The organism is Paenibacillus sp. NPDC058898 (genome assembly GCF_049316025.1).
GTDB lineage: Bacteria > Bacillota > Bacilli > Paenibacillales > Paenibacillaceae > Paenibacillus_AQ.
On record NZ_JBMOSM010000005.1, the window covers coordinates 57,672 to 115,342 of the forward strand.

Consider the following 57,671-nt stretch of genomic DNA (forward strand, 5'->3'; position numbering starts at 1 on the left):
AAGCCGCAGATCCCGTAGAATCTGCATCCGTTCCAGCGTCTTGATATCGGAGTGCATGTAACGAACCTTGATACCGATTTCCTTCAGATAATCGGTCAGATCCTCTGACATTTTCTTCGTCAGGGTCGTCACGAGCACACGCTCGTCACGTTCCACCCGGTCATGAATCTCGCTAATCAGGTCATCGATCTGCCCTTCTGTCGGGCGCACATCAATGATCGGATCTAATAGCCCCGTCGGCCGGATGATCTGTTCGACCATTGTATCACAGTGCTCCATCTCATACGGACCCGGCGTGGCCGATACGTAGATGATCTGGTTGACTTTCTCCTCGAATTCCTCGAACTTCAGCGGCCGGTTATCCAGCGCGGACGGCAGGCGGAAGCCGTGATCAACCAGCACCGTTTTCCGTGCCCGGTCACCGTTGTACATCGCGCGGATTTGCGGGAGCGTAACGTGCGATTCATCAATGACAAACAGCATATCGTCCGGGAAATAGTCAAGGAGCGTATATGGCGTAGCACCAGGCTCTCTGAAGGTCAGAGGGCCTGAGTAGTTCTCGATGCCGGAGCAGAATCCGACTTCTTTCATCATCTCGATGTCGTAACGGGTACGCTGCTCGAGGCGCTGCGCTTCCAGCAGCTTGCCTTCCGAGCGCAGCAGTTCAAGGCGTTCTTCCAATTCGCGTTCGATGTTTACGATTGCTACCCGCATCGTCTCTTCACGGGTAACGAAGTGAGACGCCGGAAAGATGGCGATATGCTCGCGTTCCCCCACCAGTTCGCCCGTTAAGACGTCGATCTCCGTGATCCGCTCGATCTCGTCGCCGAACAGCTCGACGCGAACGGCATGCTCCCCCTTCGAGGCAGGGAATATCTCGATCACATCCCCACGGACGCGGAACGTACCGCGAACGAAGTTGATATCGTTCCGCTGGTACTGGATATCAACCAGCCTCGACAAAATCTCATTGCGCGGCTTCTCCATGCCCACCCTGAGCGAAAGCAGCAATTCTCCGTACTCATGCGGCGAACCCAAGCCATATATGCAAGATACGCTCGCCACAATGATGACATCGCGCCGTTCGAACAGCGAACTCGTTGCAGAGTGGCGGAGCTTATCAATCTCTTCATTAATGCTGGAGTCCTTCTCGATATACGTATCGGAGGAAGGGATATAAGCTTCCGGCTGATAGTAATCGTAATAACTCACGAAATAATCAACCGAGTTATTCGGAAAGAATTCCTTAAACTCGCTGGCCAGCTGTGCAGCCAGCGTCTTGTTATGCGCAATGACGAGTGTGGGACGGTTTACCTTGGCGATTGTCTGCGCGATCGTAAACGTCTTACCCGTTCCTGTTGCACCTAGCAGCGTCTGATGTTTTTTCCCTTGGCGGAGTCCTTCGACCAACGCATCAATAGCCGTGGGCTGATCGCCCTGCGGCTGGAATTCAGACTGGATCTCAAAGGATTTGGTACTGACAACTAAATCGCTCATTGCCCTTCATCACCCTCATACTCTAAAATGAAATTCATGCTAAAAGATATGTCGAAACTTCCCGATGATATACTATGGGAAATTAGTGGTGTCTACGTAAAGAATAAGAATATTTGTTCCCGTCTCATTATACCCTTTACGTTTTTTTGATGCAAATAGTTTAATGAAAATTTCAATAAGTTCCAGCGCAAATGTTCCGTGCTTCAACTTGTATCAACTTGTATGACCCCACAGCCTTCATATTCCATGTCGGACTAGCTTCAAGCGAACCCATGATCTTCAATTAACTTCCTTAAGGAGATGATACAGCGTTATGGATATTACAATTATTCTCGGCATTCTCGCCGGTCTGGCCGCGTTGATCGGAGGGTTTTTATGGGAAGGCGGGCATCTGAGCGGCCTGCTGCAAGGAGCGGCTGCGCTTATCGTATTCGGCGGCACCATCGCCGCCGTCATCGTCAGCTTCCCGGCCACCCGGCTCCGCACCATCCCCGCTGCGCTCAAGCTGGCCTTCGGCCGCAGCAACCGTTCAACGGACGAACTGATTGACGCCATTGTTGATATGTCGGTTACGGCCAGAAGAGACGGAGTGCTGGCGCTCGAGCGTATCTCCGCCGATCACGAGGATCCGTTCTTGCGGGAAGGCATGCAGATGGTCGTCGACGGCAACGATCCGGAGATGGTGCGCCAAATCCTGGAGCTCGATATCAATGCCGCCGAGCAGAAGCACGAAGGGTATGCCAAGATTTTCGAGTCCGCCGGGGGATATGCTCCTACCATGGGGATCATCGGTACCGTCATGGGATTGATCCACGTGCTGGGCAGTCTGCAAGACCCAACCGATCTCGGACCTTCGATCGCGGTCGCGTTCACCGCCACTTTATACGGCGTCGCAAGTGCCAATATTATCTTTTTGCCCATTGCGTCCAAGATTAAAGCACGTTCCGAAGAAGAAATTGCAAATATGGAGCTGCTGCTCGAAGGAATTATGGCTGTTCAGAACGGAGAGCACCCGCTGTTAGTTCGTAAAAAGCTAGCCTCCTTCGCTTCCGCTGGCACCACGGACATTCCGTCCTCAAGGGGGATTGTGCATGAGACAGCCGAATAGACGGCGCCGTCATCGCAAGCAGGCCGAAGGCGAACAGCGCGACCGCTGGATGATCACCTATGCCGACCTGATTACGCTGCTCCTGATCTTTTTTGTTGTAATGTATGCCATGAGCCGGCTCGATACGGAAAAATACAAACTTGTCACCCAATCTCTGCAAGCCACCTTCCAGAGCGGAGACAGCATCCTGGAGATGGGTTCGGGCCTTACCGGCACAGCCGATACGGAGAACCATAAGAATCCTCCACCGCAGCCTGCCGCCATTGAGGAAGAAGAGGATAAAGATGCAGGTTCAGAACCGCTAACTGAACGGGAGCTGGCTTTCCGTGCCCAGGAGGAAGAGCTGGCGAACTTTATGGGGCTTATTCAGCAATACGTGAAAGACAACCAGCTCGAAGAGGATATCTTTATCGCGGACGAGCCGCAAGGGATTGCCATTACGTTAAGCGACCGCTTTCTGTTCGATGTCGGCAAGGCCGAGCTTAAACCCGGGGCCGCTCCCGTTCTGGGCAAATTGGCAAGCCTGTTCGGTGATTTAAACACCACCGTGAGCATCGAGGGGCATACGGACAATGTGCCAATCGGACGCTATTCCAGCTACAAGGACAACTGGGAGCTTTCCGGTGCCCGGGCGATGTCGGTACTGCGGTTCTTCCTTGAGAGCAGCAAGCTGGATCCGGAAGGCTTCCAGTATGCAGGTTATGCCGATACGAGGCCAGCCGCGGATAATGCGACTGCTGAAGGCAGGCAGAAGAACCGGCGGGTTGAAATTACGGTGTTACGACAGCTTAAGGAGTAGGAAGATAGCCTCCATGCGGCTCAACCCACTCCACGCCTTGACTTAGAAGAAAATGCCACCCCATCGTCGCCAATATGAAATAAGCGCCCGGTAGACTGAATCCATGCATTCAGATCTGACCGGGCGCTTTCGTTTTAAAAAAATGATTCGATTACTAACAACGTTCCTGAGAGATATTAGGTTTCCAACATACTTGTTAAGCTAAGCGCCTTGCCCTGCCCCGCGCTCGCTTGGCCGCAGGACAGCGGAACCGACGGCCAGCAGAATGACCGCCATCAGACTGAGGATGGCTAGCGGCAGTGCGATATCGGATAACGTGCCGCCTGTAGCCACGATCTCCACCGCCTCAATGGCCCATTTTTGTGGTATGAAGTTGGCGATCTTCTGCATGAATTCCGGCATGATAGCGAGCGGCCAGAAACACCCGCCCAGCATGCAGGTCGGCGTGACGATCATGGAATTGATCATAGCCGCATTTTGCCCGTTCCGGATCAACCCAGCAACCGTACTTGCCAGCCCTAACGATACCATCATAAAGGCCATCAGAATAAGGAAATGCAGCAGTAACGGAATTCCGTAATCGTAACGGAGCACATACCGGCTGAGCGCGAGCACGATGATCACCTGCAACGAGCCGACCACCAAGCTGCCCAGAAAATTACCTAAAGCGATCTGATAGGCACGCACCGGTGCAGTGTACATGCGAGACAGCGTTCGCTGTCTGCGGTCATCGATCATCATCGACACAACGCTGGAGATGAGGGTCATCATGAACATCAGGGTAAAGCCTGTTACGTTCGAGAGTCCCGGCTTGGCGTACAGATTCAAATCCGTGACCTCAGTATTCACCCGATTCAGCGCGGATTGCTTGAGCACTTCTTGCAGCATCAACATGCGGTCAACAGCCGGCTCCGAGGTTTCCCGAATCAAAGCAGCCGTGCCGCTCAGACGCGTAACCGCAGAGTCCGCCGTCATTCGTATCATCACCGAAGCTTCCGAAGTTGAAGCCTCATATACCTGAACCGTCGGCCACTGTCCTTCAATCAATCCGTCGCTGAAGCCCTCCGGTATATAAACGCCTACCATGCTTTTATTCTCCACCAGGTCTTCTCTCAACATGTTCTCGGATTCGAACTCCTTGAGTACGTATTGGCCGCTGCGCTCCAGCTCGTTCATCAGATACTGGCCTGCCGGGCCCTCATCCTCATTCACATAAGAGACTAGAATGCTCGCAGCCGAGGTCTGCCCCAAGAAAAACACCGTCAAGGTAACAACCACGCAAGGAACCAGCAGGAAGACGATCCAGCCTCTTTTGCGCCCCAGTGTGCGTCTTACCATATGCCAGGCTATGGTTAAGCTATGCATGGTATCCCACCTTTCTGTACGTAATCATAGCTGCAGCCGACAGGGCCGCGGTAATAGCCGCTAGCATACCCAGACAAGTGAGAATCAATTGCACGTCGCTGTTCAGCATCATCCGCAGCATGCTCTGCATGGCCCAATGATTGACGGTGAAGGAAGCGATCTTTTGGAAAAATTCCACGGGAAGCGGCATGAATCCCCCGCTGACAAATGTCATGGCGATAATGATCGCCTGCATCAGCCCCCTGGCTCCTGCCGCCGTTGAGGAGACTAGGGTTATAAACGTGGCAATGGTCATGGACGATAGCGTGATTAAAACGCAGACCATGATGAGCAGCAAAGGGTGAGGCCCCCATTTCACGCCGTACAGCCACATGGAACCCAGCACAATGGCTGCTGCCTGTACAAGCGTAATCAGACTGCAGCCGATAATCTTACCGGCAAATACAGTTCCGGGTGTGACCGGTGCGCTTTGCAGGCGATACAGGGTCCGGCTTTCCCGCTCTCCCAGCAGACTGCTGCTTGCCATCTGACCGGAATACAAAAGAAACATGATCAGCATGGAGGCTGCGTAATATTGGGCTGCTGAATACGTGGCTCCTTTCTCGCTTAGTTTCCCGATCGTTACGTTCGGTCCGGACGAGGTTTCAACAGGTGCTGCCGTTTGAGCCGCAAGAACTTTATCTCCGCCCATAACGATAACCTCCGCCTGTTTGTGATTGACATCCGCGATAAAGGTCTTGAAGATGGTGTCTGCTACCAGGTTGAGATTACGGTCTCTTCCGGGCAACAATTCAAGCTTCACGTCCGCTCCCTGGCCCATTCGTTCATCAAAGGAAGCGGGAATTATCACCGCATAATCCACCTCGCCCCTGCGCAGCTTTCCTTCAACCTCTTCACGGCTGGATGCCATCTCTTGAACCAGAATGTCCTGTATCTCCGGTGAGCCGGTTAGAGCCTGAACACTCCCCGGCAGCTGGCCTCCGTCCACAGCATTCACTACAAATCCCACTCTGACCGATGGCTGTTTAAACTCCTGATCGTTGCCAAACCAACCCGAGAGTGCATTTCCCAATATAAAAATAAGGAGGAGCGGCAGCAAAAACTGGTTAATCAGCACCGATCGGCTGGTAGCCATCCGCTTTAGCTCAAACCAGGCAATAATCATCGTATTCATCTTCGGGTATTCCTCCTTCATGAATTCCTCTGCACATGTCCCTTATGATCAATCACGCAGCGTCCGCCCGGTCAGACTGAGAAACAGCGTTTCAAGCCCCGGTTCCTCGCACTCCAGGGAGCGAAGCGTCGTATGCTGTTTACTGCAGATGAACAGAATATCCTGCAGCTCATCCTGAGCCGACGGTACATAGACCTCAATCTGGTTATCATTCTGCGTGACGCGTCGAACGCGCGGGTGAATGGTCAACTCCTCCACCAATTCCGGTGTGATCCCATCAGCCGTAAGTATGATTTTTTCCTCATGCGCCAGGCGTGCCCGAAGCTCCTGCTGCGTCCCGCAGGCGATAACATGACCTTGATCCATAATCGCCACCCGATCACTGATCGCAGCAACTTCCTCCATATAATGACTCGTATAAATTACGGTAGATCCCATGCGGTTCAACGTCTTCACGGATTCCAGGATATGATTTCGGGACTGCGGATCAATCCCTACCGTAGGCTCATCCATAATGATCAGCTTCGGACGGTGCGTGATCGAGCATGCAATATTCAGCCTTCGTTTCATCCCTCCGGAGAAGGTGGACGGCTTTTCCTTCGCCCGATCCTGCAAGCCGACAAACTCCAGCGCCTCTTGCACCCGTTCCTTCAACTGGTGGCCTCGCAGCCCGTACAATTTTGCAAAAAAAACGACATTATCCCAAGCCGACATCTCTTCGTACAGAGCCAGATCCTGCGGCACCAACCCGATTCTCCGCTTCACTTCCAGCGGTTGCTCATCAATCGAGATACCGTCCACCTTAATGCTGCCCTGATCCTTGGAAAGAAGGCCACAGATCATACTGATAGACGTGCTTTTGCCGGCCCCGTTCGGTCCTAGAAGTCCAAAGATTTCCCCTTCGTTCACTTCCAGGTTCATATGATCCACCGACAGCTTGTTTCCATATCTTTTCACGACATCCTTCATCTGCAGAAAGACCGCCATATTCACCATCTCCATTTCTCATATCTCTCGTAACCATTTGTTGATTTCATTCTACCTGGAATATCCGAATTATTAAGGTAGAAGAAGTCACCTTATAGGGTGACGAAAGTCATCTCCTTACCAAAAACATCCTTGTGATATAATGAAGCCAATCGTTTGAACGTTTTGATTTCACTATGGAAAAGGGTCTGATCGCACGTGACATCCCCACTCACCTATCTAAGGTATGGATTAATTCTTCTTCCGGCCGCCGCAGACATCTTTTTGCAGCAGCTCGATGATTACGGGGAATATATGGTGTACATATTGCTGTTTCTGGCGATTACGGTGCTAAGCCGCTTTTTGCCATCGCCTGCTTATCTGAAGGCAGCCGCTCTGCTGGAAATTCCACTATCTCTGTGGCTATGCCATCAATACGGCTTCATGATGGTGTTCCTGTCCATCTCCACCCTATGCGTCTATTTGCCCTTATTGCAGCGGCCAGGCAGGCTATGTCTGGCGCTCGGTCACCTTCTGTTGCTCAACATGGCCATAACCGATTACGATGCCCTGCTGCTGACGACAGCCAATCTTCTGTTTCTGTTCATGGCAGTAACGTTCAACCACATCCATGAAATGCATCAGAAGCAAGTGGATCATATTCAGTTATACGACGAGCTGAAAAGGCTGCATTTCCAACAGGATGAAGCAGGCAGACAATTGCTGCAATTTGCCCATCAGGTAGAGAGCGCAGCGCAGGCCGAGGAGCGTAACCGCATCTCCCGCCAGCTGCATGACGATATCGGCCACCGCCTGATTCGCATAAAAATGATGATGGAAGCAGCTCTCCATATCGTGCCTCAAGATTCCGGCCGCGGCATGGATATGCTCCATCAAATCCGTGACCAGCTGGGAGAGAGCATGGAGCAGATGCGATCGGCCGTAAAACAAATGAACCCGGTCCGGCGGATTACGGACGACTATTCCCTGGATCGGCTCCTGGAAGAGACCGGCCGGGAGACCGGGATCGAGACCGACCTTATATTGCAGGGCATCCCCTATCCGCTCTATCCCAGTCAACAGGTGGTGCTGTACAAAAATGCCCGTGAAGCTATCACGAACGCCATCCGCCATGGCGAGGCTAAACGAATCCAAATCATCCTGCATTACGGAGATCAGGACGTCCGGATGGAGGTTTCCAACGATGGCACCGTCCAGGAGCCGGCTGGCCACGAAGCTGCACCAGACCGTCAGGGTATCGGAATGAGCAGCATGCTCGAACGAACCCAAGTGGTGGGTGGGACGCTTGAGGTACGGAGAACCGTACCTTTTACTGTCATCACCCGGCTGCCTGTCTACCAGAAGCGTGAGATTATGTAATTTAACAAGACAAGACGCAGTATCTTATTTTATAGAAAAGGTCGTGGCCATCCATGATATCCGTTTTAATTGTAGATGATGACCCGTTCATTCGGGAAAGCTTGAAATTACTGGTAGGGATGGACCCGGATATCGAAGTATCGGCTGTCGCGGAGCACGGCGAGGAAGCGCTGGCTTTGTTGGAGGAGGGACTTCCTGTCGATGTTGTGCTGATGGACATTCGGATGCCGGTATGTGACGGCGTGGAAGGAACGCGGCGGATTCGTGAACGACATTCGGATGTGCGAGTGCTTATGCTGACTACCTTCGATGATGATGATTATATCGTGGAGGCTCTGGGGAACGGGGCTAGCGGTTATCTGCTGAAGAACATTCCGCCGGACCGCATCATCCAGGGAATCAAAACGGTGCATGACGGTAACATGCTGATTCATCCCGATATCGCCCGCAAGCTGACTGGCATGCTTCGTCCAACGGCGCAGCCCGTCCCTAAAGCTGCTGAGCTGGAACAATTCGGCCTGACCCCGGCCGAGAAGAAAGTCGTCGTCCTTATTGCGGACGGCTTGTCCAATAAGGAAATTGCCGGACAGCTTTACTTAAGCGAAGGCACCGTCAAAAACTATGTCACCGAAATCCTGGGGAAGCTGAATCTTCGGGACCGGACGCAAATCGCCATTTTTTATCTTAAAAAGATGCAGGGTTAACTCCATTCAAAAAATTTCATAGCTTATACAAAAAAAGCGGGCCCTTGTCCATATAGGACAAAAGCCCGCTTTCAGTATCATGATGAATGGAATCCGGCTTCTTCGGAGCCGCCGGTCGTCTTACTACCGGAAGAACCCCGCTTGCTGCGAATATGAAGTTTATTCGCCAGCAGGGTGATCAAGCTTACCGGCTTCAACCCGACCGCTATGCCATCCCTCGGGTCGGGGGCAACGATAGCTCCCAATTGATGATGATCCCCCGCGTAGATTGCACGCTGCAGGAATTTACTCTCCCCTTGATGGTTCTGTACCTCCAGCTTACAGAAGGCCGAATTCTGACGAAGCGCGCTATGCAGCTGTTCCTTACTGTGAATCAGTTTACCGTTCACCTTCAGGATCGTCTCTCCTGCCAGAATGCCAATTTCGCTTGCCGGACTATTCGGAAGCACTGCGAGAACGCGTAGTCCACGAATCGGATGCACAAAGATCGGACTGCGCTGCTGTTCTTCATAACGGCTGTACCACACCAAGCCCTCATGCAGCAGTAATGCCGCTAATGCAGCCACGATCGTGAGTGGTGTCCACCACTCGGCCAACAGGCTCAATGCCAGCACAATGGCTCCGTAAAATATGAGCCGCTTCGATGTGATGCTTGCCTTCTCCTGCGGGAGCATGCTCTGCGTCATTTCCCCGAAGCCAATCACGACCGGGAGTGCCATCATGGTAAAGCCTGTACTCCAGGCATCACCACCGAAGAACGGCGTCCATGGCAGCACGCTGCCTCCGCTTACCGCCGGAACAAGCAAGAACAAGGGCAAGGGCCAGAAGCTCTGCATGTGATAACCGCCAACGAGCTTGCCACGCTTACCCTCAAGAAACAGCGGTGTAGCAAAACCCGAACCCTGTATCCTGACAAGCAAGGCTTCTGCAAAATGCAGAACGGCGGATAAAGCCAGCAGCGCAGGAATGTCCAATCCATGGATCGTTGTCGTTATGTGACTGACCCAGCCATCCGGCTGCCAATTCGGAAACCAGCCTAATCCAAACTGAATGATCCCGAGAAGACCGATGGAATAGGCAAAGCATAAGTACCGGATATGAAACAGCATCAGGATCAGGGAAGTCACCCATATGCATATGATGGCTTCCAGGCTTAAGGATATTCCCAGGAAGGCTACTACGATGGACACGCCGATTCCTGCCAGCAGCCCGCCCAGAAACGTTCGCCAAGTCTGCAATCCCCAGGAATGCAGCTTCACATGGAACAACTTACGCTCCACCAACACCTGCCTTCGGTAGAACAGCATGACAAACAAAATCGAAATATAATAAAAGGGCTGCGTCAGCAGTTGTATGCCTGCATCTATCCCATACATCAGCAGTTGTTTCAATGTCTCCAACAGCTTGCCACGCTCCTTTCAGCTTCAAGATGCTTCGAAATTTATACTTCCAGATATCTTAAAAGAAAAAAAGAAGGCTAACGTTCAGCCTTCTTACTTGTTCGACGCCTTGGCGGCGATTTCCTTCCGGACCTCGGCAATTCCGCGATTCATTTGATTATCCTCTTTCGGATCCTGAATCTTCTCAATCAATGCGGCTTCCAATGCTTCGGCTGTAGCGCCGTTAAGGATACCGTCCGCTTTCAGCTTGTGCTTGCTCTGGAAACTCTTGATCGCCTTCTCTGTATTCCGGTCGAAATAGCCATCCGTACGCCCGATCTTATAACCAACCGCTTCAAGCATGATCTGTGCATTCTTCACATCCGTGCTATTCGTGTCGTACGTATAAGTTTTCTTCTTATCGATCGGTGCAACGGTAAAGTATTCTGGCTGTGACACCTGAATATCCGGCTCAATTCCCTTCTCATGGATCCAGGTACCGTTTGGCGTCAACCACTTGGCAATCGTTACTTTCAGCAGGCTTCCATCGCCAAACTGCTTATCAAAGCTCGTTTGCACGGTACCTTTTCCGAAGGAATGCTCACCCATCAAGGTAGCTCCTGCCGATTGTTGCAGTGCGCCCGCCAAAATTTCGGAAGCGCTGGCGCTACCCTTGTTCATCAGCACCGTTATCGGATAGGATTTCGCCTCACCGCCCGAAGGATGCTTCTCTCGCTTCTTATCCTTATCCTCTACCTGAACGATCAATTCGCCTTTAGGTACGAACTGCTCTGCAATGTCAATGACAACGGACAGCACACCGCCTGGATTGTTCCGGACGTCGATCAGCAGTCCCTTCATGCCTTGGCTTTCCAGTTTCTTGAGTTCTTCCTTAAAGCGTTCGCCTGTATTCAGCGAGAATTGGGAGATCTCAATAACACCGATTCCGCCCTTCTCCATCCGTGCCGACACGGTTTCCAGATCGACGTCATCACGAACGATAACATACTCGACAGGCTGCTCAGAGCCTGCACGCTTAATCTGAAGGACGGCCTTGGAACCTTTCGGACCGCGAATCTTGTTGACTGCCGCGTTCAACTCCAGACCCTGCAAAGATTCCCCATTAACTGAGAGGATGGTATCCTTTGCCCGAATCCCGGCTTTATCCGCAGGAGATCCCTTGATCGGGGATACAACAACGACACTGCCATCTACAGAGGATACCTCCGCACCAATCCCTGAGAAGGAGCCCTCAATGCTCTCTTCAAACTGGGCTGCCGTTTCTTTTCCCATATAGTTGGAATATGGATCTTCCAGCGCTTCCATCATCCCGTTGATGGCGCCGTCGATCAGTTTCGACCGATCGATATCCTTGTAATAATTGCTTTCGATGAGGTCAATCGCTGTCCCCAGTTTTTTCGCTTCAGACTGCTCCAGTCCATTCCTGTTTGCTATACTGGCCAGCAGCCCCTCACCGTCTCCGGTCTGACTAGGAGCGGGCAGCTGGGTCAAAGCCATCGTTAACAGCACGCCGCACAGCATGGCAGCTATGACCAGAAAGACAGCCGTTCGTTTTTTCAGCAAGTACTTCACCGCCTTTGTACGTTTCAACTGCTACACATGGGGAATCCCGTCCACCTAGTATATGATTGGCTTGCCGGGAATATTTATACAGCGGTCTGAAGGTTATATGGTATAAGTCCTAAAAGTTTGTTACAGATAAGGCGAAGGATTGACCGGCGATCCATTGATCCGAACCTCAAAATGAAGATGCGGTCCTGTGCTCTGACCCGTGGAACCCACTTCGGCAATCTTCTGCCCTCTGGACACCTTGTCGCCTTCGCTGACTTTAATGCCGCCATTGCGGATATGTCCATACAAGGTCCATACGCCGCCCCCATGATCAACAATAACACAGTTTCCGTAACCGCTCCACCACTCGGCCAATATGACCGTGCCGCTCTCAGCTGCCCGGATCTCAGTCCCCTGTGGTACCGCGAAATCCTGGCCTGTATGCATCTTGCCAGCCTGGCCCGTTACCGGATGAACTCGAGGCCCATAACCCGATGAAAGTCTGGCACCGGAAACTGGGATCGCGAATGGTCCGCCGTTACCTGTGTATCCGCCGCCACCTTTACTTCCACCGAGGGTGGTCGCCTTGGCTCTTTTCGCCGCAGCCGCTTTGGCAGCCGCTGCTTTACGGGCAGCTTCCTCAGCCGCAAGCTTATTCTTTTCCTTCTGCAGATCCGAACGTTTGCTTGCCAGGGCAACCAACATTTTATCCTGCTCTTCGGTCAAGATTTCCGCATCCTCGATATCCTGATCATACTGGGCCAGTAGTACGCGCTTCTCCTGTTCCTTCTCGTTCAGGATACTCTTGCGGTCCTCCATTTGGCCATACAGGTCCTTGGCGGTTGCATACTGTCCTTCAAGCTCCTTCTTCTTGTCGATGACCAGCAGCTTGTCCTGCTTATGCTCCACCAGCAAATCCTGGTCCTGGTTAACGATCGTCTTCAAGGAATCCGCACGCTCAATAAAATCGCTGAAGCTGGTCGAGGAGAGCAGCACATCCAGATAAGATACTTGCCCATCCATATAGATGAGGCGAATCCGGGATTCCAACAGCTTCTCACGGGAGGCGATACGCTCCTCCGCCGCTTCAAGTTCTTTGGTCGTTTTTCTCAGCAGATCCTCTGTCTCCTCGATCTTCATGGAGATTTTGGTCAATTCATTGCTGACGATGCTGATCTGCTCCATCACATATTTCAAATTCTTCGTTGTTTTTTTCTTGTAATGCTGAGCTTCTTGTTTATTTTCCGCTGCTTTGTTCTTCTGTGCCCGTGCTTTCTTGACCTGCTCCTGAAGCACGCTCAGCTCTCGATCTACATCGGCTGAAGTCTTCTTCTCGGCTTGTCCGACGGTCGGTTGGATCATAACAGTGGCCAGTAATAAGGCTGCTACTCCTGCGGCGATTTTCTTCAAGTTTCGCTCCCCATCCTTTACCTTGTTTTATACTTTCAAAAATTTACGTATCGACATGGTGCTGCCCCAGATGCCAATGACCATGCCCAGCCCAACGATAATGATGCCGAGCTGCAGCCACAAATCTCCCAGCGGGATTAAGCTCTTTGCCAGCGTCAGATCGGTTTGCGACGCAGCGTACAGACGATTGTAGCCTACAAACAACAGCGTGACCGTCACAATGGAGCCCATCAGGCCGATCATGGCACCTTCCACGAAAAACGGCCAGCGAATGAAGTTGTTGGTCGCGCCGACAAGCTTCATAATGCCGATCTCGCGGCGACGGGCCAAAATAGTAACCCGAATGGTGTTCGAGATCAGGAACATAGACATCAAACCGAGTCCCGCTACGAAAATAAAGCCGATATTCCGCACCGTCTTCGTAATCTTGAACAGAGTTTCGACCGTGCCTTCCCCATACTTGACTCGCAGGATCGGCTCCTCCGTATACTTCTGGTTCAGAGCGGTAATCTTGTCGGCAACAAAACCGACCGTGGTCGGTTCAATAACGGAAACCTCGAATGCATCAGGAAGCGGATTCTGGTCCGCCTCGCTGAAGCCTTCCACCCATTCGGAGCCCAGGCTTTCCTCAAGCTCCTTCATGCCCTCTTCCTTGGACACGAACTTGATGCCGCCGACCTCCGGCATTGCCTCGATTTCACTCTTGATGGTTTCGCGCAGCTTCTTATCCACATTAAGATTTAAGTACGTATTGATTTGCACATTGCTATCTGCTTTATCGGCTAAAGCGTTAACATTCATGACTAATAGCATGAAAACGCCCAGTATAAACAAAGACACTACGATGGAAGTAACCGATGCGACCGACATCCATCCATTCCGGAAAACGCTCTTCGCCCCTTCCCGCAAGTGCCGCAAGAAGGTTCTAAAATTCATACCCGTAATCTCCTCTCTGCTGGTCACGGACGATCTGTCCATGCTCAATCGCAAGAACGCGTTTACGCATGGTGTTCACGATATCCCTGTTGTGGGTAGCCATTACGATGGTGGTTCCCCTGAAATTGATTTCATCCAGCAGCTGCATAATGCCCCACGAGGTTTCCGGATCCAGGTTACCTGTAGGCTCGTCCGCAATAATGACGGAGGGGTTATTCACAATCGCTCTGGCGATTGCGATCCGCTGCTGCTCACCGCCGGAGAGTTGGGAAGGTTCGCGGTTCGCCTTGGCTCTCAGGCCCACAAGCTCCAGCACCTCCATGACCCGTCTCTTGATGAGACGCTGCGGCGCTTCAATAACCTCCATGGCAAAAGCTACATTTTCGTAAGCAGTCAGCTTGGGCAGCAGACGATAGTCCTGAAAAATCACCCCGATATTTCGGCGAACATAGGGGATTTTGCGCTGCTTCAGCTTACCGATATTAAATCCGTTAACAGAAATTTGCCCCTTAGTAGGCACTTCTTCTCTATAGATAAGTTTCATAAACGTCGATTTACCAGCACCTGACGGTCCGACAACATAGACGAATTCATTTCGATTGATTTTGACGGAAACTCCTTGAAGCGCATGAGCGCCGTTCGGATAAGTCTTCCATACGTCCTGCATTTCGATCACTTCATCACTTCCCAATCCTTAATTAGCCATTATACTTTTCGACAGTTTCCATCGAATTCCTTTAAAATCCATGAAAAATCCTCACGACATCGTCTATTGTAACAAATTTGTTACCTTTTGAGTACCCGAAAGTTTAAGCCCACCGTGACATATACATGAAAAAGTGCATGAACTGCAGCCAATACGAAGTTAAGAAGGTGGTTCGAATGAAAAAAATTCATCTTGGTCTCATCATTGTCATCAGTTTCGGTCTTCTCCTCTCCGTCGGCTTCGGTCTATTGACGATGTACGTGAACCAAAAGGAACTCCCGAAGGGGGTCGTTCTCTCCGGTTGGCAGGTAGGCGGTACACCCGCAGACGAGGTGCTGTCAGAGCTGGATCAACGGCTGCAGGCGATGACAGCATTGAAGGTGGAGCTGCAATCGGACGCTCTGAAAGGGCACACGGAAAGCTTCACTCTCCGGGAAGCCGGAGTTCAATTCAGCGCAGCCGATTTTCGGGAAGCTATCGCCAGGTTGTCTGAAGGATCATTATGGGATCAGGTTCTTTACCGGCGTAACTTTCAGCTGGAGTGGCATATATCCACGGACTGGGATCGCAATGTGTTAAAAGAGCGGTTGAGCGAAGACTGGCAAAAGGAACGCTTTGGCGAACCCGTCAATGCCGTGCGGAGTATATCCGAAGATGACGTTGTCCGGTACACCCCGGAGAAAACGGCATACCGCATCGATTGGCCGACATTCTATGAAGGGTTCAGCGCTGTGCTTCCGAATGAGTCTCACTTCACCGAGCCGAAATTGGATGAGATCTTTACAGTTCAGCTGCCTCTCATCCGTCAAAAGCCCCCCGTTACCGTAAAATCTCTGCAGGATGAGGGGATTGAGCGCAAAATCGTCGAATTCTCTACCAGTCTCGGATCCAGCGGGCCTGGACGCGTTCATAACGTGACTGCCGCTGCCAAAGCCGTAGACGGCATGATTCTGAAGCCCGGCGATGAATTCAATTATGCTCATATTATTGATACCGCGAAGAAGGAGTACGGCTTTGAAGAAGCTCCCGTTATCGTGAACGGCAAGCTGGTTCCCGGGATCGGCGGCGGGATCTGCCAGGTATCTAGCACGGTCTACCATGCCGCTCTGCTCATCGGGCTAGAAATCACCGAACGGCGCAATCATTCCCTTCCGGTCAGCTACCTGCCCAAGGGGCAGGATGCCACTTTTGCCGAGGGGGCGATAAATTTTCGCTTCCGGAACAATACAGGCAAGCATCTGCTTATTTTATCGGAGGTATCGCACGGTAATTTAACACTAAAGATGTTTGGCACCTTCCCGGAAAATACGGAATATGAGCTTGTGTCCACGACCGTTGAAACCTTGCCATCACCAGAGAAGGTCATTCACAATAACTCGCTGCCGCCAGGACTCAAGCAGGTGGTTCAGAACGGGAAGCCAGGCTATGTGGTTGAAACCTACCGAGCCAAGAAAGTAAACGGCAAAGTTGTGGAGAACGTCAAAATATCCAAGGATACCTACCGCCCCCAGAACAGCATCGTTGCCATTAATCCGACGAACGATGTCCAACTGCCTGAAGCGAATGATACCCCGAAAGAGGAAGTGGTTGAGGACGGTATCAGTGCCCCGTAAACCTGAAGACAACATGGAACAGCCCGGATTCGCGATAGAACCGCGAATCCGGGCTGTTTGCCTTGCCGTTATTTCAATGTAATGTATCGACTTTATAGCAGCTCTCGTATTCACCAGACGGATATCCTCGCCTTCAATCAGCTCGGCATTCAGATGTCCCATCCGGAAGGGCATCGTTGTTACCCTTAAAACCGCCGAGATGCTCTGACCTCGGCTTCCGGATGCTGTGACAGTTCATCTCTGTACTCCACTTGCCGAATCTCGCACCCTTTGCCTAGGATCACCCGGTTACCGCGGACGATATCGGCTTCAACATACTCGAGATCAAGGACATCGCCCTCAATAATGCGAGCCTCCAGCCGTGTTCCCCGTAAAGGCAAGGACAGCATTTCCCAGAGCCGCTTCCCTTTTTTGCGGACCGTTATCCGGTCTCCAACGATTTCCTGTGCAAGGCAGCGGCCCAATACTCGGATATCCGCTGTTCCAACATGCAGGCGGCCATCGATCTTAAACCCCCCTTGAAACGTGGCTGATTCACTCCGCACGTCACCACGGCTTCTCAGGTTTCCGGTGACCTCAAGCTTCTTCGATTCGGAATCTCCGTGAATGCTGCAATGCCCCCCGATAAAGATGGAGCGGCTGCGCAATCCATCCTTCAAACTCAGGCTGCCGGCTACATGCATCTCCTCAGACTCCACAGCCCCCTTAATGGTTCCCGAACCGTTCACGCGAATCGTACGGGCAGCGACGGCGCCACTAACACTCATCGTTCCATTGCCTATTAATTCTCGGCAATCCAGATCTCCATTCACCTGCCCGGCACCGTCAATGCGCACCTTATCGTATTGGCCGCCGCTTGAACTTCCGGTTCCCGTAATCTTCAAATCGGACAGCTTGTCGTCATGTGGTATCATGAGTATCCTCCTCCAGATTTACAAAGTAATCACTATCTATATCTTAACTTCTTCATCACAACAGTTATTTCTACAATAAATGTCCGTCCTCCACCAGGTGGAGTCATAATCTCCCTCTAAGATACCACACCCCCGCTATTCATAGAACAGCCCGATGGCTGAACTTCACCTCGGTCCCAAGACCGAGGCGTTCTCAGGCACTTTCCTCGTCTTTTCCTGCAAATGATGGTTCGGATTTGCTTGGAGCAAGGGAGATTGATTGTGATATGATTCAAATAGGCTCGTCATTGATCTCTCATTTATTAAAGTGAAAGGGGATACATCATCATGGCTCTTATGCAATGTCGCTTTTACTCGGAGGTACTCGGTCTCAGCACGTCCATGACCGTCATTCTCCCTCAGCAAACCTCTTCGCAGATCGGTATGACCAATCATGCCAAAAGCGGTCTGCATCCGACGCTCTTCCTACTGCACGGCCTGTCCGACGACGATTCCATCTGGCTGCGCAGAACCTCCATCGAACGCTATGTGGCCGAGATGGGCATTGCCGTCGTGATGCCGCAAGTTCACCGCAGCTTCTATACCGACATGGAATACGGCGGCAAATACTGGACCTTCATCAGTCAGGAGCTGCCGGCCATTGCCCGTTCCTTCTTCCCGTTATCCCACGCGAGGGAAGATAACTTTGTCGCCGGCTTGTCCATGGGCGGATACGGAGCATTCAAGCTGGCGTTCCGCTGCCGGGAAACCTTTTCCGCGGCTGCTAGTTTGTCGGGCGCGCTCGATATGGCGGGTCATATCCGGAGGAATGAGGCCTTATTTGAACATCGATTAGTCTACGGAGATCGAGACATTTCCGATACCGACAACGATCTGTTGTGGCTGCTTCAGCAAGTCGAACGATCGGAGGGGCCTAAGCCGCTGCTGTATCAATGCTGCGGAACCGAAGACTTTCTCTATGAAGACAATCAAGTGTTCCGCAAAGCCTGCGAAGAAACCTCTCTCAATCTCACCTATCAGGAAGGCCCGGGCGATCATGACTGGGGATATTGGGATACCCGCATTCAAGATGTGCTAAAGTGGCTTCCACTGAAGGCCTGATAAACCTATAGACACACCATGACATGCCAGCAGTTCGTTTTCGGTTCTATGAGGTTCATTTCTGATATCATAAAAAAGGGTGGATCAGCAAACTTATCGTTTGCCGATCCACCTCTATTTTTTCTACCGTAATATGCCTTTACTCAACATTCCCTTGGCGGAGACCCAACCATTCTTCCGTGGTCTGAAGGGTCTGCACGCTGCGATCAATAGCCGCCTTCACTTGTTCGGTTGCCGTACCGCCATATACGTTACGCGCATTGACCACCGTCTCCGGTTGAAGCACGCCATAGATGGAGTCGTCGAACAGCTCCGAGAACTGCTTGAACTCGTCCAGCGTCAGGTCCAGCAGATACTTATTGTTCTGAATGCAGTACAATACAGTCTTGCCGATCACTTCGTGCGCCTGGCGGAAAGGAAGCCCTTTGCCGACCAGGAAGTCCGCAATGTCCGTTGCATTCGAGAAGTCAGTGTTCACCGCTTCGCGCATGCGGCCTTTGTTGACCTTCATCGTGGCGATCATCGGCGCGAACAGCTGCAATGCGCCTTCCAGCGTAGCCACCGTATCGAACATGCCCTCTTTATCTTCCTGCATGTCCTTGTTATAAGCAAGCGGAAGCGACTTCAGCACGGTCAGCAGACCCATCAGGTTGCCGTAAACCCGTCCGGTTTTGCCGCGGACAAGCTCTGGCACATCCGGGTTCTTCTTCTGCGGCATAATGCTGCTGCCTGTGCAGAACGCATCGTCCAGCTCGATGAAGTTGAACTCCGTGCTGCTCCAGAGCACCAGCTCCTCGCTTAAGCGAGACAAGTGCATCATGATGATGGAAGCATCCGAGAGGAATTCCAGGATAAAGTCGCGGTCGCTGACCGCATCCAGACTGTTCTCGTAAACACTATCAAACCCAAGCTGCTCTGCCACGAAATGGCGGTCGATCGGGAACGTTGTACCCGCAAGCGCGCCTGCCCCGAGCGGCAACACGTTAATACGCTTATAGCTGTCGATCAGACGGTCGATATCCCGCTGAAACATGGACACGTAAGCCATCAGATGATGTGCGAACAGAATCGGCTGTGCACGCTGCAGATGCGTATACCCTGGAATAATCGTATCCAGGTTATCCTTGGCTTGTACGATCAATGCGGTTTGCAGCTCATGCAGCATGCCGGTCAGCGCCACCACGCGGTTACGCAAGTACAGATGCATGTCCGTAGCCACTTGATCGTTACGGCTGCGGCCTGTGTGGAGCTTGCCGCCGACAGGTCCGATTTCCTCAATCAGATTCTTCTCGATGTTCATATGAATATCCTCATCCGATACGGAGAACTCGATGCTGCCCTCACGGATGCGCTCCAACACCTTGTTCAAGCCAGCCTTGATCGTCTCCACGTCTTCGGCCGGCACGATGCCGCATTTGCCCAGCATAGACACATGCGCAAGGCTTCCCTGGATATCCTCTTCGGCCAGCTGCTTGTCAAAACCGATGGATGCCGTATATTCCTCTACCAATGCGTTGGTCTGCTTCGTAAAGCGTCCGCCCCATAACTTGCTCACAACACTTGCCCCTCTCTGTTTAAGGCAGAGGGCCGCTTCCCGCTTAAGAAGTCCCATTCATCCCGGTTACGCGAGAATCAGCGGAGCTCCCTAGCATGAAACGGCCTTCAGCCTGTTCATTATTGTAAACTTATTGATTCTGGTTCACGCCGGTTGCCACTTTCAAACGCAGTGCATTCAAGCGGATAAAGCCGGTCGCATCGCCCTGATCATAAGCTTGCGTCGGATCGGCTTCCATCGTGGCGATATCCGGGTTGTACAGACTGACCGGACTCTTCACACCTGCGCCGATAATGTTGCCTTTGTACAGCTTCACGCGCACCGTACCGGATACGTTCTTTTGGCTCTCCGTTACCAGCGCTTGCAGTGCCAGACGCTCCGGCGCAAACCAGAAACCGTTATAAACCAAGGTGCTGTAACGGGTAATCAGGCTGTCGCGCAGGTTCATCACTTCACGGTCCATCGTGATGGATTCCATTTTGCGATGAGCGGTGAACAGGATGGTTCCGCCTGGCGTCTCGTAGACACCGCGGCTCTTCATACCAACGAAACGGTTCTCTACCATATCCACGCGACCGATGCCGTGTTTGCCACCCAGCTCGTTGAGCTTCTCCATTACTTGCAGCGGACTCATCGATTCGCCGTTCAGCGCAACGACATTCCCTTGCTCAAACGTAAGCTCGAGGTATTCCGCCTCGTCTGGTGCATCCTCAGGCGATACGCTGAGCAGGTACATATCCTTGCTATCCTCTGCACTTGCATCGAACCAAGGATCTTCCAGCACACCGCTCTCATAACTGATATGGAGCAGATTGCGGTCCATGGAGTAGGATTTGGCTGCCGATGCCGTTACCGGAATGCCGTGCGCTTCCGCGTATGCGATCATCTCTGCGCGTCCCGGGAAGGAGTTGCGGAACTCCTCGATGCGCCAAGGCGCGATCACTTCAATGTCAGGTGCCAAACCGGCTACGCCCAGCTCAAAACGAACCTGATCGTTCCCTTTACCCGTAGCGCCGTGCGCAATCGCCGTCGCGCCTTCCGCACGTGCGATATCCACCATGCGTTTAGCAATCAATGGACGCGCGATACTGGTCCCGAGCAGGTACTGCCCTTCGTACATAGCACCCGCCTGGAACATCGGATAGATGAAATCAGTCGCGAATTCGTCACGAAGATCATCGATGTATACTTTGGAGGCGCCGGTCGCCAGCGCTTTTTCCTCAAGTCCGTCCAGCTCTTCCTTCTGGCCGATATCGGCCGTGAAAGCAATGATCTCCGCATCGTAGGTTTCTTTCAGCCACTTCAGAATAACGGACGTATCCAGCCCACCGGAATACGCCAGTACGATTTTTTGTTTTGCCATGGTTAAACTCCCTCTCTTTGTTACTAACAACTCTGTCGTTCATTATACTAAAGATAACGTCCATTGACGCATTTTCATAGAGAATATCGCTCTGTATTAAAGGCTTTATGCCATCAAAGCAACCATCAAAGCCTTCTGGGCATGAAGACGGTTCTCAGCCTGATCAAAAATGACAGAGTTCGCACCGTCGATCACACCTTCGCTAACTTCTTCACCCCGATGGGCCGGAAGACAATGCAGGAACAAGTAATCCGGCTTCGCCGCTTTCACAAGCTCCTCATTCACTTGATAATCCGCAAACGCAGCTTCCCGCTGTGCCTGCTCCTCTTCAAAGCCCATGCTTGCCCATACGTCCGTATAGATCACATCCGCATCCTTCGCAGCTTCGATCGAGTCTTGCGTGATCGTGATTTTGCCACCGGTTTGTGCCGCGATCTCCTCGCTCAGCTTCACGATGCTGGCATCCGCCTCATAGCCCTTGGGACTGGCCACAGCCACATGCATGCCCATCTTGGCTCCGCCAATGAGGAGTGAGTGCGCCATATTGTTGCCATCGCCGATAAAGGCCATTTTGAGGCCTTTTAGCTTGCCTTTGTGCTCCAGCACGGTCTGCAAATCAGCCAGTACCTGACATGGATGCGCCATGTCGCTCAGGCCGTTGATAACCGGAATGGAGGCATATTTCGCCAGGTTGACCACGTTGTCGTGCCCGAAAGTACGGATCATCAAGCCGTCCAGATAACGGGACATCACCTGCGCCGTATCGCTGATCGGCTCGCCGCGTCCGAGCTGAATATCGTTTTTGCTTAAAAAGAGTGCATGTCCGCCCAGCTGGAACATGCCAGCCTCGAACGACACCCGCGTCCGCGTGGACGACTTCTCAAAAATCAAACCAATCGTCTTGCCCTTCAGCGGCTGATAGACTTCGCCGTTCTTCTGCTTGCGCTTAATCTCAATTGCCGAATCGAGCAAGAACTGAATCTCTTCCGTTGAGTATTCGTCCAGCTCGATCATATCCCGCCCTTTCAGGCTCAATTCCTTCACTTGTCCGCTTGCGGCCATATCCTTCAGTCCTCCTTAACCATGCTGTTATTGTCCAAAATGCTGCTGCACGATTCTTCTATGCTTGGCTAACCGCCGTATGCTCATGTATAAGTTCCGTAACAATCGATACCGCCTGGTCGATCTCTTGTTTTGTGACGTACAGATTCGGAAGCAGCCGGATCACATTCGGTCCTGCCGTTACGAACAGCAGCCCGCGGCTCTGTCCTTTCAGCACCAGCTCGCCAACCGGTTCAACGCATTCGATGCCGATCAGCAGGCCTTTCCCCCGGATTCCCTTTACAAAAGGATGACTGCCCAGGCTCTCATTCAGCTTCGTCATCAAATATTCTCCGGCTTCGGCCGCACGCTGCGGCACGTTGTCCTCCAGCATCGTCTCGATGGTAGCCTGGATGACGGCGCTGGCAATCGGCGTGCCGCCAAACGTCGTCGCATGGCTTCCTGCCGTGAAAGCTTCACGCAAGTAAGCTTTGCCCAGCATCGCGCCAACCGGGAACCCGGAACCGAGCCCTTTGGCCACGGTGAAAATGTCCGGCTCGATGCCGTAATGTTCGTGCGCAAACAGCTTGCCGGTCCGGCCCATGCCCGTCTGCACCTCGTCGACGATTAGCAGCAGTCCGTGCTTCTTGCACAGCCCGGTGACGGCTTGCAGGAACTCCGGCTCCACCGGATGCACGCCGCCTTCAGCCTGCACCATTTCGATCATGATGGCGGCGGTGTTGTCGTTAATGGCCGCTTCCAGTGCCGGTAGGTCATGCAGCGGAACGCTTTTGAAGCCTGCCGGAAGCGGAAGGAAGCCTTCCTTTACCTTATCCTGGCCGGTTGCCGTTAGCGTAGCCAACGTCCGTCCATGGAAGGACTGCGTAAACGTAATGACCTCGTACCTTCCCGTTCCCTTCACCTTCTGATGGTAGCGGCGCGCCAGCTTAATGGCCGCTTCGTTCGCTTCCGCTCCACTGTTGCAGAAGAAAACCGCATCTGCGCATGTGTTCGCTGTCAGCAGCTCAGCTGCTTTTTCCTGACCGGGAATGTGGAACAGGTTCGAGACATGCCACAATTCATCCAGTTGGGCCTTCAGCTTCTCTTTCACCTTTACCGGAGCATGGCCGAGATTCGTTACGGCCAGACCCGCCATGAAATCAAGATATTTGTTGCCTTGATCGTCCCATAACCAGCTGCCTTCCCCTTTGACCAGGGCGATTGGATATCTGGCATACGTTTGGAACAATGAGCTTTCATTCGCTGCTTTAACACCGCCTGCTGCTGTTTCTTTTCCCATGACCTTCACACACTCCTTTGCATATGGCATTGCTTCGTGTTTCACGATTGGAACATCTCCCGATAAGAGCATCCATTTAAGTTAACCAGCACTGCGAATTCGGATCATTCCTCCGATCCCTGTTGCCCACAGAATTTTATTGAATGATATAAACTAGGATAAATTCCGTGGACAAAGGGGCCCGCTTCGCTTCTCCGGAATGATTCCGCCTTCTCCGTTGAAGCCGCTGTATTCGTACAATCTCAAATCTCAATCTACATCCGCACGATGCGCGTTCCCAGCACTTCTCCACCCAGCACTCGGCTCAGTACATTCGGCTCGCTTCCGTCCACGATGACAACCTCGCTCACTTTGCCGTGAATGCAGCTGATGGCCGCTCTGACCTTCGGTATCATGCCGCCGTAGATTTCGCCTGTTCCGATCATGTCCTCAATCTCCTGCACCGTCACGGTCGGAAGCACCCGCTTCTCGCCGCCTGCTCCCTTCATGATCCCGGGTACGTCGGTGACAACGATCATCCGGTGTACCCCCAGATGGGAGGCAACGGCACCAGCCGCCGTATCGGCATTAATGTTGTAGCGCTGACCGGATGGATCAACCCCGATCGGTGCAACCACAGGCATATAGCCCATTTCCAGCACGCCGCTCAGAATCGACGATTTCACAAATGTCACATCGCCGACCCAGCCAACTTCGGCATGGTTCGTTACCGGTTTGGCCTCGATCAGCCCGCCGTCCGAGCCGGATAAGCCGATGGCAGAGCCGCCCACGCTTTGAATCCGCCTTACGATCTGTTTATTGATGGTGCCCGCAAGGACCATCTCCACGACGTCCAGCACATCCTCCGTCGTCTTGCGCAGCCCGTTCACAAACTCGGTCTCAATGCCGAGTTTCTCCAGATTGCTGGAGATTGCAGGTCCGCCGCCATGAACGATAACGGGGTTAACTCCCTTTTGCTGCAGATCCTTCAAATCCTCGAAGAAGCTGTCAGGAAGCGCAGCGAGCGTGCTGCCGCCACATTTCATGACAAACGTATCTGCCCCTGATGTTTTAACCGGCAACGTATCCTTTTGATCGATCGTGCTCTTCATATCCGTCTCCTCCGTCCTACTGAATATTTATCTACGTACGATAAGCTGCATTAATGCGGACATAGTCATAAGTTAAATCACAGCCCCAGGCCGTAGCCGAGCCATTTCCGATATGCAGCTTCACGTCAATATCCACGGTATCACCCTGGAGGTAAACCAGAGCCGCATCCTCGTCAAAAGCAACGGGCCTTGACTGCTCCAGCACCGAAATTGGACCGATGGCAATATCCACCGTCTCCGGATTGACCGGACGGCCCGCACGGCCGACAGCCGCAATAATGCGTCCCCAGTTAGCATCTGCGCCGAACACCGCAGATTTGACCAGGCTGGAACCAATGATTGTCTTGGCGATGGCTTGCGCGTCATCGTCGCTTTCGGCGCCGTTCACGCGAACTTCGATCAGGCGGGAAGCTCCCTCTCCGTCACGTGCAATCGCCTTCGCCAGCTGCTGGCACACATAATGGAATCCGGCTGCAAATGCATCCCAATCCGGATGCTCCGGCGATAGCACGTCATGTCCTGCCAGGCCGCTGGCCATCGCAACCAGCATATCGTTGGTGCTTGTATCCCCATCCACCGTAATCATATTAAAGGTCAGGTTAGTCGTTTGGCGCAGCAGCAGCTGCAGCGCTTCCTGACCAATGACCGCATCCGTCGTCATGAATCCGAGCATGGTCGCCATGTTCGGATGAATCATCCCCGACCCCTTCGCCGTTCCGGCGATAGTCACCTTCGTACCGTTAACTTGTACGGTGACGCAGGCTTCCTTTTTCAAGAGATCGGTTGTCAAAATCGCCTGGCTGAAGTTCTCAGCCCCTTCGCTTCCGCCGCTGAGTTGTGCAGGCAGGCCGGTGATACCCGAGGAAACGCGGTCCATCTTCAGCAGTTCCCCGATGACTCCCGTTGAGGCGACAGCCACATCGTTCTCTTCCAGACCGAATTGCGCAGCCGTGCTAGCTCGCATCGTATAAGCATCCTCTTCGCCCTGCTTACCTGTACAGGCATTGGCATTCCCGCTATTGACGACGATCGCGCGAAGCTTGCCGTCCTGCAGGCTTTCACGCGTCACCTTCAGTGGTGCCGCTTGAATGAGGTTTGTCGTATATACAGCAGCCGCCACAGCAGGCACGTCACATACGATGACGCCCAGATCGTTACGGTCGGTCTTCTTAAGTCCACAGTGGAGTCCAGCAGCTTTAAAGCCTTGCGGCGTTATGATGCTGCCCCCATCAATAATCGCAAACATATTCTCTCCCATGTCTGTATCCCCAGCCGCTTACGGATAAATCGGCGTAAACGTAAGTCCGAGGCTCTCCTCCCATCCCATCATCAAATTCAGGTTCTGGATCGCTTGCCCGGCCGCACCCTTCACCACGTTGTCAATGACCGATATAATGGTCACTCTGTTCGTACGCGCATCCACCGCAAATCCGATATCGCAGAAGTTCGACCCGGTGACTTCTTTTGTCGCAGGCCATACGCCCAAGTCACGGATTCTCACAAACTGGCGGTCCTTGAAATACTGGCGATACAGCTCAATGAAATCCTCTTCCGTATAAGGGCCATTCAGCGTGGCATACATGGTGGTCATGATTCCCCGCGTCATCGGGACCATATGGGTTGTAAAAGTAACCGTAATCGGTTCGCCAGCTACCTGAGTCAATATCTGCTCAACCTCGGGAATATGTTGGTGCTTATTTACCTTATAGGCTTTAAAATTCTCGTTAATTTCGGCATAATGCGTCATCAAACTCGTTCCTCGGCCTGCACCGGACACGCCGGATTTGGCATCGATAATAAGGGAAGAGGCATCAATCCATCCCGCACTAATTGCCGGAATCAGCCCGAGCAGCGTTGCTGTCGGATAACAGCCCGGATTGGAGATGAAATCCACATCGTGGACCTCTTCGCCAAACACTTCGCATAGGCCATATACAGCCTTCTCCAAAAGTTCCGCACTCGGAGCCGTGTGCTTATACCACTGTTCATACACTGCTCCGTCCTTCAAGCGAAAATCTCCCGAGAGATCAATGACCTTCAGGCCCGCATCCAGCAGCTCTGGCACCAGCTTGGCACTAACGCCCGAAGGTGTGGCCGCGAACACCAAGTCCGCCACCTCCGCGATTTCCGCTGGATTAACACCATCCAGGTTCCGGGTCATGATATTCGTCAAATGCGGAAAACCGTCCGATATCGGTACGCCTGCAGTCGATGAAGAGATTACCGATGTAATCTCAACGCGCGGGTGTGCTTGCAGCAACCGGATCAGTTCCACGCCACCGTAACCGGTAGATCCAACAATAGCAACTTTTACTGTGTTTGTGTCCGTCATTTATCCTCATCCCTCTCCCCAAGGAACAGCCAAAGGACCTTATGCAAGGTCCCATTCATCCATTCCCTTCATCTCTACGTCATGCCCATCCGTTTCCATCCTCCGATCGATTCACATTGCCCCCTGAGCTCTGCCCTTGACGTGGTAAGCCATAGAAATCAAGTGACTGCTGATGCTCTTGATATGGTTTTCCATCGTGAAGCAGTCAGGCTAGTGATGATCTTGTTCGGAAGTATTCTGTCTCCTGCATTAAAACGACGCTTTCGTCAGGTATTCATTGACTTTATCCGTCTCATAAATATGTATTATTATACGACTGTATTCATATAAATACAATGGATTATTCAAATTTGGTCCCCATTTGCAAATGAATACCAATCGCCTTCAATGTCTAAAGAGTCGATTCATATTCTTCTTTTATAATGGAATACAATTTGAGGTCCCAATGTTGACCCTTGATCTTGATCCCCTTCCTCAACGTCCCCTCATAGGACATGCCGATCTTCTCCATGACACGCTGAGAGCCGATGTTCCCTTCTATGCAACGAGCTTGGATGCGCACAAGATCCATTTCGCCAAATCCGAGTTTCAATAACGCGGAGGCTGCTTCCGTCATAAGACCTTGTCCCCAACAATCCCGCGCAAGTACGTAACCGATCTCGGCACTCTGCTGTTCGGGCTTCCACCACACAAAATCCACCGTCCCCACCAAACGCCCGCTCTCCTTCAGCTCGATCCCCCAAGGGGCAATATCATGCTTGGCATACTGGACTAGTATAAACTGGATGAATTTCTTACTGTCATCGATCGAGCGATGGGTTTCCCATGTTACGTACTTGGCAACCTCATCATCAGAGGCATAGGCATACATCTGATCCGCATCCTGCATCGATATTCTGCGAAGCCGCAGGCGCTCGGTTTCCAGCACCGGCAAATTAGCAAAGATCTGTTCGATTTCCACAATCCTCCACCCCCTGAACAATATTAGATACCATTATATGCTCTTTACTAGAAAAATAAAGAAAAATTCAAGGTCATCGATCAGCCCCCACCGAAAAGCCGATTCCATTAGAAAAACGACTATCGGCGTCCTTCACAAATGACAGACCGCGTTTAGAGGGAGTTTTTCTTACGATAACGAATGGTTCAGCTTTGCTGAAACCTTATCGATTCTATAATTCCACAAAAAAAGAGACGGTGATATACACCGCCTCTTCGTGTGTCGAGAACCTCTCGACATCGCTTCTATTGTGTTACGCCTTAATATTGCGGAAGCCTTCACCCAATACCTCATGGGCATTGCTAATGATGACAAACGCATTCGGGTCCACCGATTGCACCACCGTTTTCAGCCGGGGAATTTCACTTTGTCCGACTACGACCATCAGAACTGTCCGGTGTTCACCCGTATAGCCTCCCTCTGCGGTCAGCTTGGTTAGTCCACGGTCAAGATCCACGAGAATGGCCTTCGTTATCGGCTCCGTATGATCGGATATAATGTAAGCCACCTTGGTGAAGCTAAAGCCCAGCTCAATGGCATCAATCACTTTGCCTGTCACGTACAGTCCAATGAGAGCATACAACGCCTGCTCCAGTGACAGCACGAGGGCTGCCGAGGAGATCACAATCGCATCCAAGAGCACGACGCAGACGGAAAAGCTGAGGCCGCTGTATTTTTGCAAAAGCTGAGCCACGATGGTCAATCCACCAGTTGAACCCCTGCCGCGATAGACCAGTCCCATCCCGATTCCGACGCCGATCCCGCCATAGATGGAAGCCAAGAGCGGATTGGAGGTTGGAATCGGCCAGTCCTTGGTCAAAAAGACGAACAACGGCAAAATCACGCTTCCCAGCAGGGAACGGATGCCGTAATCGCGTCCAAGGAGCCAGAAGCCAAGCACAAACAAGGGGATATTCAGCGCCCACTGCGTAAATGCCGGTTCAATGCCGAGCCATGCTTGCACAAGAACGGACAATCCGGACACACCGCCAGAGGCGATGTGGTTGGGCAGGAAAAACAGATTAAATGACAGCGCCATAATAAAGGAGCCGATGATGATAAAAACGGTGTCCACCGTCTGTCGAAGGGGACCGTTGATCGGAATCAGGGGTTCTCTTTTTCTTTTGTTAATCGATGGATTACCAGCGGATTGCGCCATAACTCTTCAAATCTCTCCTCAACGTCCTACTCGACTTCCAGCTTGATCTGACTGCGCAAATATCCATCGATAAAAGCATCCAGATCCCCGTCCATGACGGCTCCTATATTACCGGTCTCCACCTGTGTACGATGGTCTTTCACCATGCTGTACGGATGGAATACATACGAACGGATCTGGCTGCCCCACGCGATGTCGGACTGCTCGCCGCGAATTTCCGCCAATTCCCTCTGCTGCTCTTCGATCTTGCGCTCATAGAGCTTGGAACGAAGCATGGTCATCGCACGCTCACGGTTCTTGATCTGGGACCGTTCATTCTGACAGGTTACAACCACTCCTGTTGGCAAGTGAGTGATCCGTACGGCCGAGTCCGTCGTATTGATATGCTGACCACCGGCACCGCTCGCACGGTAAGTATCAATCTTCAGGTCCTCCGTCCGGATGTCCAGTTCAATCTCATCGTTAATCTCAGGAACGACGTCACAGGACACAAATGAGGTATGGCGACGGCCGGAAGAATCGAACGGGGAGATGCGAACCAGGCGATGCACCCCTTTTTCGGCCTTCAAATACCCATAAGCATTGTAGCCCTTAATGAGTAGTGTCACGCTCTTGATTCCCGCTTCATCCCCGGGCAGGTAATCCAGCGTCTCTACCTTGAAGCCGCGTTTCTCCGCCCAACGCGTATACATGCGATGCAGCATTTGGCCCCAGTCCTGAGACTCGGTTCCCCCCGCGCCCGGATGCAGCTCAAGGATGGCATTCATTTTATCGTAAGGCTGGTTCAACAGCAGTTGGAGTTCAAACTCTGCTACACGTCCAACCAGGTCCTTGATCGTTTCTCCGATTTCTCCTGCAAGGGAGTCATCGCCTTCTTCATCCGCCAGCTCGATCATCACGACGGCATCATCGTAATCCACCTGCAGCTTCTGATAGTGATCCACCGATGACTTCACGGCATTCATCTCGGTAATAAGCGCCTGAGCCTTCTCATTGTCATCCCAGAAATCTGGGGCTGCCATCTTCTCCTCAAAGTTCTCAATCATCTCCTGCTTTAAACTTAAGTCAAAGAGACCCCCTAAGATTGGTTAGTTTCTTGCTAATTTCACGCAGGTCCTGCTTCACACTTGGATCGATCATGAGTCCTCGTCCTTTCTTATCTACATGTAATAATTTCAGTATACCCTCTCCTGCATGGAAAACGTTCCATTTAAGAGAAAATCCACGTCACATCGCTTCACAAAATATTTCGCTGTTTATTCAGATAAACTCCCTTAAACGCAGCAGTGATTTCGGATCACGGTGGAATAGACCACAGTCACCCGGTTCATCTGCCGCTCTTAAGGGAGTTGAAAAGTTTGCGCCCATAACCTGGACGGGCTATATAAGGATGATCGAAGTTTACAGTAATGCCGATCAAATTCGATCATCACAAGAAGAAAAATATCCTCTAAACGCGGTCTTGCTTCTGTGAAAACACATCGATAGATGCTTTTCTTCTATCCATCGCCACTTGGCTAAATCGCTTAAGCGTTCTGTCCATGGCAGTGCTTATACTTCTTGCCGCTGCCGCAAGGACATGCATCATTCCGGCCGATCTGTTCAGCCACCTGGACTGGGCGCTTCTCCGCAGGCTCGCTGCTGCTGTTCGTGGAGACTTTATTCTCGTCCACAACGGCTTGACGCTCCTGGTTAGTCGCGATTTGGGCCTTCATGATGTACGTCGCCACTTCTTCCTGGATCGTCGCGATCATGGCATTAAACATCTCGAAGCCTTCGAATTGGTATTCGCGAAGCGGATCGGTACCGCCGTATGCACGGAGGTGGATACCTTGACGCAGCTGGTCCATCGCATCGATATGATCCATCCACTTGCTGTCCACCGAACGCAGCACGATAACTTTTTCGAACTCGCGTACCATTTCTTCGCCGATGGCTTGCTCACGCTCTTCGTACTTCTTCATCACACGCTCGAAGATATTCTCGGTAATCTCTTCGGCTTCTTTGCCCCACAGATCTTCGCGAGTGACGGAACCTTCGTCCAGCAGCTTGCTGTTGACGTAGTCTGCCACTTCTTGCAGTTCCCAGTTCTCCGGAATATCATCGCTGCAGTGAGCCTGCACAACACGATCAATGACCGGCTTAATCATCTCTACAACGATTTGCTTAATGTCTTGGGACTCCAAGATCTCGCGGCGCTGTTTGTAGATGATCTCACGCTGTTGATTCATGACGTCATCATATTGGAGAACGACTTTACGCATGTCGAAGTTGTTGCCTTCTACCCGCTTCTGCGCGGATTCAACCGCACGGGTAATCATTTTGCTCTCGATCGGCTGATCTTCTTCAAAACCAAGACGGTCCATCATATTCAGCACGTTGTCTGTACCAAAACGTTTCATCAGCTCATCGCCGAGGGACAGGTAGAACTGAGTTGACCCCGGGTCACCCTGACGACCGGCACGACCACGCAACTGGTTATCGATCCGGCGCGATTCGTGACGTTCTGTACCGATAATGTGAAGTCCGCCAATATCCTGTACGCCTTCACCAAGCAAAATATCCGTACCGCGTCCCGCCATATTTGTCGCGATCGTTACTGATCCCGGCTGACCGGCGCGTGAGATGATTTCCGCTTCCTCCGCATGGTACTTCGCATTCAGAACTTTATGCTGGACGCCTTTGCGCTTCAGCAGCTCCGATAAACGCTCGGAGTTCTCAATGGAAACTGTACCTACCAGAATTGGTTGGTTCTTTTTGTGACGTTCTACGATCTCCGCTACAACCGCCTTAAACTTGCCCTCTTCGCTCTTGTAAACCACATCCGGCATGTCGACACGCTGATTCGGTTTGTTCGTAGGAATTTGCAGCACTTCAAGACCATAAATCTTCTTGAATTCTTCTTCCTCGGTTTTCGCCGTACCAGTCATACCTGCCAGCTTGCGATACATCCGGAAGTAGTTCTGGAAGGTGATCGTTGCAAGGGTCATACTCTCGTTCTGAACCTCGATGCCTTCCTTCGCTTCAATCGCCTGGTGGAGACCGTCGCTATAACGGCGTCCAGCCATCAGACGTCCCGTGAATTCGTCAACGATAACCACTTCGTCGTCGGTAACAACGTAATCCACATCGCGGCGCATGATCACGTTCGCTTTCAGCGCTTGTACAATGTGGTGGTTCAATGTTACGTGGTTATGGTCATACAGGTTGTCGATACCGAAAGAACGCTCCGCTAGTGCCACGCCTTTTTCGGTTAGGGCCACGGATTTGACCTTAATGTCTACCGTATAATCCTCTTCCGCAGTCAGACGCTTCACAAAGCGGTCGGCTGCAAAATACAGCTCCGTCGATTTCTGAGCTTGTCCCGAGATGATAAGCGGCGTACGCGCTTCGTCAACCAGGATGGAGTCCACTTCATCAATGATACAGAAATAGAGCGGACGCTGAACCATCTGCTCTTTGTAGAGGACCATGTTGTCCCGCAGATAGTCAAAGCCAAACTCATTGTTCGTACCATACGTAATATCGCAAGCATACGCCTGCTGTTTATCCGGGTGTTCCATACCGCTCAGGTTAACCCCGACCGTCATTCCCAGGAAATTATATATTTGCGCCATCTCTTGGCTGTCACGCTGCGCCAGATAATCATTGACCGTTACAACGTGAACACCTTTGCCAAGCAGGGCATTTAAGTAAACCGGCAGCGTACCTACAAGGGTCTTACCTTCACCGGTCTTCATCTCTGCAATTCTGCCTTCGTGGAGGGCCATTCCTCCAATCAGCTGCACGTCATAGTGACGCTTGCCAAGTGTCCGTCTGGAAGCTTCACGAACTGTCGCAAACGCTTCAGGAAGCAATTCCTCCAGCGTCTCACCTTTCTCGATCCGTGCACGGAACTCTTCGGTTTTGGCTTGCAGCTGCTCATCGGAGAGCTTCTCAAAATCCGGTTCCAGTTTGTTGATTACATCGACCGTCTTCATGAGACGTTTGACATCACGCTCGTTGGTGTCGCCGAAAATCTTTTTGACAAGTCCTAGCATGGTTAACCCCTTTCGTGCAAAACAAGTGATAGAATCAACTTCATTAAATGCCAAAGGGTTAAATGATGAAATCGATTCATTGATTCCTTATGATGGTCCCATTTCATGCAGGCTAAAAAGCCCGTCCCATAAAATGAGGGTTTGCATAAATTGTAACAGTTTGTAAGGGATGCCGCAACAATATGTGCTATCACAAGAGATGTCTGTTACGTGAAGCCCTACTCTATGAGACGCGGGAAGGCTCAAAAAAGTTGCGTCGAGCATTTACCCAGCTTTAAACAATGGAATTATATTCATTTCACAAACAAAACACCACATCTAAATAAGTGTGAAATATTCATCTCCCATTGTCCAGAAATAACAAAGACTCCGCCCCGGTGATGCTCTTCAATCATGGCTAACCGAACGCGAATCCTCTTATATAGGAAGTCCTTAAGACGTTATACCTGAAGCTGTTTAAGAAACGGCTCCGAAGTCCGCTATGAGTCATCTCATTAAAATAATGGTTGCACTATTCAACATACTCGGATGGGTTTACCATCAAATACCACCATCTTTACGAAGCCTACCGCATCAAAAACGTATACATCCAAATAAAGAGCCCCACCCGCTTACACGGATGAAGGCTCATCTTACATTTCAATTTCATTTCACCATTTTAAAATTCGAATCAGGTCCAGCTGCTTCTGCATTCCGCTTGGAATGCCGCTTAAGCTTAATCCCGCTCGATCAATCCGTACTTGCCGTCATCACGCTTGTAAACGACATTTACTTCCTGTGTGTCAATGTTGGAAAATACGAAGAAATTATGGCCTACCATGTTCATCTGCAGGATCGCTTCTTCCACGTCCATCGGCTTCATGGTAAAACGTTTCGTACGGACAACTTCGTAACTGTCATCGTCATACTCGACTTGCTCTGCCTCCATCTGACTGGTTGCCGCTGCTCCGTTCGTCGCAATGAGCGTTTTCAATCCGCCCTCTTGTCTGATCTTACGGTTCAGCTTGGTTTTGTGCTTGCGAATCTGACGTTCCAACTTGTCCACAACAGCGTCAATTGAAGCGTACATATCGTCGCTTCGGTCTTCCGCACGCAGTACCACGCCTGTGAGCGGAATGGTCACTTCCACTGTGTGCAATCCTCGAATGACATTCAGTGTGACATATCCTTCGGAGGTGGGGGGTGCATCAAAATACTTATCTAGCCTGCTGAGCTTCTTGTCAACATAATCCTTCAAAGCATCGGTCACTTCAATTTGTTGACCTCGGATAGTGAATTGCATTGGGCACTCCTCCTTTGCACCTTCATTATAGCATTTTGTTAAGGCTATGTAAAAAGTCAGAATTGTGAATTTTAGCACAATATTCTTCAGGGAACGGCGCACAGAAAAAGACTCCGGACAAACCGGAGTCTTGGGCTAGCGAATCTCGAATTGTTAACCATCTATACCGTTTATGTAGGTCGGCTGTGCCGGGATGATTATAATTTGATTACGTTAGCTGCTTGCGGGCCACGAGCGCCTTCAACGATCTCGAATTCTACGGATTGTCCTTCTTCCAGAGTCTTGAAGCCCTCGGATTGGATCGCGGAGAAGTGTACGAATACGTCGCCGCCGTCCTCAGTCTCGATGAAGCCATAACCTTTCTCTGCGTTGAACCATTTCACTTTACCTTGCATGCACTAACATTCCCTTCATTGTCAAATAAAGTGTGACACTAATTGTCCACATTTCCGACTATAGCACCCGCCTTATCCAGTGTCAATTACCAAAGAAAAGGTTTTCTTTTGCAAAAAAACCGGAAAAATGTCGACTCGGCTTTATGACTGAGTTAGCGAGCGAAAATAGTTTGCGGACAAAATAGGTTTATGGTTATTTACCCTATAATAAATGTCATGAACCATGTTCCTTTGGAAAAAAATCTACTTAAATGATACAAAGGTACAGATTCTTAAAGAGCGAAAATGGAACTATACAAAAAAGCTCTTGGCAACGCCATCTGCATCGCCAAGAGCATAAATTATTTTAAACACCAGTCGTCTTAATGGGCACCCGGATCATAGGGTGGAGTTTCCGGTACACTTGTCCCCGTATCATATGAATTCACTTCAAACGTAACAATCTTATCATAGAAAACATAATCCTTACGACTGACAAATGGCCCCTTATTATTATTGTACTTATTGATACCAAACATAGTCGTTCCAATCCCATTGGCGCGTTCTTCATACCAGTTAATGAAGGCATTGACCTCCGTCATGGATAAATCGTACTCTCTATCGATGCCGTTTATGAGGATAAGACGAAGCAATGCCCGCTCTCCTTCTTGACCATCGCCCGGAACGGGAGGTTTTACTGCCTTCGGTGTAGCCGAAGCTTCATTTGAATCGCCACTTTCACCTGCTGCAGTAACCGCGGTAACAATATAATAATATGTAGTGCCATTAATAACATTGCTATCTGTGTAACTGTAAGTACTGCCTGTTACGGTTCCAATTATAGCATACGGTCCACCAGATACCGTCGCTCGCTTTACATTAAAGTTTGTAGCGGCATTGATAGAACTACTGCTCCAATGTAAAACAACGTTTTTATTACCAGCAGTTGCAACTAAATTTAACGGTGCCTCTGGAGGCAATTCCCCGCCTTTCCCAAATACATTCCATTCGTAAACTCTCGAATTAGCTCCCGTATATTTCAGCGCAACTGTCGACACATCCTGTACTGGGGCTGGGAGGGTCTGAACTGCATCATTGGTAGATAGTTCATATCTCTGCAGTAGGTTATTGTTTACATCATAAAACTCAACCGCTACTGGATTCGTATATTTTGCAATGACCGCAGAAACCTCAACCGGGGAAGGGAAAGTATGCCACACAAATTCCCCATTACTTATGACCTTAGTAGTAGATATATTGTTATCCGTCAGTTCTCGTGTAGTTCCTGTCGGACTGGATATCGATTTGCCTACTTGTAAAGTAACCCAATCAAGCAAACCTCCCGTGTACTTCGTTGCCTCAATTTTGATACTCTTCTCAGGCGAGTTGCTGCTTTCCCCTGCCTGATTTACCGCAGAAACTACATAATAATATGTCGTTCCATTGGTTACGGTGTTATCAGAATAAGAGGTTCCTTTAACATTCCCAATTACAGCATAAGGTCCACCAGGAGAAGTAGCACGCTTAACATTGTACGACTCTGCTCCATTTGCCGTCCATTCCAGTTTCGCTACCTGATCACCGCCTTGAATCCAGGTAATCGTTGTTGGCAACGGAGCTGTTAATGGAGCCGCAAACACATTCCACTCGTAAACTCTTGAATTAGCTCCCGTATATTTCAACGCAACTGTTGAAACATTTTGTACCGGAGCCGGAAGCGTCTGAACTCCATCATTGCTTAATAGTTCGTATCTTTGCAGTAAGTTATTATTTACATCATAAAACTCAACCGCTACTGGATTCGTATATTTTGCAATGACCGCAGAAATCTCAACTGGGGCAGGGAAAGTATGCCACACAAATTCCCCATTGCTTATGACCTTTGTAGTAGATATATTGTTATCCGTCAGTTCTCGTGTAGTTCCTGTCGGACTGGATATCGATTTGCCTACTTGCAAAGTAACCCAATCAAGCAAACCTCCCGTGTACTTCGTGGCATCAATTTTGATACTCTTCTCAGGCGAGTTGCTGCTTTCCCCTGCCTGATTTACCGCAGAGACTACATAATAATATGTCGTTCCATTGGTTACAGTGTTATCAGAATAAGAGGTTCCTTTAACATTCCCAATTACTGCATAAGGTCCACCTGGAGAAGTAGCACGCTTAACATTGTACGACTCTGCTCCATTTGCCGTCCATTCCAGTTTCGCTACCTGATCACCGCCTTGAATCCAGGTAATCGCTGTTGGCAACGGAGCTGTTAGTGGTGTTGTAAACACATTCCACTCGTAAACTCTCGAATTGGCTCCCGTATATTTCAACGCAACTGTTGAAACATTTTGTACCGGAGCCGGAAGCGTCTGAACTCCATCACTGCTTAATAGTTCGTATCTTTGCAGCAGGTTATTGTTTGCATCATAAAGTTCAACCGCTACTGGATTAGTATATTTTGCAATGACCGAAGAAATCTCAACTGGGGCAGGAAACGTGTACCAAGCGAGATTGCCGTTAGCAAGAACTACTGAGGTCGATGGATCATTGTCTGTCAATTGTGTAGCTAGAGATGATGATTGTCCTACGGAAGATCCAATTTGTACCGTCTCTCCATCCAGTAGCCCCCCAGTATACTGAGATGCTGCGTTGACAACTGCCGGGTTGATAAAAGCTAAACTTAAAAACAGAGATAGAATCAGTAATAAATTACTAGTTTTCTTCAATTTTTATCCTCCTTTAGTATTATATTAGTTCTTTTATACTAGTAATTTAACATTCAATACTATCCCTGTCCATACAAATTTTCACATTTTCAAAAGGGTATCTCTTTTAAAACTCCAGTAAAGCAAAAGGGTAAAAATCCGTACTTGAGAGTTCTTTTAAAGTAGTAGTAACTGGGTTTCCTTCTTGGTCGATATAATAAAGCCGGCCACCTAAACGATTGAGCAAGTCACTTATTAACAACAGAAATGGTTCTGCTTCATCTCCAAGCATTGGTTTATTCCATTCAAAAGTAATCTTCTTCACTACCTTTTCCTCAATTAATTCCATCATTCCTAAAAACGCCTGATACTCCCCACCTTCAATATCAATCTTCATAAGATCAATCATTCCGACATCCTGTAGCTCTGAATCCAACGAAACAGCAACTATTTCGGATGAAGTGTATGTATCTAGTAAATTTTCATCTTCTGGCTTCGTGTTAATGGAAGAATAACCGCTAAACCTTTCAGAAGTATGAAAGTTCAGTGTTGTATTTTTTGAAAACACAGCTTTATTTATAATTTTTGCATTTTCTGTGGTCCAGTTTATTGCAAGGTTATCTTTCACTATCGAAACCAGTTCTTTGTTGGCCTCAAATCCAATCACTTTTCCTGTATCTCCAACCAATTTAGAAGCCAACAATGTAAAATAGCCTACATTAGCCCCTATATCAACTACTGTTTGACCATGTTTAATATGCTTTAAAAAATACTTAGTTAACGGAACCTCAAACATTCCCGTGGTTACCAAAGTTGGCATAATACTTAAGTCATTAGAAGGTACGATAAGAAAAGCGTTGTAGGCTAATTTTACCAACATCCTGTTGTTTCCAATATATGTCCCGTTCATTGTAATCCTGCCCCTCTTTATCTATTCTCTTCGATATGTGATTTTAAATTGAAAAACCATTCGTTTTCTCTCATGTCTTCCCCAAGCATATGAATGATTTCAGATATTTTTCTTGCTTCCGTCAGTGAATTATTCATCGTCAATAACAGATAATATAAATAGTACACATCTGTAAAATAGGGATTGACCGTTAGTGCATCTTTAATTACATTTAGTGCATCGCCATCACGTCTAAGTTCTATAAGACAGAGAATAATCCATTTCGTACATGACATTTTCCATTCTTCAGGGAGACTAGAATATTCCCTCACAAAAAAATCCAGGGCGATGTCATACCTTTCACTTATAACGTTCCTAATTCCTTCTCCCAATACTAACTCTTTTGAAGAAATCCTATCTTTATCCCCTATTAGAATTGCATTAACTCGAGCCGAACTATCCGAATTTTTTATTCGTTTTACTGCGGCTATCTCCCATCTTGTAATCGGATGATTCTCTATCCAATCGTAAATAACAGGAATGTAAACCTCATCTTCGGAAGCATGGTCTAAAGCCCTCTGAAACTTGATTCGATCATCTTCACTTAAAAAGCAATCTATTTTTATTTTAATATCCCAGTCATCAACTGACCATTTTGGCGACGGAATGAACGTCGCCACTTCATTTAGATAATTCACTAAGGTTTGTATCGTTCTATCCCATTTATACTTTTCTGCAGTCCTCAGGCCATTTTCAGACAAATTTTTTAGTAGATCCTGGTTGTTAAGGACATAATTTAATTTATCTACTAGATCCTTCTCATCGCCAATAGCAGTGTAAATTAAATTTACTCCATCCTCTCCATATTCTTTTACTCCATCATTATTGGTCGAAATAACGGGACACCCCGTTGCCATTGCCTCAAGAACAGGCAGCGAAAATGATTCATATGCTGATGCCGATACATACACCAACGCATTCTGAAACAGCTCAGCAATTTTATCCTGAGGCGGATTTACAAATGTCTGGTCCGCGATGCCTATCCATTCACTTTGGGGCTGAGTTGGAGTGATCCAAAATAACTTCATGTTAGTATTCTTTTCTTTTACCTTCTGGAATGCTTTTGAAATTATATCAATGCCTTTAAAGGATATTGCTGCACTGCCCATCATTAATATATATTCTTCTTCACTGAAACTACTTTGCAATTTGGTATTATTGAAAACTTCATGATCAATCGCATTAGGTACAACTTGGGATTCCCTTCCGAAGTTTTTCTCCAGAAAGTAAGCTGCCTGATTCGACACGGTCATAATAAACCTTGGAAGCTCTAATTGCGTTTTTGCAAATAATCGAACATCTTCCGGCAGACGATCGATATGAAATAAATGTTCATCTCCCTGTTCAAAATAAACGACAGGGGCTATACCTGTTTCTATACAGGCCTGGATATGATCCCAATACGTTGCTACGATGACATCACATACAGGAATACCTTGCGCCAGCTCAATACCGAAAGGGATTTGATGAAACTTTGCATAGATGGGGAACCATTCTGGTCTAGAATAATGAGATACGATCGTTACATCCCATCCTTCCTTTACTAGGCGATTGGCGTGTTCGAATATAATCTTTACCCCACCACATACACTTACATGTGTCATTACATACACAATTTTTTTTGATTCCCTGCTTTGCATCGAGCCCTTCGCAACTATTTGCGGCAAGGCCGAATCCAATCGAACTCTCCGGTCAATATATTCTCTTCTACTTAATTGCTGTAACATTATAGCGGCCTATTCCCTTCTAATAAGTAGTTATGAATGTTGTAACGTGGCCTTATCAACCCATTTTTCTATATCTGTGTTTATAATCCAAAGGGATTCTGGTTTTAATTCACTCAGATCTTCTAGAATAGCTTTGGCCTCATTCATTTTATTTTGTATAATTTTAATTTTTACAAGTTCATAGCCATTAATAAAATCTTTCTGGAGTGCATAGGCCTTTTCAGCATAATAAGCTGCATCATCCAAATTCCCCAAGTTTAAGAGAATTTTCCGAACTAAACCGTATATTAGATTGTTTTCATCAGGTTTATTTGATTCAACCACAACTTCTAATGCGATATCTTCAAAACCAAATTTATATAAATTAGTTGCTATCATATACCTTAATATCGGAACATTTGAGCTGTTAATCAGTTCTTCCAAAAGTTCAAATCTATTCAATCGGATTATATCTTCGCATAACATACTCCATTGCTCTTGCATTGATCGAGTAATTGCAATATCCGTCGCTGATCTTTTACTTACGAGGTTCTCCCACCACTTCCATTCCTTATCCCTTACATTAAATGAACTACGATGATGTCTAAGAACTGATGGATCTTTTCTTATAAAGTCCACAAGCAATAAATCTCTAAAATGGTGATCCTTTATATCAACAGCCTTCATCCACAACTCTTCTGACTTAATTTCGTCTCCCTTAACCGTTGAGAACCAAGCTTCCACCTCCAATGTTAATGAATGAACATTGTAGCAGCTTATCAGATCCAATGTTGCTGGGTGTCTCAAGCTGTAAAGGGCAAGCACCAATTGTTCGAGTCTCTTAACCTCATTGATAGGCCATATATTTACAACTGCATCCACAAACTCTTTCCCTTTTACATGAGGATACAAATCAGTAAAAATTTTAATAAAGGCCAATAAATCCGGAGCTTCCTTCACACCCTTAAGAAAATGGTCTTGTGCTTTATCTTTCCTGTCATTTTTCATATAAAGCTCCGCCAATTTGGCATGTGCTAAATAAGATGCAGTACCTTCATAATGGTTAAATTGAATTCTGTTCTTATCCTCACCAATATCCAAGCATTTCTCAAAGCAGGAGATGGCGTCCATGTCATAACCTAGCTGCTCATAAATGAGGCCTACACGATATTGAAAGTCTGCATGTTCGCTGTATATCAATGCGCTATCTTTACCAACACTTAACGCTTCATCATGCCTGTTGAGCTCAGACAAAGATTTCATGATGAACATAAGGATCCTTGGCGCGTATGAAAAATTTTGACCCATGCTATATGCCTTTTTAAAAACTTCCAATGCCTTCTCATGTTTGTTTTCGAGCGAGTATTGGACACCGAGATTGAAAAAGTTAAAAGCATTAGGATGCTTTTCAACCTCATCCATTATGATTTTCATATTCCGATCAAGTTTGACTTTATCTCTTACAACATGCTCTAGATAACCATCATGATATATAATCGCGTCGATTAAATCCGGTTGTAAATCCTTTACTTTTTCTAAATCTACTTGTTCATGAAGAGCTCCTACATAACGTAGCTTTGGATCATTGCGAAACAAACGCACAAATTGATGCGTTTCTGCGAATCCAGAACCAAGATCGTTCCTAATTCTCACAAAGTAATAATCTTTATCAAGCGGTTCTTTTAGGCTCTCGGGTCGGGATCCAATATACTCATCAGCATCCAGATGTAAAATATAATCCCCAGTAGCGTACTGTAGTGCGTAGTTTCTCGCTTCTGCAAAATTATTAGTCCATTGAAAGTGGTATATTTTATCAGTATACTCCTTTGCAATTTCAATGGTTCTATCCGTCGATCCTGTGTCTACAATAATAATCTCACTCACCAAATCTTGTACACTGTCCAAACATCTTTTCAAGCAACGTTCTTCATTTTTCACAATCATGCAAAGCGATATTCTAGAACGATTCATTGTTAAAACCTCTATTCTTTATAATTAATTAATTTTAAACGTTCATTAGCAGGGAGAAAACCATACTTGGAACTCTCAAGATAATGATAAGCCGATGACTCTCTGTTCCCTATCAATTCATAATAGAGGCCTAAATTGTAATGTGCCTTAAAAGTGCCTGTGCCTATTGTGGTCTCGTACTTTTTCTGATCAGCTTCTCCTATGGCCAAGCAACTCTCAAACGCTTGAGGTATTTGTGAAAACCAATCGATATTTCTTGCCTCTATTAGTCCAACTCCATATATATAATATAAATCGGTATAATCCGGATAAATTTCTAGAGCTACTGAAACATATTTCAAAAAGTTATCCCATTGTTTTAACTCTACAGAACATTTAATCATGTGTAGCAGTAAAGTACTGTTATATAGTGGAGGATCGTTTCTATTTATAAGCTGGTAAGAAGATAGGTAAGATTCAATTGCTTCCTTCCATTTAGAGGCCTGTTGATGAGCACGCCCAGTTTGAAAATGCAAATAAGGATCCCTTGGATCATTTTCTAGCTCTTCTTGTAATAGTTCAATGTTTCTTTCTGCTTTTTTCTTTGTTTGTAAAATATCCGCCTTATATCCATAATGTATAATCTTGATCGATGAATCCCAAGTAGGACTTATTCCTTTATTGAGCATAACCTGCTCGTGTATACGGCCCTCATAACGAAGATCGGAATGATTAGGTAAAAATCTAGTTACCCATGACGTGGTGGAACCATTGTCTGTAATATTTTCAATCTCAACTCTTACAGAACTAGCGGAATTCCGTTTCATAAATTCACATGCTTCTTTTAATGCTTCCTCATTTATAACTAATCTTTCGTCGGCATCCATGACAAGAATAAAGTCTCCCGTTGCCTTACTGATGCTATAATTTCTGGCATCGGAAAAACTCTTATTCCATTCTCTTGTATACACTTTAGCACCCAATTGCTCAGATATATTTCGAGTATTATCTATGGACCCATGATCAACTACTATGATCTCATAAGCAATTGGCTTTACAGATGACAGGGCCTCCCCTATGTTTGCTTCCTCATTTTTCACAATCATACAAACACTTATCTTATGATCTATCATATCTGCCTCCTGCAATAAGACATAGAACGGGTGTCTTTAAAGACACCCGTTCTTGCATGCTGATTAGTTATACGTGAACCCGTCTAACAATTCAAAAATCTGCCCATCGGCATTCTCTACTTTAATTGTCACTGGACCTGTCGTAGAAGAGGCAGGAACACGAATCAGTATTTGTGATGCACTATAAAAAGTAGATGCTGCCACTACATTGTTAACATAGACTTTTGTTGTATTAGCAAAATTGGTTCCGTAAACATTTATAATATATCCTCCGACTTTGGCCCCTGTATTAGGTGAGACGGATGTAATCGTTGGACCAGGTTTTGGTGCAGGCGCAGTGTAACTGAACGCTCCTGCAGCAATTGCAAATTGGCCGTCTTTTACATTGACTACCTTGACATCTACGGGACCCACAATGGAAGATGCGGGTACTTTAGCCCTTAAGTCAGTTGAGCTAAACAGCGTTGTTGCCGCCTCAACATTATTAATGTATATCTTGCTTGAACTGTTAAAATTCGAACCTGCGATGACCAAAATCGATCCACCTGTATTTACGGCGGAGCTTGGTGTTACAGATGAAATGGTAGGCGGCGGTCCGAGTACAAACTTAAACCCATCATTTAGAACCCCAAATTGATTATCAGGATTAGTTACTGTTAAACTTACAGTTTCTGCTTGCTCCCACACAGGAGTTTTGATCACCAATTGGGTTTGGCTAACAAAAGTAACAGGAACATTGGTATTATTCAATTTCACTTTAGCGCCATTAACAAAGTTTTTACCGGTTATCGTAACCAAAGTTCCGCCTGTTAATGGAGCTTCAGGAGGTGTCACTGATTCAACAATCGGCTCTGGTGGTGGTGGTGGCAAAATGTAAGTATATCCTTGTGGTAATGTTGCCTCCTGATTATCCGGATTTACAACCCTTACATCGACTTTCTCTGCTACAATCCATTGAGGGGTTTTAACAAGAATTGTCGTTGCATTATTAAAAGTGGTTGATGTAAGTGTGCTGTTAAAATATACCTTTGTACCCTGTTCAAAGTTCTCCCCTTTTAATGTAACAACCTGCCCAGAAGTAGTTTCTCCTTCATTCGGCGTGATTGATACTATAACTGGCTCAGGTTTTTTAGGAGGAGGATTATAGGTGAATGCATCAGTTGCAGTAACCGATTGTTTATTCGGATTGACAACTTTTACATCAACACTTTCAGCCTGGCTCCAAAGAGGAGTCCTAATAATTAGTTGCGTTGCATTGTTAAAAGTAGCGGCTACTTCCTTGGTATCGAAAAACACTTTAGCACCGCTAACAAAGTTTGACCCATTGATATAGACAAGAAGGCCTCCTGATAATTCCCCGTTATTCGGTGTTACGTTGGTGATCTCGGGTGCTGGCGGTGGTGGCGGTAGCTCGAACATAAAGCCATTCGCAAGCACCGCTTTTTGACCATCTGGATTCGTAACCGTTATGTCAACGGAACCTTCTGTGTCCCAAACAGGTGTTTTAAATTGTAGCTGGGTTGAAGAAATGAAAGTAACAGCAACATCCTTAACACCAAGTTTTAGTGAAGCACCATTCACAAAATTTTTACCCTGAATAACAACTACTGTTCCACCGGAAATCAAACCTTTGTTTGGATTAGCAGAATTAATTTCTGGGGCTGGAAGAGCATCATAAGTAAAAGCATTAGCTAATTCACCAAATTGTTGATCCGGATTAACAACCTTAATGCTGACACTTTCAGCTTTAGTCCATGAAGGCATCTTTAAATAAATCAATGTCTTGGAGCTAAAAGTTGAAGCAGAGGTAACATCCTTTTCGTTCACGAATACTCTGGCACCATTAACAAAGTCTGAACCTGCAATGCTAACCAACGTGCCCCCAGCTTGCGGCCCGGAATTTGGTGTAACACTTATTACTTTCGGTGCAGGAGGTGGTGGGGGAGCAATAAACTCAAATGCTCCTTCAATTATAGATTCCTGACCATAAGCATCCATGACCTTCACATTAACCTTCTCCGCTTTAGCCCATTTCGGAGTTGTTAATGTAATTTTGGACTCTGTAATCGAGCTAGGCGTTATTAGAGTGTCTCCAAAATATACTTTGATGCCTGTCCGAAAATTGTTGCCTAGCAGTGTAACGATCGTTCCACCCGCCATTGGCCCCTCTGAAGGTTTGACCGATACTAACTCAGGAGCAGCCGGCAACACATAAGTATATCCATCAGTAGCAATTGCATCTTGTCCATCTGGATTTACAACTTTTACATCAACAGCTTCACCCTTTCCCCAAGCAGGTGTACGAACAAGTACTTGATTACTGTTGACAAATGTAACTTGTCCAATCATTGTATTGTCAAAATACACTTTTGCCCCACTTACAAAATCTTTACCATTAATAGTTGTCAATACTCCGCCAAATACAGACCCTTGATTTGGGTCGATACTTATTATTTCTGGCTTCGGTAAGATATAAGTATAGCCATTAGCCAACTCGGCTTCCTGCCCGTCTGGGTTCACCACTCTTACTTTAACCGTTCCAGCATTCGACCATACTGGCGTTGTAATTTGCAAGGAGGTTGATGATTCATAGATGGTTTCTATTTCTGTAGTATTAAAGTATATTTTAGCCCCTGGCAAGAATTTTTCCCCTGTAACTTTAACCGTCTGACCACCCGTCGTTAACCCCTTATTCGGGGAAACAGCTGTGAGGCTGGGACTGGCTACATATGTATAAGCATCAGGAGAAAACGCTTCAGTACCATCTGTATTCTCTACACGTACATCCACTGTCTGCTCAACGGCGGATGAGGGTGTCCTTACTAGGATTTGAGTAGGGGCTACATTTACCACCGTTGCTTGCTGGTCTCCGAACCACACTTTTGCTCCTGGCATAAAATACTGCCCTTGAATAGTAACTTCACTGTTTCCTTGCAACGGGCCTACGTTAGGCAACACGGATTCAATAACAGGATCGGCAAAATATCGATATTGACCTTTTGCGTATTGTCCATCACTATTCGTGACCTTAAGCTCAACTTGTCCTTGCTTACCGGTAGGTGCTGTAACTAATAATTTGGTGGAGTCAACATAAGTCACAGAGGCTGCAGGAACTCCGTCAAATGTAACCTCTGGATTCGGAAGAAAGTATTTACCGTTGACTGTAACGGTTTCTCCTCCGTTAATACTCCCATGATCCTCTATAACTGATATAATTTCCGGTGCACGATATGAAACTTTTATCGAAGGGTTTACAATATTTGACTCATGCGCAACACCTTTATAGTCATTGTATTTCACATGAATGTCATCTTGTCCAACAGAAAGATTGCCTATACTAGACCCGCTTTTATGTCTAATTTCGTATTTAAAAGTAAGCAGGTCATTTTTAAGCTCATTAAATTTCCAGGTCAAAGTATTTCCGGAGACCTCTGGTTGTGGAATGTTATCCTTATAGGAATCAGGGACAATTTCAAACTCAGATGCCACAGTATCAGTAACGACTACATTATAGGCACTGGAAAGTCCGATTTCTTCCACAATAGCTGCATAGATTTCAGCCAACCCAACAGATCCCAGTACGAAATGATGATGCTGGGATGTAGTTGCCATAGCTCTCATCAATTGATTGGGTTTACTTGTCTGTGGGTCCTCATCAGGTTGTAAAAGAGCTATAGTATAAAATACAACTCCTTCATTCTTTGCAGATCCCGCTTGCTCCAATGCAACTTGACGAGCATAATCATTCGGAGAAGGCTCTGTTGCTTCGCCATCTGTCATAAGAACAATAACAGGTTGAGCATCTGGCCGATGTTGACTCAGTAATTGTTGCGCTTTTTCAATAGCTGCTTTAGTACCTGTCCCACCGTTTGCGCGAATATTATTAACATAACTCTTCAATTCTTCTGGATTTGAAGATAGGCTTGTAAAGCTAACATCGCTTGCAAAATCGACTATACCAACTCTGTGTTTGGAAAAATCAACTAAATCGATAAAACCTTTTGCTGCATCCTTCGCATTTTTCATTTTATCCTCGCCCTTGTTAGGAGCGTATGTTGGGGCCATACTTCCTGAGCGATCAATAATTAATATAATATCATTAGGCTTAATTTCATTTACATCAGGTGATCCCTGAATGTTTAGTGTGATTTCTGCCGTCTCCCCCTCATATATTTCTGCAGGGTTAACAGACTTGCTTACTTTAACGCTTGCTTCAGATCCTATAATTGTGTTTGCTGCAGCTGTAACCGGGAATTGTACCACCACAACAATTAAAACAAGAAATAAGCAAACAAATCTCTGTAGTCGTTTCATTGCAAACCTCCTTAAATTATTTGCTTTTTAAATCCACAAAAAAAGCGCCTCCATCTAGATTATGAAAAGATGAATTTCCATAATTATTAGAAGCCTGCTTTTTTTTGTTCAACAAAATAATTTCCTGACCCAACATTTCCTTTTCATTTAAAATGACTTTAGATATTTCCGTATGCATTTCGAAAATCTCTATCACTTTAGATTGTTTATATGAAGCAAGCGGCATATCTTCAATCCCTCTGTACAATAAATCCAATTCTGTAACATACTCTTCGTAGGTTTGGAATGAAGGATTCATCAAAATTTTTTGATAGATTTCATAAATACGATCTAATGAAACAGGGGATTTTTCTGCTCTCTCATGAATTTGCTCAGACATATTACGAGTTTCCACCTTTTTTCAAGGAAAGAACTGCTTGTTTCCATGTTTCAGCCATTCCTTGGGCGAATTCTAAAGTATCATCCAGCATTTTTTCGTTACGTTCAATCATGAATTCAGCTATATGCCTACTATAAAATTCATAAAGTTGATAAAGGTCCTTGGAAATGTCATAGTTCATATTGAGCGTCACAATTAATTCATTTAGAATAGCGCGCACCTTGTGTAGCGCAGCATTCATGCCTTCTATTTGGTTCTGTGAATAGAACTGTTTGGCAATCTGCAAAAGTTTGACCATCTCCCTATATAATATGAGCGTCAATTCTCCAGGACTTGCCGTCTCAACCTGAACCTTTAAATACTGCTGTTGTGCTGCGTTTTGCATTATAACCCTCTCCATAAGTCATTTTATTTCATGTCATGTTGAGTCACAATAATTACCCGCCAATTAAAGAAGCTAACGAAGCTTGTTGCGCATTCATTTTTTGAAGCGCTGTTTCCATTGCTGTGAATTGTTTGTAGTAGCGATTTTCAATATCCAGCAGTTTGGATTTCCATCTGGCTTCTTGAGCATTTAATTCTTTAAGCTGTTTACCCATTACACTATCATCTATTGTATCTACTGAACCTACACCGATCTTCTTCTTAATAGCTTCCATTTGCTTATTGAGTGCATTATACAACCTGTCAGCGATGCCCTCATTGCTTTTACCCGGTACTTCTGCTGCCGATGATGTCATTACGAACAATTGCTTTACTTGCTCGAAATTAGAAGTTATTGCTTCCTCTAATTTTGCTTCATCGATCTCCAGCTTCCCATTTTCCCGCCAATCTGAGTTCACTGTAATGCCAATCTGAGATAGCATGGATATTTGATCTTTAGGAACATTTAAAGGTGTGTTCAACGACTGACGCATCGTAGAAAGAGTATCCTTTAGAATCGAATCATTATAAAGAATACCTTCTCTAGCCTTCTTCTCCCATTTTTCAATCTGGGACTCACTCAACGCTTCCTTTTCTTCATCAGTCAATGGAGTATAGTCACGACTAAGTTTTGTAGTGGCTGCAGTATTAAAGAGTTCAACAAGAGCATTATACTCTGCAACAAATTTCTTTATATCGTCGATAACACCACTCTTATCAACCTTTGTACCAATAGATGCAGTCCCTACTCCGGTTAATAAAACTTGTGCCCCATTAATCATGACGTTGTTGGAGCTGGCTGTGATCTCAGTACCGTTAACCAAATATTTCGCATCTTTCCCTGTTGCATCAGTTGTGCTGAAGAGAGATGCCGCTAAACTACCAGAAACTTGGACCTTTGCATTTTGACCAGTAGTTGTAGACGTTAAAAACAAATGCCCACTACTCGCATCAAAACTTGCCCTGACTCCCGTTGTAGCGGAATTCATATTAATATCTTTAACGACACTATCAATCGTTGAGTCAGTCGTCACTTGAATAGATACATTATTACCGCCGGCTAATGCAGGCAAATCAATGGTGCCTGCCAATCCCATGGATTCTCCTGGCTTGTAAGATAGCTTGTTGCTTATGATCGTTGCTGACTCAGCTAACTGCTTCACCTCAACATTGCTGGTTCCAATATTGGCTCCCCCTGCGCTTATACTCAGTACAGAAGTGTTGGTGGATGTAGCGGTTATTTTTTCAAAGTTCTTTTCAAAACGAAGATTATTCATGGTATTTCGAAAAGATAGCATTGCTTTATTTACGTTTTGATAATCTTCACGTTTCCAAAGAGCTTGCTGCTTCTTCTTTTGAATATTGACAAGAGGCAATCTTTCAGTTTGCATCAATTTCTTAATAAGTCCTTCTGTATCCAGAGCTCCGCTAAACCCAGTTAACCTTGTAGGACTTGAAATACCTGCCATTGAAGTTTCCCCCTTTACATTTTTTCGTCAAGAAATACCCCAACTTTACTGCTAAGATTGAACATGATATCCAACATTTTTTCACTGGGGATTTCCCGAATTATTTCGTTTGTCTCGTCCCTCATTACAAGAACCATGATTGTATTTGTCTTCTCATGGATTTTCACCTGAATATGCGTCCCTAGCTCTTCAAGCTTCTTGTTTACTTGTTCTGCAAGTTCGGACACGGTTTTTTCTTGTTTGTTTTTTGGCTTAACTGTTGCAATGTCCAACGAAGCTTCATCAGCAAGATTTACGAACCATGGAATCAGGGACGGTGGAGTGTAACTATGTCCAGAATTAACAATCATTCTGATAACCTCCCGTATCCTTATTTAAATCTTTACTATATGAAAAAAGCCGGCCGGTTTCCCGGCCGGCTACTCAGCTTATTAACGAAGCAATTGCAGAATGCCTTGCGGCTGTTGGTTTGCTTGAGCCAACATTGCCGTAGCAGCTTGTTGAAGAATATTGTTTTTAGTGAATTCAGACATTTCTTTCGCCATGTCTGTATCACGAATACGGGATTCAGCTGCTTGTAGGTTCTCAGATGTTGTTCCCAAGTTATTGATTGTATGCTCCAAACGATTTTGTACAGCACCGAGATTAGAGCGTACATCAGATACCAAGTTAATAGCATTCTGTACGATGGACAAGTTAGAAGATGCAGTAACGTTCATGGACGCCGCAGAAGCCAACGAAGGCAATCCTGTTGCTCCACCGAAATCAACGCTCAACGAAGTTGCCAACGCAACGCTCAGATCCAATGTAATTGTCTCGCCAGCGTTCGCTCCAACTTGGAAAACAATGGAGGATACAGAGCCGTCAAGAAGCTTCTTAGTATTAAATTGAGTTTGGGTTGCGATATCATTAATTTGTGCAGACAATTGACTTACTTCAGCATCAATTTTAGCAGCATCGGTAGTAGTCAACACTTCGTTCGCACCTTGTACATACAGTTCAGCCATACGTTGTAACATTGCATGTGTTTCGTTAAGTGCTCCCTCAGCAGTTTGGATCAAGGAAATACCGTCTAAGGAGTTCTTAGATGCTTGCTCTAAGCCGCGAACTTGGTTGCGCATTTTCTCGGAAATAGCCAAACCTGCAGCATCATCAGCTGCACGATTGATACGGTAGCCAGAAGACAATTTTTCCAAAGATTTGGAAGAAGAGTTGTTGTTGAAACTCAACTGACGCTGTGTGTTGTAAGAACTGATATTGTGGTTAATACGCATGATAAAATTCCTCCTTGGAATGTGTTGGTGATTAGCATCCTTGCTTCACCCATCTAAGATCGGGACATAGCATTCGGCCGCCACTGCTATGCCTTTCGACCCATAATATATATATCGGTGTCTCTTTCTGATTGTTTATAGCTAATCGTTAATTTTTCTATATAATATATTATTTATTTTTACCAGAGGCAGCCTGTCTCAATATTGTTTGTATGTCTTCATCAAATTCCATAGCCTCTTTGTTTTGTTGCTGAATCGCCTCAAAGATTTCTTCACGATATATGGTTATATTTGAGGGAGCCTCTACGCCAATTCTGACCTGATCGCCATTAATTTCAAGAACTGAAAGAACTACATTATCCCCGATCATAATTTTTTGCCCCTTATTTCTCGATAATATCAACACGCCCATTCTCTCCTTTCGGTTCAACAAGAAATGGATGCCGTGTAGAGTAATCTCCATGTTCAAGAATAATTTGTGCAGCTCTATTATTCTGATGATTTATTAATATAGGAGCTCTTAAATTATAGGTAATATCCTCGCTAGACCTAACGGTTACTAATACCTTTACATCAATATCATTCTCACAGTTGATAGCTAGAGACTCTACCCAATGAGACTCCAAGTTAAATTCATAATCACCAGAAAATTCAAAAGGTTCAATTACAATAAATGTTAAATCCTCATCTTCAGACGATTGTAGAAACTCAAAAGGATTATCATCCTGTTTGATTAATACATATCTTTTTAAGTCTGGAAACCCCAATATAGGACTAACAAAAGTAAGAATCTCATTATCCTCCACTTGAAGCTTCCCAAATCTTTTCGTATTAATGATCATTTCTCACTTCTCCCTCCTCTAACAACAATAGCTATAATGATAATTTCATTATAGCTATTGTATCGCTGCAACTAGACAACTGCATCAAGCTGTTTACCCGTCACCGACATAAATATAAAATTTTGATTTATTAAATATGGGTTAACCTTCCCTGGATAATAATCAATGACTGGTTTGTGGATCTCAGGATTAAAGCTAACTCCACCTGGAATATAATTAGTTTGCACTTGACCAGGAGTATAAGTAATGTCCACATTATCATATCCAGGATCACCAGCTATCTCGACCTTTGGACGTTCCTTGAACACGTTATTCCTAGCAATTTCTGCGAATACATTGCCACCTTCATGGGTGGCCATCATCCGGTCCCCATTTTGGGCTTTCTCTGCAATATTCATCATGGAAATTTGTAGAGAAGATTGTGATATTCGATCTGTGACTTCTTCAAAGCGTGCCTTTCCTAATGCTGACCACGCCTTGCGTGAATCAATCTCCAATGCTCCCTTAGCTTGCTCCACCTCTATGAAGGCCTGCTTCTGGGTCATATTTATGGAGGGTCTAGGCTGCTCTATACTCTGTTGACCCTTCGTCGTTTGAAGGCCAATCTGTGAGTATCCTTGCTGAATTTGTATTTGGGGGATATTCATACATATCCTCCTTTATCTTAAAAAGTCCAACAGACTTGGGCGAATAATCCTAGCCATGGTATCTAAGGAAGCTTGATACACACTCTCTGATGTTTTGAGATCAATGATAACTTTTGAAATATCTGCGTCTTCCACTTTTGATTGTAAATCCATGTAGTTTAAATTAAGATCGCCAAGTCTGCTAAGAGTAAATTCCAGACGATTTTGTTTACCGCCCATCTCCGCTTGGGCAGTAATTGTTGTCTCGAGATTCTTCTGCAGTGAAGGTATGGCACTTTGAATACCTGCTGTATCGTCAGCAAGCAGTGCCTTCTTAAGATTGTCTACCACAGCAAATATGCCCGAAGTGTCTCCAAATGTCCCAAACACTTGCTCTCCCAAGGTGTTCACGGACACTGTAATTCCAGCACCAACTTGATATCTCACTTCCCCGTTATCTAATGAATATGAAGTTTGAGTTGGGTCTTCAGGAAATGGTCTCTCGTCCGTTCTTTCGCCATTAAAGATATATTTCCCTTTAAATTGCGAATTCCCCAGGGAAACCAGCTGCTGGAATAACTGATCCACCTCAGCGGCAATGTTTTCCCTGGCATCCTTCGGCACAGTATCCGTTCCACCCTGCACCGCCAGCTCCGAAAGCTTTTGGATAATCTGTGTAACTTCGGTCATTACTGTATCTCCATACTTTAGCCATGCATCCGCATCATCCGCATTTTGCTCAAACTGCGTTGTTGCAGTAATCTGTCCTCGATACTGGAGAGCGCTAGCTACACCCACCGGATCGTCGGAAGGACGGTTAATCCGGCGCTGGGTCATCATCTGCTCCTGGTATTTGTCCAGTCTGCGATAGTTGCCTTGCAAACCACTCATCATGGAGCTAGTCATCATGGATTGGGTTATGCGCATAAACTACTCCTCCTATCTGCCGACGACGCCGGTACCGTTAATTAATTTATCCAACATTTCGTCAATCGTAGTGACAACACGTGATGAGGCGCTGTAAGCATGCTGGAAGCGGATCAGATCCGACATCTCTTCATCAAGGGATACACTGCTAATCGACAGACGAAGTGTATCTGCATGCTCCACCAACAACGTGCCGTTCTCCACCATCTTTTTGGCATTGCTGCTGTCCGTACCTAATTTGGAAATAACGGACTGCAGATATCCTTCAAAATTCGTGATATCCGTTACTGAACCATTGTTGTTATTCGGATTGAAACTAAACGTACGTTCTGACAGTTGTGCGATCAGAAGTGCCATGCCGCCATTCCCTTTCAGAACCACCTCGGAGGTCGTACCATTCACCGGATCAGTCTTCATTTCTGTCCGCAGGGAAGCCCCGATGTTCTTCAGATCGGATTGGATCGTCTGGCTTAATCTCATATTTCCAGCGGTAATTGGCCCACCGTTAGCAGATACAAAGAAGTCTCCACCGGTTGTGGCCGGTTCATTAAGAGTATAACCCAGCTTATGTAGTCCGTTTAGGCCATCAACCGTATGCTTCACATCCTCAGCAAGCTTGCGAGGATTATTCGCATCCATAACAGCATTCGGAATGTTCACGCCAGGAGGTAAGATCGTTCCAGCCGGCAGGGTCACTTCCACTTTGCCTGTAGCCAGTGTGTTCGCCATAATGTTTAACTGGGTGATATATCCTTGAACATGCACATCACGGGAGGTCACATAACCAGCGATCTCCCCGCCGGACAATGCGCCAGCAATCGCGTTCGTAATCGGTGTGGACGTCATATCGTCAACCACGACCTGGTTGCCAAACGTCACTTGATAAGTGTCACCGGTCTCCGTTACATTTACGTTCCCTAGCAATGATAACTGATCAACTAGCAAATCTCGCTTATCACGCAGATCATTCGCGTTGTCACCAAGCCCCTCAATCCGTTTAATACTCTGGGTTAACTCTGCAACTTGGTCGATATAGTTGTTAGCTTCAGCAACCTTAGTGTCAATACGAGAAGTCAAGTTATTGCTGAGGGTATCCAATTGGGAGTAAATATGGTTAAACGTCTCCGTCAAAGCGATCGCTTTCTGCTGAACCGCCATACGGGCGGACAAGTCGGTGTCGCTCGGATTCTTGCTCAGCGTTTGCCAAGCCGTCCAGAACTCCGCAATGCTTGCGCTCAAGCTGCTGTCCGAAGGCTCGTTAAAAATCCCCTCAATATTCGAAAGCGTCTCTTGCTGAACGCTCCATGTCGACAAATTCGTATTCTGATTGCGGTATTCGATATCCAATAAAAAATCCCGCACCCGCTGAATACTTTCCGCTTCTACGCCCATCCCGAGCTGACCTGCGGCTTGGGATCGCTGCATACCCGGGAATGCAATCGGGTTAGCTGCAACCAAGCGAGTAGTCTGACGGGAGTATCCCGGTGTATTGGCGTTCGTAACGTTATGACCAGCTGTGTTAATTGCAGCTTGCTGGGCAATCAAGCCCCTCTTTCCGATTTCGAGCAAATGAAATGTGGATCTCATCTACATTATCCTTTCTGCTTATGCCCTGGTATCAAACATGCTTCGGCCCTTGCCGGCAGGATTCTGATGCTTCGGATGTTGATAAAGCAAATCATCCTCCGGACGACTGACTAACAAATTCAAACTGTAATCAATGAACGCTAACGATTGCTCAATTAGCTCTCGGTTAATCGCATTCAGCTCTTTGAGTTCCATAAGCCTGTCCATTAATTGCTGCTGCACATCCTGCAGCTCTGTTTTTTCCTCCGGGTTAAATACGAGACGAGTCATTTCAGTAACCGTCAGCTGAAGCTGGGAGCGGATGCCCTTCTCACGTAAAAAATCATCTGCGGCACCTTGACGCAGCGCTTCCGTTTCCGCCACCTGCTTCAGCAGGCGGTTCTCCTTGGTCATGACCGCTGTAAGACGTTCCACATCATTATCCAGAATGGCTTGCCTTTTATCTTTCCCTGCCTCTATGAGCTGCTGATGCAGCTCATCCTGACGCTTCATATATTCGATTATGGACCTAGCACTCACTTGGACTCACCTGATTTATTGTAGGATTGAAAATACGGGAGCAATTTGTCTGCCAAACGGTCGACTGGCACTTCATAGGTACCATTAGATACAGATTCCTTCAAACGCTGAATTTTCTCCGCGCGTTCCGGATCCTGTACTTTACTCTGTGCACTCAGTTCCATCGCCTCCGAGGAGATTGATACTTCATCCTTGCGGCGCTTCTTCTTATCGATATGCTGCATCTCCCGAGATTCAATATTCCGTTGATACGAATTGATGCCGCTCACACGTCCCGATTCGTTAATCTTCACGCCCTATTCACCTCACTTAAAATAAAAGACCGATAAGCTTTACTAAGTTTATCGGTCGGATATGAAACATTGTTAATAGTTCAAAAGTTAGTATTTGCGCAGTTTATCGACTGCACTGTAAGTCTCTCTGTCTTTTCTGGACCCAGGCTGATTTTCCTGTTCGCCAGCAGCAGCCTGCCTCAGCTCCCTCGTTAATCTCGTCCGGCAGGACTCGCACATATTGCTCTCACGAATCAACGTTCCGCATACTTCGCAAGGATACGCCAGGTTTGGCGCGTTCGCAATCGAGATCCGGCCTTCCTTGATAAACTTCGTAATTTGCCGCACAGATACTTCCGTAGCCTCAGATACCTCATGAATCGTTGCACCTTTTTGCTCACGAAGGAAGGTTGCGCATTTCTCATATTCCTTCTCAATAACCTTCATGCAATCAGGACATAATTCCCGAATATTAACCGTATATAACTTGCCGCACCGAGGGCAATTCCCCAGATTCATGTTCAACAACCTCCATGCCACATAGAACCTTTAATACCCCTAGATTACATTATCTTAGGCCTTACGTCTATCATTCGGTAACAGAATCCACACATTTTTCCTATATTTAATCATTTACGAACGAGCCCAGGTTAAACTATAGATCTCGATGGGCATTTCTACAGTGGATTCATATCTCCGCAAAACCTGAGCACAAGCGGTAATCGAACTCCCGGTTGTGTAGATATCATCTACCAATAATATACGGAAAGGTCCTTTGATCCGTGATGTCCCCACTTGAGATCGAGTATGCTCTACGGCCTGCCTGCTTATGGACCACAGTACATCGGGTGCATCCTGCAACGCACCAAAAACACCCTCCATATCCTTTAGCCGATCCATCCGGCTCTTGAAACTTTGTTTATCCGTGTGACGTCTACGTTCCAGCAGCCGAACACAAGGCGCCTTTATTCTAAGCGCAAGCCCCTGTGCGAGCACCTCCGCTTGATTGAACCCCCTTTCCTGAAGCCTTTCCTCACTGACCGGAACCGAAGTGACGGCATGTATACTCCATGGTATGTTGCCAGAATTCCGTGACCCCTTATTGCCCAAATGGATGTTCGCTTCCCTATGGAGCAGCGTGTATACCCGTAACATCATTTCTATCAAAAGAGGAGCGTAACGCTCATTCCCCCTATATTTATACTGGGCCAACCACTCTCTCATCTGCGTATCATAGGTTACCGCACTCCGATTCAAAATAAAGCTCCGCTCGTTCATGCCTGATCGAATACAATCGGGACAGCCGATTCCCCGCCCGCATCGCCAACATTTGGGTTTCATGATCCAGGGGATATTCCGATAACAGGTACGGCATATTCCCGGAAGTTCCCGGGCGAATGAACCTATTTTTCCACAAGTGAGGCAGGTTTCGTCAATCGGTTTG

49 protein-coding genes (1 of these 49 only partly in view) are annotated in these 57,671 nt (G+C 47.5%); 6 read left to right on the forward strand and 43 right to left on the reverse strand.

What is annotated here, in order from left to right:
* A protein-coding gene (uvrB, locus tag ACOZB4_RS15185; RefSeq protein ID WP_098749165.1) for an excinuclease ABC subunit UvrB crosses the window boundary here: on the reverse strand, positions 1 to 1,497 show its 5' portion. Its footprint begins 495 nt before the window's first position; 1,497 of the gene's 1,992 nt are visible here — the first part of the coding sequence; its start codon is at positions 1,495 to 1,497; its stop codon lies off the left edge, out of view.
* Positions 1,498 to 1,810: 313 nt separating this feature from the next.
* Here uvrB and ACOZB4_RS15190 point away from each other — a divergent pair, with 313 nt between their 5' ends.
* Together ACOZB4_RS15190 and ACOZB4_RS15195 are read left to right on the forward strand one after the other, a co-directional pair.
* Positions 1,811 to 2,605: a flagellar motor protein gene (locus ACOZB4_RS15190; protein WP_379414365.1), complete on the forward strand. Its 795-nt coding sequence runs from the start codon at positions 1,811 to 1,813 to the stop codon at positions 2,603 to 2,605.
* The gene (locus ACOZB4_RS15195) at positions 2,589 to 3,404 is read left to right on the forward strand and encodes a flagellar motor protein MotB (protein WP_379414366.1); all 816 of its coding nucleotides are present in this window, start codon (positions 2,589 to 2,591) and stop codon (positions 3,402 to 3,404) included. Before ACOZB4_RS15190 ends, ACOZB4_RS15195 begins: the two co-directional genes overlap by 17 nt.
* A 201-nt stretch (positions 3,405 to 3,605) precedes the next feature.
* On the opposite strand, the gene ACOZB4_RS15200 is transcribed toward ACOZB4_RS15195, so the two are convergent.
* The 3 genes from ACOZB4_RS15200 to ACOZB4_RS15210 are packed head-to-tail and all read right to left on the reverse strand — an operon-like array spanning position 3,606 to position 6,939.
* Positions 3,606 to 4,769, reverse strand: coding sequence for an ABC transporter permease (locus ACOZB4_RS15200; protein WP_379414367.1), 1,164 nt, complete (start codon positions 4,767 to 4,769; stop codon positions 3,606 to 3,608).
* The gene (locus ACOZB4_RS15205) at positions 4,762 to 5,943 is read right to left on the reverse strand and encodes an ABC transporter permease (RefSeq protein ID WP_379414368.1); all 1,182 of its coding nucleotides are present in this window, start codon (positions 5,941 to 5,943) and stop codon (positions 4,762 to 4,764) included. The genes ACOZB4_RS15200 and ACOZB4_RS15205 overlap by 8 nt, the downstream gene beginning before the upstream one ends.
* Positions 5,944 to 5,991: 48 nt before the next feature.
* The gene (locus ACOZB4_RS15210) at positions 5,992 to 6,939 is read right to left on the reverse strand and encodes an ABC transporter ATP-binding protein (RefSeq protein ID WP_379414401.1); all 948 of its coding nucleotides are present in this window, start codon (positions 6,937 to 6,939) and stop codon (positions 5,992 to 5,994) included.
* Between the two features lie 189 nt (positions 6,940 to 7,128).
* Here ACOZB4_RS15210 and ACOZB4_RS15215 point away from each other — a divergent pair, with 189 nt between their 5' ends.
* A complete protein-coding gene (locus tag ACOZB4_RS15215; protein WP_379414369.1) occupies positions 7,129 to 8,289 on the forward strand; it encodes a sensor histidine kinase in 1,161 nt (386 codons plus the stop codon).
* A 53-nt stretch (positions 8,290 to 8,342) separates the two neighbouring features.
* Complete coding sequence (locus tag ACOZB4_RS15220; RefSeq protein ID WP_379414370.1) at positions 8,343 to 8,993, forward strand: response regulator; 651 nt, start codon at positions 8,343 to 8,345, stop codon at positions 8,991 to 8,993.
* 77 nt (positions 8,994 to 9,070) lie between these two features.
* Here ACOZB4_RS15220 and ACOZB4_RS15225 read toward each other — a convergent pair whose 3' ends face one another.
* From ACOZB4_RS15225 to ftsE, 5 genes are all read right to left on the reverse strand, one after another.
* Complete coding sequence (locus tag ACOZB4_RS15225) at positions 9,071 to 10,393, reverse strand: PDZ domain-containing protein (RefSeq protein WP_379414371.1); 1,323 nt, start codon at positions 10,391 to 10,393, stop codon at positions 9,071 to 9,073.
* 93 nt (positions 10,394 to 10,486) lie between these two features.
* Complete coding sequence (locus ACOZB4_RS15230; RefSeq protein ID WP_379414402.1) at positions 10,487 to 11,956, reverse strand: S41 family peptidase; 1,470 nt, start codon at positions 11,954 to 11,956, stop codon at positions 10,487 to 10,489.
* 129 nt (positions 11,957 to 12,085) lie between these two features.
* A complete protein-coding gene (locus ACOZB4_RS15235) occupies positions 12,086 to 13,354 on the reverse strand; it encodes a murein hydrolase activator EnvC family protein (protein ID WP_339268424.1) in 1,269 nt (422 codons plus the stop codon).
* 27 nt (positions 13,355 to 13,381) lie between these two features.
* On the reverse strand, positions 13,382 to 14,290 hold the full coding sequence (ftsX, locus tag ACOZB4_RS15240) for a permease-like cell division protein FtsX (RefSeq protein WP_076324041.1): 909 nt from the start codon (positions 14,288 to 14,290) through the stop codon (positions 13,382 to 13,384).
* Positions 14,280 to 14,966, reverse strand: coding sequence for a cell division ATP-binding protein FtsE (gene ftsE, locus ACOZB4_RS15245; protein WP_076324040.1), 687 nt, complete (start codon positions 14,964 to 14,966; stop codon positions 14,280 to 14,282). The genes ftsX and ftsE overlap by 11 nt, the downstream gene beginning before the upstream one ends.
* Positions 14,967 to 15,172: 206 nt before the next feature.
* Here ftsE and ACOZB4_RS15250 point away from each other — a divergent pair, with 206 nt between their 5' ends.
* Positions 15,173 to 16,609, forward strand: a complete 1,437-nt coding sequence (locus ACOZB4_RS15250) for a VanW family protein (protein ID WP_379414372.1) — start codon at positions 15,173 to 15,175, stop codon at positions 16,607 to 16,609.
* Between the two features lie 185 nt (positions 16,610 to 16,794).
* Here the strand turns inward: ACOZB4_RS15250 and ACOZB4_RS15255 are convergent, their stop codons facing one another.
* Positions 16,795 to 17,523 (reverse strand): polymer-forming cytoskeletal protein, encoded by a 729-nt coding sequence (locus tag ACOZB4_RS15255; RefSeq protein WP_379414373.1) that lies wholly within the window; start codon positions 17,521 to 17,523, stop codon positions 16,795 to 16,797.
* 327 nt (positions 17,524 to 17,850) lie between these two features.
* Here ACOZB4_RS15255 and ACOZB4_RS15260 point away from each other — a divergent pair, with 327 nt between their 5' ends.
* Entirely contained in the window at positions 17,851 to 18,624 is a 774-nt protein-coding gene (locus ACOZB4_RS15260) for an alpha/beta hydrolase (RefSeq protein WP_379414374.1), read from the forward strand.
* 139 nt (positions 18,625 to 18,763) lie between these two features.
* On the opposite strand, the gene argH is transcribed toward ACOZB4_RS15260, so the two are convergent.
* The 33 genes from argH to ACOZB4_RS15425 all read right to left on the reverse strand — a co-directional run bounded on the left by argH (position 18,764) and on the right by ACOZB4_RS15425 (position 57,568).
* Positions 18,764 to 20,179, reverse strand: a complete 1,416-nt coding sequence (gene argH / locus ACOZB4_RS15265; RefSeq protein ID WP_379414375.1) for an argininosuccinate lyase — start codon at positions 20,177 to 20,179, stop codon at positions 18,764 to 18,766.
* A 130-nt stretch (positions 20,180 to 20,309) separates the two neighbouring features.
* The gene (locus ACOZB4_RS15270; protein ID WP_076324035.1) at positions 20,310 to 21,542 is read right to left on the reverse strand and encodes an argininosuccinate synthase; all 1,233 of its coding nucleotides are present in this window, start codon (positions 21,540 to 21,542) and stop codon (positions 20,310 to 20,312) included.
* Positions 21,543 to 21,647: 105 nt separating this feature from the next.
* Positions 21,648 to 22,604 (reverse strand): ornithine carbamoyltransferase, encoded by a 957-nt coding sequence (argF, locus tag ACOZB4_RS15275; RefSeq protein ID WP_379414376.1) that lies wholly within the window; start codon positions 22,602 to 22,604, stop codon positions 21,648 to 21,650.
* Positions 22,605 to 22,662: 58 nt separating this feature from the next.
* Positions 22,663 to 23,883: an acetylornithine transaminase gene (locus ACOZB4_RS15280; protein ID WP_379414377.1), complete on the reverse strand. Its 1,221-nt coding sequence runs from the start codon at positions 23,881 to 23,883 to the stop codon at positions 22,663 to 22,665.
* A gap of 254 nt (positions 23,884 to 24,137) precedes the next feature.
* A complete protein-coding gene (argB, locus tag ACOZB4_RS15285; RefSeq protein ID WP_379414378.1) occupies positions 24,138 to 24,974 on the reverse strand; it encodes an acetylglutamate kinase in 837 nt (278 codons plus the stop codon).
* 31 nt (positions 24,975 to 25,005) lie between these two features.
* A complete protein-coding gene (argJ, locus tag ACOZB4_RS15290; protein ID WP_379414379.1) occupies positions 25,006 to 26,232 on the reverse strand; it encodes a bifunctional glutamate N-acetyltransferase/amino-acid acetyltransferase ArgJ in 1,227 nt (408 codons plus the stop codon).
* An 18-nt stretch (positions 26,233 to 26,250) separates the two neighbouring features.
* Entirely contained in the window at positions 26,251 to 27,306 is a 1,056-nt protein-coding gene (gene argC / locus ACOZB4_RS15295; RefSeq protein ID WP_379414380.1) for an N-acetyl-gamma-glutamyl-phosphate reductase, read from the reverse strand.
* 391 nt (positions 27,307 to 27,697) lie between these two features.
* Positions 27,698 to 28,267 (reverse strand): GNAT family N-acetyltransferase, encoded by a 570-nt coding sequence (locus ACOZB4_RS15300; RefSeq protein ID WP_379414381.1) that lies wholly within the window; start codon positions 28,265 to 28,267, stop codon positions 27,698 to 27,700.
* 292 nt (positions 28,268 to 28,559) lie between these two features.
* A complete protein-coding gene (locus tag ACOZB4_RS15305) occupies positions 28,560 to 29,465 on the reverse strand; it encodes a YitT family protein (RefSeq protein WP_379414382.1) in 906 nt (301 codons plus the stop codon).
* A gap of 26 nt (positions 29,466 to 29,491) precedes the next feature.
* A protein-coding gene (gene prfB / locus ACOZB4_RS15310; RefSeq protein ID WP_379414383.1) for a peptide chain release factor 2 occupies positions 29,492 to 30,605 on the reverse strand; the annotation gives its coding sequence in 2 pieces (ribosomal slippage) (positions 29,492 to 30,532 and positions 30,534 to 30,605; 1,113 coding nt in all).
* A 386-nt stretch (positions 30,606 to 30,991) separates the two neighbouring features.
* Positions 30,992 to 33,505, reverse strand: coding sequence for a preprotein translocase subunit SecA (gene secA / locus ACOZB4_RS15315; RefSeq protein WP_379414384.1), 2,514 nt, complete (start codon positions 33,503 to 33,505; stop codon positions 30,992 to 30,994).
* A gap of 715 nt (positions 33,506 to 34,220) precedes the next feature.
* Entirely contained in the window at positions 34,221 to 34,787 is a 567-nt protein-coding gene (gene hpf / locus ACOZB4_RS15320; RefSeq protein ID WP_076324023.1) for a ribosome hibernation-promoting factor, HPF/YfiA family, read from the reverse strand.
* Between the two features lie 197 nt (positions 34,788 to 34,984).
* Complete coding sequence (locus tag ACOZB4_RS15325) at positions 34,985 to 35,182, reverse strand: cold shock domain-containing protein (protein WP_009594275.1); 198 nt, start codon at positions 35,180 to 35,182, stop codon at positions 34,985 to 34,987.
* Between the two features lie 362 nt (positions 35,183 to 35,544).
* Positions 35,545 to 37,878, reverse strand: a complete 2,334-nt coding sequence (locus ACOZB4_RS15330; RefSeq protein WP_379414385.1) for a hypothetical protein — start codon at positions 37,876 to 37,878, stop codon at positions 35,545 to 35,547.
* 106 nt (positions 37,879 to 37,984) lie between these two features.
* Positions 37,985 to 38,767, reverse strand: coding sequence for an FkbM family methyltransferase (locus tag ACOZB4_RS15335; RefSeq protein ID WP_213647003.1), 783 nt, complete (start codon positions 38,765 to 38,767; stop codon positions 37,985 to 37,987).
* 17 nt (positions 38,768 to 38,784) lie between these two features.
* The gene (locus tag ACOZB4_RS15340; protein WP_379414386.1) at positions 38,785 to 40,533 is read right to left on the reverse strand and encodes a glycosyltransferase family 4 protein; all 1,749 of its coding nucleotides are present in this window, start codon (positions 40,531 to 40,533) and stop codon (positions 38,785 to 38,787) included.
* 30 nt (positions 40,534 to 40,563) lie between these two features.
* Positions 40,564 to 42,483, reverse strand: coding sequence for a glycosyltransferase (locus ACOZB4_RS15345; RefSeq protein WP_213647005.1), 1,920 nt, complete (start codon positions 42,481 to 42,483; stop codon positions 40,564 to 40,566).
* An 11-nt stretch (positions 42,484 to 42,494) separates the two neighbouring features.
* Positions 42,495 to 43,595, reverse strand: a complete 1,101-nt coding sequence (locus tag ACOZB4_RS15350) for a glycosyltransferase (protein WP_379414387.1) — start codon at positions 43,593 to 43,595, stop codon at positions 42,495 to 42,497.
* 63 nt (positions 43,596 to 43,658) lie between these two features.
* On the reverse strand, positions 43,659 to 47,909 hold the full coding sequence (locus tag ACOZB4_RS15355; RefSeq protein ID WP_379414388.1) for an IPT/TIG domain-containing protein: 4,251 nt from the start codon (positions 47,907 to 47,909) through the stop codon (positions 43,659 to 43,661).
* A 16-nt stretch (positions 47,910 to 47,925) separates the two neighbouring features.
* Positions 47,926 to 48,288 (reverse strand): hypothetical protein, encoded by a 363-nt coding sequence (locus ACOZB4_RS15360; protein ID WP_379414389.1) that lies wholly within the window; start codon positions 48,286 to 48,288, stop codon positions 47,926 to 47,928.
* Between the two features lies 1 nt (position 48,289).
* Positions 48,290 to 48,673: a flagellar export chaperone FliS gene (gene fliS / locus ACOZB4_RS15365; RefSeq protein ID WP_379414390.1), complete on the reverse strand. Its 384-nt coding sequence runs from the start codon at positions 48,671 to 48,673 to the stop codon at positions 48,290 to 48,292.
* Between the two features lie 52 nt (positions 48,674 to 48,725).
* Complete coding sequence (gene fliD, locus ACOZB4_RS15370) at positions 48,726 to 50,180, reverse strand: flagellar filament capping protein FliD (RefSeq protein WP_379414391.1); 1,455 nt, start codon at positions 50,178 to 50,180, stop codon at positions 48,726 to 48,728.
* A 14-nt stretch (positions 50,181 to 50,194) separates the two neighbouring features.
* Entirely contained in the window at positions 50,195 to 50,530 is a 336-nt protein-coding gene (locus ACOZB4_RS15375) for a flagellar protein FlaG (protein WP_213647011.1), read from the reverse strand.
* Positions 50,531 to 50,611: 81 nt separating this feature from the next.
* Positions 50,612 to 51,454 (reverse strand): flagellin, encoded by an 843-nt coding sequence (locus ACOZB4_RS15380; RefSeq protein ID WP_213647012.1) that lies wholly within the window; start codon positions 51,452 to 51,454, stop codon positions 50,612 to 50,614.
* Between the two features lie 169 nt (positions 51,455 to 51,623).
* Positions 51,624 to 51,824, reverse strand: coding sequence for a carbon storage regulator (locus tag ACOZB4_RS15385; RefSeq protein WP_379414392.1), 201 nt, complete (start codon positions 51,822 to 51,824; stop codon positions 51,624 to 51,626).
* A gap of 13 nt (positions 51,825 to 51,837) precedes the next feature.
* Positions 51,838 to 52,296 (reverse strand): flagellar assembly protein FliW, encoded by a 459-nt coding sequence (fliW, locus tag ACOZB4_RS15390; RefSeq protein ID WP_379414393.1) that lies wholly within the window; start codon positions 52,294 to 52,296, stop codon positions 51,838 to 51,840.
* Positions 52,297 to 52,367: 71 nt separating this feature from the next.
* Positions 52,368 to 52,943 carry a DUF6470 family protein gene (locus ACOZB4_RS15395; protein WP_379414394.1) on the reverse strand — a complete coding sequence of 192 codons (576 nt, stop codon included), beginning with the start codon at positions 52,941 to 52,943 and terminating at the stop codon, positions 52,368 to 52,370.
* Positions 52,944 to 52,955: 12 nt separating this feature from the next.
* Positions 52,956 to 53,849 (reverse strand): flagellar hook-associated protein FlgL, encoded by an 894-nt coding sequence (gene flgL, locus ACOZB4_RS15400; RefSeq protein WP_213647016.1) that lies wholly within the window; start codon positions 53,847 to 53,849, stop codon positions 52,956 to 52,958.
* Positions 53,850 to 53,861: 12 nt separating this feature from the next.
* Entirely contained in the window at positions 53,862 to 55,436 is a 1,575-nt protein-coding gene (gene flgK / locus ACOZB4_RS15405) for a flagellar hook-associated protein FlgK (RefSeq protein WP_379414395.1), read from the reverse strand.
* Positions 55,437 to 55,454: 18 nt separating this feature from the next.
* Positions 55,455 to 55,955 carry a flagellar protein FlgN gene (locus ACOZB4_RS15410; protein ID WP_260069447.1) on the reverse strand — a complete coding sequence of 167 codons (501 nt, stop codon included), beginning with the start codon at positions 55,953 to 55,955 and terminating at the stop codon, positions 55,455 to 55,457.
* The gene (flgM, locus tag ACOZB4_RS15415) at positions 55,952 to 56,248 is read right to left on the reverse strand and encodes a flagellar biosynthesis anti-sigma factor FlgM (protein WP_379414396.1); all 297 of its coding nucleotides are present in this window, start codon (positions 56,246 to 56,248) and stop codon (positions 55,952 to 55,954) included. Before flgM ends, ACOZB4_RS15410 begins: the two co-directional genes overlap by 4 nt.
* 87 nt (positions 56,249 to 56,335) lie before the next feature.
* The gene (locus ACOZB4_RS15420) at positions 56,336 to 56,746 is read right to left on the reverse strand and encodes a TIGR03826 family flagellar region protein (RefSeq protein ID WP_379414397.1); all 411 of its coding nucleotides are present in this window, start codon (positions 56,744 to 56,746) and stop codon (positions 56,336 to 56,338) included.
* A 114-nt stretch (positions 56,747 to 56,860) separates the two neighbouring features.
* Positions 56,861 to 57,568, reverse strand: a complete 708-nt coding sequence (locus ACOZB4_RS15425; RefSeq protein ID WP_379414398.1) for a ComF family protein — start codon at positions 57,566 to 57,568, stop codon at positions 56,861 to 56,863.
* Positions 57,569 to 57,671 lie beyond the last annotated feature (103 nt).

Bases quoted from the DNA above. Each gene is read 5' to 3' on its own strand.
- ACOZB4_RS15395 (WP_379414394.1), bottom strand. From the start codon at position 52,943: ATGAATATCCCCCAAATACAAATTCAGCAAGGATACTCACAGATTGGC.
- ACOZB4_RS15270 (WP_076324035.1), bottom strand. From the start codon at position 21,542: ATGGCAAAACAAAAAATCGTACTGGCGTATTCCGGTGGGCTGGATACG.
- argJ (WP_379414379.1), bottom strand. From the start codon at position 26,232: ATGGGAGAGAATATGTTTGCGATTATTGATGGGGGCAGCATCATAACG.
- ACOZB4_RS15200 (WP_379414367.1), bottom strand. From the start codon at position 4,769: ATGCATAGCTTAACCATAGCCTGGCATATGGTAAGACGCACACTGGGG.
- argF (WP_379414376.1), bottom strand. From the start codon at position 22,604: ATGGCCGCAAGCGGACAAGTGAAGGAATTGAGCCTGAAAGGGCGGGAT.
- ACOZB4_RS15385 (WP_379414392.1), bottom strand. From the start codon at position 51,824: ATGATCGGGGATAATGTAGTTCTTTCAGTTCTTGAAATTAATGGCGAT.
- ACOZB4_RS15210 (WP_379414401.1), bottom strand. From the start codon at position 6,939: ATGGTGAATATGGCGGTCTTTCTGCAGATGAAGGATGTCGTGAAAAGA.
- ACOZB4_RS15260 (WP_379414374.1), top strand. From the start codon at position 17,851: ATGGCTCTTATGCAATGTCGCTTTTACTCGGAGGTACTCGGTCTCAGC.
- ACOZB4_RS15280 (WP_379414377.1), bottom strand. From the start codon at position 23,883: ATGGGAAAAGAAACAGCAGCAGGCGGTGTTAAAGCAGCGAATGAAAGC.
- ACOZB4_RS15190 (WP_379414365.1), top strand. From the start codon at position 1,811: ATGGATATTACAATTATTCTCGGCATTCTCGCCGGTCTGGCCGCGTTG.
- flgL (WP_213647016.1), bottom strand. From the start codon at position 53,849: ATGCGCATAACCCAATCCATGATGACTAGCTCCATGATGAGTGGTTTG.
- ACOZB4_RS15345 (WP_213647005.1), bottom strand. From the start codon at position 42,483: ATGAATCGTTCTAGAATATCGCTTTGCATGATTGTGAAAAATGAAGAA.
- ACOZB4_RS15380 (WP_213647012.1), bottom strand. From the start codon at position 51,454: ATGCGTATTAACCACAATATCAGTTCTTACAACACACAGCGTCAGTTG.
- flgK (WP_379414395.1), bottom strand. From the start codon at position 55,436: ATGAGATCCACATTTCATTTGCTCGAAATCGGAAAGAGGGGCTTGATT.
- ftsX (WP_076324041.1), bottom strand. From the start codon at position 14,290: ATGAATTTTAGAACCTTCTTGCGGCACTTGCGGGAAGGGGCGAAGAGC.
- ACOZB4_RS15375 (WP_213647011.1), bottom strand. From the start codon at position 50,530: ATGATTGTTAATTCTGGACATAGTTACACTCCACCGTCCCTGATTCCA.
- argC (WP_379414380.1), bottom strand. From the start codon at position 27,306: ATGACGGACACAAACACAGTAAAAGTTGCTATTGTTGGATCTACCGGT.
- ACOZB4_RS15420 (WP_379414397.1), bottom strand. From the start codon at position 56,746: ATGAATCTGGGGAATTGCCCTCGGTGCGGCAAGTTATATACGGTTAAT.
- hpf (WP_076324023.1), bottom strand. From the start codon at position 34,787: ATGCAATTCACTATCCGAGGTCAACAAATTGAAGTGACCGATGCTTTG.
- fliW (WP_379414393.1), bottom strand. From the start codon at position 52,296: ATGATCATTAATACGAAAAGATTTGGGAAGCTTCAAGTGGAGGATAAT.
- secA (WP_379414384.1), bottom strand. From the start codon at position 33,505: ATGCTAGGACTTGTCAAAAAGATTTTCGGCGACACCAACGAGCGTGAT.
- ACOZB4_RS15335 (WP_213647003.1), bottom strand. From the start codon at position 38,767: ATGAACGGGACATATATTGGAAACAACAGGATGTTGGTAAAATTAGCC.
- ACOZB4_RS15250 (WP_379414372.1), top strand. From the start codon at position 15,173: ATGAAAAAAATTCATCTTGGTCTCATCATTGTCATCAGTTTCGGTCTT.
- ACOZB4_RS15205 (WP_379414368.1), bottom strand. From the start codon at position 5,943: ATGAATACGATGATTATTGCCTGGTTTGAGCTAAAGCGGATGGCTACC.
- ACOZB4_RS15325 (WP_009594275.1), bottom strand. From the start codon at position 35,182: ATGCAAGGTAAAGTGAAATGGTTCAACGCAGAGAAAGGTTATGGCTTC.
- ACOZB4_RS15340 (WP_379414386.1), bottom strand. From the start codon at position 40,533: ATGTTACAGCAATTAAGTAGAAGAGAATATATTGACCGGAGAGTTCGA.
- ACOZB4_RS15350 (WP_379414387.1), bottom strand. From the start codon at position 43,595: ATGATAGATCATAAGATAAGTGTTTGTATGATTGTGAAAAATGAGGAA.
- fliS (WP_379414390.1), bottom strand. From the start codon at position 48,673: ATGCAAAACGCAGCACAACAGCAGTATTTAAAGGTTCAGGTTGAGACG.
- argB (WP_379414378.1), bottom strand. From the start codon at position 24,974: ATGAAGAGCACGATCGATCAAAAGGATACGTTGCCGGTTAAAACATCA.
- ACOZB4_RS15425 (WP_379414398.1), bottom strand. From the start codon at position 57,568: ATGAAACCCAAATGTTGGCGATGCGGGCGGGGAATCGGCTGTCCCGAT.
- ACOZB4_RS15195 (WP_379414366.1), top strand. From the start codon at position 2,589: ATGAGACAGCCGAATAGACGGCGCCGTCATCGCAAGCAGGCCGAAGGC.
- fliD (WP_379414391.1), bottom strand. From the start codon at position 50,180: ATGGCAGGTATTTCAAGTCCTACAAGGTTAACTGGGTTTAGCGGAGCT.
- ACOZB4_RS15360 (WP_379414389.1), bottom strand. From the start codon at position 48,288: ATGTCTGAGCAAATTCATGAGAGAGCAGAAAAATCCCCTGTTTCATTA.
- ACOZB4_RS15220 (WP_379414370.1), top strand. From the start codon at position 8,343: ATGATATCCGTTTTAATTGTAGATGATGACCCGTTCATTCGGGAAAGC.
- ACOZB4_RS15305 (WP_379414382.1), bottom strand. From the start codon at position 29,465: ATGGCGCAATCCGCTGGTAATCCATCGATTAACAAAAGAAAAAGAGAA.
- ACOZB4_RS15355 (WP_379414388.1), bottom strand. From the start codon at position 47,909: ATGAAACGACTACAGAGATTTGTTTGCTTATTTCTTGTTTTAATTGTT.
- ACOZB4_RS15255 (WP_379414373.1), bottom strand. From the start codon at position 17,523: ATGATACCACATGACGACAAGCTGTCCGATTTGAAGATTACGGGAACC.